The 41,213-nt window shown below is 72.4% G+C and carries 34 protein-coding genes; 28 read left to right on the top strand and 6 right to left on the bottom strand.

The features are described from left to right. Window positions 1-336 precede the first annotated feature (336 nt). From ACFVYI_RS37390 to clpX, 3 genes are all read left to right on the top strand, one after another. A complete protein-coding gene (locus ACFVYI_RS37390) occupies window positions 337-954 on the top strand; it encodes an ATP-dependent Clp protease proteolytic subunit (protein ID WP_305067940.1) in 618 nt (205 codons plus the stop codon). Window positions 955-1,013: 59 nt separating this feature from the next. Further along, entirely contained in the window at window positions 1,014-1,676 is a 663-nt protein-coding gene (locus ACFVYI_RS37385; protein WP_327676905.1) for an ATP-dependent Clp protease proteolytic subunit, read from the top strand. Between the two features lie 281 nt (window positions 1,677-1,957). Next, window positions 1,958-3,247, top strand: a complete 1,290-nt coding sequence (clpX, locus tag ACFVYI_RS37380; protein WP_030397392.1) for an ATP-dependent Clp protease ATP-binding subunit ClpX — start codon at window positions 1,958-1,960, stop codon at window positions 3,245-3,247. Between the two features lie 75 nt (window positions 3,248-3,322). Here clpX and ACFVYI_RS37375 read toward each other — a convergent pair whose 3' ends face one another. After that, on the bottom strand, window positions 3,323-4,135 hold the full coding sequence (locus tag ACFVYI_RS37375) for a hypothetical protein (protein ID WP_387893908.1): 813 nt from the start codon (window positions 4,133-4,135) through the stop codon (window positions 3,323-3,325). Window positions 4,136-4,224: 89 nt separating this feature from the next. Then, window positions 4,225-5,106: a hypothetical protein gene (locus ACFVYI_RS37370; RefSeq protein WP_387893906.1), complete on the bottom strand. Its 882-nt coding sequence runs from the start codon at window positions 5,104-5,106 to the stop codon at window positions 4,225-4,227. A 187-nt stretch (window positions 5,107-5,293) separates the two neighbouring features. Between ACFVYI_RS37370 and ACFVYI_RS37365 the strand changes: the two genes are divergently transcribed. Together ACFVYI_RS37365 and ACFVYI_RS37360 are read left to right on the top strand one after the other, a co-directional pair. Then, window positions 5,294-7,933, top strand: coding sequence for a valine--tRNA ligase (locus tag ACFVYI_RS37365; protein ID WP_387893904.1), 2,640 nt, complete (start codon window positions 5,294-5,296; stop codon window positions 7,931-7,933). A gap of 345 nt (window positions 7,934-8,278) precedes the next feature. Continuing rightward, on the top strand, window positions 8,279-8,800 hold the full coding sequence (locus ACFVYI_RS37360) for a hypothetical protein (RefSeq protein ID WP_360637081.1): 522 nt from the start codon (window positions 8,279-8,281) through the stop codon (window positions 8,798-8,800). 28 nt (window positions 8,801-8,828) lie between these two features. Here the strand turns inward: ACFVYI_RS37360 and ACFVYI_RS37355 are convergent, their stop codons facing one another. Together ACFVYI_RS37355 and ACFVYI_RS37350 are read right to left on the bottom strand one after the other, a co-directional pair. Continuing rightward, a complete protein-coding gene (locus ACFVYI_RS37355; protein WP_387893903.1) occupies window positions 8,829-10,358 on the bottom strand; it encodes a chitinase in 1,530 nt (509 codons plus the stop codon). Between the two features lie 165 nt (window positions 10,359-10,523). Then, on the bottom strand, window positions 10,524-10,847 hold the full coding sequence (locus tag ACFVYI_RS37350) for a hypothetical protein (RefSeq protein WP_387893902.1): 324 nt from the start codon (window positions 10,845-10,847) through the stop codon (window positions 10,524-10,526). 174 nt (window positions 10,848-11,021) lie between these two features. On the opposite strand from ACFVYI_RS37350, the gene ACFVYI_RS37345 reads away from it, so the two are divergent. From ACFVYI_RS37345 to rodA, 8 genes are all read left to right on the top strand, one after another. Further along, window positions 11,022-12,413, top strand: a complete 1,392-nt coding sequence (locus ACFVYI_RS37345) for a bifunctional folylpolyglutamate synthase/dihydrofolate synthase (RefSeq protein WP_387893900.1) — start codon at window positions 11,022-11,024, stop codon at window positions 12,411-12,413. Window positions 12,414-12,415: 2 nt separating this feature from the next. Then, window positions 12,416-12,763 carry a DUF4233 domain-containing protein gene (locus ACFVYI_RS37340; protein WP_387893898.1) on the top strand — a complete coding sequence of 116 codons (348 nt, stop codon included), beginning with the start codon at window positions 12,416-12,418 and terminating at the stop codon, window positions 12,761-12,763. A 121-nt stretch (window positions 12,764-12,884) separates the two neighbouring features. Beyond that, window positions 12,885-13,298: a nucleoside-diphosphate kinase gene (gene ndk / locus ACFVYI_RS37335; RefSeq protein ID WP_360637090.1), complete on the top strand. Its 414-nt coding sequence runs from the start codon at window positions 12,885-12,887 to the stop codon at window positions 13,296-13,298. Between the two features lie 310 nt (window positions 13,299-13,608). Then, window positions 13,609-14,634 carry a rod shape-determining protein gene (locus ACFVYI_RS37330; protein ID WP_305067939.1) on the top strand — a complete coding sequence of 342 codons (1,026 nt, stop codon included), beginning with the start codon at window positions 13,609-13,611 and terminating at the stop codon, window positions 14,632-14,634. 92 nt (window positions 14,635-14,726) lie between these two features. Further along, entirely contained in the window at window positions 14,727-15,668 is a 942-nt protein-coding gene (mreC, locus tag ACFVYI_RS37325; RefSeq protein ID WP_387893896.1) for a rod shape-determining protein MreC, read from the top strand. Between the two features lie 3 nt (window positions 15,669-15,671). After that, window positions 15,672-16,313 carry a rod shape-determining protein MreD gene (gene mreD, locus ACFVYI_RS37320; RefSeq protein WP_387893895.1) on the top strand — a complete coding sequence of 214 codons (642 nt, stop codon included), beginning with the start codon at window positions 15,672-15,674 and terminating at the stop codon, window positions 16,311-16,313. Window positions 16,314-16,364: 51 nt separating this feature from the next. Then, a complete protein-coding gene (gene mrdA, locus ACFVYI_RS37315) occupies window positions 16,365-18,623 on the top strand; it encodes a penicillin-binding protein 2 (RefSeq protein WP_387893893.1) in 2,259 nt (752 codons plus the stop codon). Continuing rightward, window positions 18,620-19,819, top strand: a complete 1,200-nt coding sequence (gene rodA / locus ACFVYI_RS37310) for a rod shape-determining protein RodA (RefSeq protein ID WP_387893891.1) — start codon at window positions 18,620-18,622, stop codon at window positions 19,817-19,819. Before mrdA ends, rodA begins: the two co-directional genes overlap by 4 nt. 61 nt (window positions 19,820-19,880) lie before the next feature. Here the strand turns inward: rodA and ACFVYI_RS37305 are convergent, their stop codons facing one another. Then, a complete protein-coding gene (locus tag ACFVYI_RS37305) occupies window positions 19,881-21,185 on the bottom strand; it encodes a M14 family zinc carboxypeptidase (protein ID WP_387893889.1) in 1,305 nt (434 codons plus the stop codon). 278 nt (window positions 21,186-21,463) lie between these two features. On the opposite strand from ACFVYI_RS37305, the gene ACFVYI_RS37300 reads away from it, so the two are divergent. The 11 genes from ACFVYI_RS37300 to ACFVYI_RS37250 all read left to right on the top strand — a co-directional run bounded on the left by ACFVYI_RS37300 (window position 21,464) and on the right by ACFVYI_RS37250 (window position 36,371). Then, complete coding sequence (locus ACFVYI_RS37300; protein ID WP_387893888.1) at window positions 21,464-23,389, top strand: TIGR03960 family B12-binding radical SAM protein; 1,926 nt, start codon at window positions 21,464-21,466, stop codon at window positions 23,387-23,389. Window positions 23,390-23,611: 222 nt separating this feature from the next. Next, window positions 23,612-24,412 carry a TIGR03936 family radical SAM-associated protein gene (locus tag ACFVYI_RS37295; protein ID WP_387893887.1) on the top strand — a complete coding sequence of 267 codons (801 nt, stop codon included), beginning with the start codon at window positions 23,612-23,614 and terminating at the stop codon, window positions 24,410-24,412. Window positions 24,413-24,808: 396 nt separating this feature from the next. Next, the gene (locus ACFVYI_RS37290; RefSeq protein ID WP_387893886.1) at window positions 24,809-28,420 is read left to right on the top strand and encodes a ribonuclease E/G; all 3,612 of its coding nucleotides are present in this window, start codon (window positions 24,809-24,811) and stop codon (window positions 28,418-28,420) included. Between the two features lie 222 nt (window positions 28,421-28,642). Beyond that, window positions 28,643-28,960, top strand: coding sequence for a 50S ribosomal protein L21 (gene rplU / locus ACFVYI_RS37285; protein ID WP_387893885.1), 318 nt, complete (start codon window positions 28,643-28,645; stop codon window positions 28,958-28,960). A 12-nt stretch (window positions 28,961-28,972) separates the two neighbouring features. After that, on the top strand, window positions 28,973-29,230 hold the full coding sequence (gene rpmA, locus ACFVYI_RS37280) for a 50S ribosomal protein L27 (RefSeq protein ID WP_360637120.1): 258 nt from the start codon (window positions 28,973-28,975) through the stop codon (window positions 29,228-29,230). A gap of 99 nt (window positions 29,231-29,329) precedes the next feature. Then, window positions 29,330-30,808, top strand: coding sequence for a GTPase ObgE (gene obgE, locus ACFVYI_RS37275; protein WP_387893883.1), 1,479 nt, complete (start codon window positions 29,330-29,332; stop codon window positions 30,806-30,808). Between the two features lie 326 nt (window positions 30,809-31,134). Further along, window positions 31,135-32,271, top strand: coding sequence for a glutamate 5-kinase (gene proB / locus ACFVYI_RS37270; RefSeq protein WP_387893881.1), 1,137 nt, complete (start codon window positions 31,135-31,137; stop codon window positions 32,269-32,271). 132 nt (window positions 32,272-32,403) lie between these two features. Continuing rightward, the gene (locus ACFVYI_RS37265; protein WP_387893880.1) at window positions 32,404-32,931 is read left to right on the top strand and encodes a hypothetical protein; all 528 of its coding nucleotides are present in this window, start codon (window positions 32,404-32,406) and stop codon (window positions 32,929-32,931) included. Between the two features lie 226 nt (window positions 32,932-33,157). Continuing rightward, the gene (locus ACFVYI_RS37260) at window positions 33,158-34,480 is read left to right on the top strand and encodes a glutamate-5-semialdehyde dehydrogenase (protein ID WP_387893879.1); all 1,323 of its coding nucleotides are present in this window, start codon (window positions 33,158-33,160) and stop codon (window positions 34,478-34,480) included. Between the two features lie 101 nt (window positions 34,481-34,581). After that, on the top strand, window positions 34,582-35,175 hold the full coding sequence (locus ACFVYI_RS37255) for a hypothetical protein (RefSeq protein WP_387893877.1): 594 nt from the start codon (window positions 34,582-34,584) through the stop codon (window positions 35,173-35,175). 134 nt (window positions 35,176-35,309) lie between these two features. Then, a complete protein-coding gene (locus tag ACFVYI_RS37250) occupies window positions 35,310-36,371 on the top strand; it encodes a hypothetical protein (protein WP_387893876.1) in 1,062 nt (353 codons plus the stop codon). A 178-nt stretch (window positions 36,372-36,549) separates the two neighbouring features. Here the strand turns inward: ACFVYI_RS37250 and ACFVYI_RS37245 are convergent, their stop codons facing one another. Next, window positions 36,550-37,608 carry a M48 family metallopeptidase gene (locus ACFVYI_RS37245; RefSeq protein ID WP_387893874.1) on the bottom strand — a complete coding sequence of 353 codons (1,059 nt, stop codon included), beginning with the start codon at window positions 37,606-37,608 and terminating at the stop codon, window positions 36,550-36,552. Window positions 37,609-37,853: 245 nt separating this feature from the next. Here ACFVYI_RS37245 and ACFVYI_RS37240 point away from each other — a divergent pair, with 245 nt between their 5' ends. From ACFVYI_RS37240 to ACFVYI_RS37225, 4 genes are all read left to right on the top strand, one after another. Then, window positions 37,854-38,000, top strand: coding sequence for a hypothetical protein (locus ACFVYI_RS37240; protein WP_360637144.1), 147 nt, complete (start codon window positions 37,854-37,856; stop codon window positions 37,998-38,000). Between the two features lie 160 nt (window positions 38,001-38,160). After that, the gene (locus ACFVYI_RS37235) at window positions 38,161-38,319 is read left to right on the top strand and encodes a hypothetical protein (RefSeq protein WP_360637147.1); all 159 of its coding nucleotides are present in this window, start codon (window positions 38,161-38,163) and stop codon (window positions 38,317-38,319) included. Between the two features lie 135 nt (window positions 38,320-38,454). Next, window positions 38,455-39,087, top strand: a complete 633-nt coding sequence (gene nadD, locus ACFVYI_RS37230) for a nicotinate-nucleotide adenylyltransferase (protein WP_387893871.1) — start codon at window positions 38,455-38,457, stop codon at window positions 39,085-39,087. Window positions 39,088-39,106: 19 nt separating this feature from the next. Beyond that, window positions 39,107-40,975, top strand: coding sequence for an LCP family protein (locus ACFVYI_RS37225; RefSeq protein WP_387893869.1), 1,869 nt, complete (start codon window positions 39,107-39,109; stop codon window positions 40,973-40,975). The last annotated feature ends 238 nt before the right edge of the window (window positions 40,976-41,213 follow it).

Below are 41,213 nucleotides of genomic sequence, written 5' to 3'. Positions count from 1 at the left end.
ACCCCCTGCTCCCCGCCGCCCCGGTCGGCATCCCTCTCGCGGGGCGCGCCCCCTCTACGCGCGGGCGGGCCCCCGCCGCGTTCTCCCGGGCCGCCGGGGAGGCCCGCCGGGGGTCCCCCGGCCCGCCCGGGCCGGTCCCCGGGCCCGCACCGTGAACCCTGCGCTCACAGCGAACAGTTCTGCGTGAGGGATTCTGCGGCCCGGCCTGCGCGTTAGGGTCCTTGGACAGCAACAATCACACCGTGATACCCGGAAGCTGTGCGACACCGTGACGGCCGCGGAGCGACCGTCCAAATCGACTGAGCAGGTGGCTAAGTGACGTTCCCGCAGATGCAGATGCCTGGCCCGATGGCGCCGCACGCCGCCTCTGGTGACGTGCTCGGCGGCCTGGGCGACCAGGTCTACAACCGGCTGCTCAACGAGCGGATCATCTTCCTCGGCCAGCAGGTCGACGACGACATCGCCAACAAGATCACCGCCCAGCTGCTGCTGCTGGCCGCGGACCCGGACAAGGACATCTTCCTTTACATCAACTCCCCGGGCGGCTCGATCTCGGCCGGCATGGCGATCTACGACACCATGCAGTACATCAAGAACGACGTCGTCACCATCGCCATGGGCATGGCCGCCTCGATGGGGCAGTTCCTGCTGACCGCCGGCGCCAAGGGCAAGCGCTTCTCGCTGCCGAACGCCAACATCCTCATGCACCAGCCGTCCGCCGGTCTCGGCGGCTCGGCCACCGACATCCGCATCCAGGCGGAGCAGCTGCTCCGCACCAAGAAGCGGATGTCCGAGCTGATCGCCTTCCACAGCGGCCAGTCCTTCGAGCAGATCACCGCGGACTCCGACCGCGACCGCTGGTTCACGCCCGAGGAGGCCCTGGAGTACGGCCTGATCGACGCGATCATGCACAGCGCCGCGGACGTCCCCGGCGGCGGCGGCACGGGCGCCTGAGCCTCGGCCCCGGCTCCCACGAGACCACAGCCACAACGCTCCGGAGGACTAGAACCCCCATGAACATCCCCAGCCTGTCCAGCGCCAAGGCACGCGTCGAGGACATGCGCGCCGAGGGCCGCTACATCGTCCCGCGCTTCGTCGAGCGCACCTCGCAGGGCATCCGCGAGTACGACCCGTACGCCAAGCTGTTCGAGGAGCGCATCATCTTCCTCGGCTCGCAGGTCGACGACGTCTCCGCGAACGACATCATGGCGCAGCTGCTCTGCCTGGAGTCGATGGACCCGGACCGCGAGATCCAGATGTACATCAACTCGCCCGGCGGCTCGTTCACGGCCCTGACGGCCATCTACGACACCATGCAGTACGTGAAGCCGGACATCACCACCGTCTGCATGGGCCAGGCCGCCTCGGCCGCAGCCGTGCTGCTCGCGGCCGGCACCCCCGGCAAGCGGATGGCGCTGCCGAACGCCCGCATCCTGATCCACCAGCCGTACACCGAGACCGGCCGCGGCCAGGTCTCCGACCTGGAGATCCAGGCCCGGGAGATCTTCCGGATGCGCGAGCAGCTGGAGGAGATGCTCTCCAAGCACTCCAACAAGTCGGTGGAGCAGGTCCGCGACGACATCGAGCGCGACAAGATCCTCACGGCCGAGGAGGCCGTCGAGTACGGTCTGGTCGACCTCGTCATCTCCACCCGCAAGGCCTCGCTGACCTCCTGAGGTCGGCACCTTCCCGCCCTGCCCCCCGGCGGGCGGGGCGGAGCTCACGGGCGGGGCGCGCCAGGTTTCGCGCGCCCCGCCCCGGCGCATCGGCGGCGCGGCCGCCGGCATCTGTTCGGTATCAATTCGCCCAGGGCGTAGGGCAGACCCGGCGAAGAGGACGGAATCAGGGGCCCGGCAGAGTACCGTCGGATAGCGAGACCGATCGCCGTCGGCGTAGACGGTCCACAGCACCAGGCCCCGGAACCCCCGCGGGGCCCCTGGCGAAGGGGAAGCACCTCGTGGCACGCATCGGAGACGGTGGCGACCTGCTCAAGTGCTCGTTCTGCGGCAAGTCGCAGAAGCAGGTGAAGAAGCTGATCGCCGGCCCAGGCGTGTACATCTGCGACGAGTGCATCGACCTGTGCAACGAGATCATCGAGGAGGAGCTCGCCGAGACCTCCGAGGTGCGTTTCGAGGAGCTCCCGAAGCCGCGCGAGATCTACGAGTTCCTGGACCAGTACGTGGTCGGCCAGGACCTCGCCAAGAAGGCGCTGTCGGTGGCGGTCTACAACCACTACAAGCGCGTGCAGGCGGGCGAGGCCGGCCGCAGCGGCGGGAACGGCCGTGAGGACGCCATCGAGCTGGCGAAGTCCAACATCCTGCTGCTCGGCCCGACCGGCTCCGGCAAGACGCTGCTCGCGCAGACGCTGGCCAGGATGCTGAACGTGCCGTTCGCGATCGCCGACGCCACCGCGCTGACCGAGGCCGGGTACGTCGGCGAGGACGTCGAGAACATCCTGCTGAAGCTGATCCAGGCGGCCGACTACGACGTCAAGAAGGCCGAGACGGGGATCATCTACATCGACGAGATCGACAAGGTCGCCCGCAAGAGCGAGAACCCGTCGATCACCCGGGACGTCTCCGGCGAGGGCGTGCAGCAGGCGCTGCTGAAGATCCTGGAGGGCACCACCGCCTCGGTGCCGCCGCAGGGCGGCCGCAAGCACCCGCACCAGGAGTTCATCCAGATCGACACCACCAACGTGCTGTTCATCGTGGGTGGCGCGTTCGCCGGCCTGGAGCGGATCATCGAGGGCCGCGCGGGTGCCAAGGGCATCGGCTTCGGCGCGAACATCCGCTCCAAGCGGGAGCAGGACGCCAGCGACCACTTCCGTCAGGTGATGCCGGAGGACCTGGTCAAGTTCGGCATGATCCCGGAGTTCATCGGCCGCCTCCCGGTGATCACCAGCGTGCACAACCTCGACCGCGAGGCGCTGCTGCAGATCCTCACCGAGCCGAAGAACGCGCTGGTCAAGCAGTACCGCAAGCTCTTCGAACTGGACGGCGTCGAGCTGGAGTTCTCCCGCGACGCGCTGGAGGCCATCGCCGACCAGGCGATCCTGCGCGGCACCGGCGCGCGCGGTCTGCGAGCCATCATGGAGGAGGTGCTGATGTCCGTGATGTACGAGGTGCCCTCGCGTCAGGACGTCGCCCGCGTGGTGGTCACCGGGGACGTCGTCTCCAAGCACGCCATCCCCACACTCGTCCCGCGCGACATGATCAAGCGGGAGCGGCGCGACAAGAGCGCCTGACCTTCCGCGTGAAAGGGCCCCCGGAGACCGTCGGTCGGTCTCCGGGGGCCTTTGCGATCCGTGGCGCCGGGGGTGTTACTTCGCCACCTCGGCGACCGCGCGCAGGTCGCGGGCGTCGGCGGCCAGCTTCTCCAGGTTCGGGGCCTTGCCCTCCTCGGGCGCCTGCATCAGCAGCACCAGGGTGCTGTTGTCGGCCCAGGCGCAGATGCCGAGGTCGGTGCCGGCCTGGGTGGCCTTGGCGCACTCCATGGTGCCGCCCTTGGAGCCGGCGTCGACCGAGTGCCGGTCGGTGACGCTGGGGCCGCCGGACGAGAAGCCCTTGAACATGGCGTCCAGCTCCTGCTTCGGGAGCAGCACCTTGCCGTAGCCGCCGACCACGATGAGCTGGGGCTCCTCCGCCGAGTCCTGGTACACGGCGCTGACGCCGGTCGGGTTCCAGGCGCCGTCGCCCTTGCCGAACTCGGAGGTGATCTCCTTCTCCATCGCCTGGGCGATCTCGTTGTCGTCGTCCTTGGTGAGGTCCTTGAACGTGGTCGGCAGGACGATCTTCTGGGTGCCGGCGTTGGACGTCACGTCGAAGACGAAGTACGCGAGGCCGCCGCCGATCAGCGCCAGCACGCCGACGAACACGCCCAGCAGGATCCAGAGCGTCTTGCGGGACTTGCGCTGCGGCACCGGGGCGTACGCGCCGTAGCCCGGGTAGCCGGGCTGGCCGTCGGCCGGCGGGTAGCCGGGCGGCGTGGCCTGCGGCGGGACGGCGCCCCAGGCCGGGTCGGCCGGCGGCGGGGGAGTGGCGCCGTAGCCGGGCTGCTGGGGCGGCACGGGAGCACCGCCGTGCGGCTGTCCGGCGGGCGGCGGCGGGGCTCCGTAGGGGGTCTGATCGGTCACGATGGCCCTTTCTCGGGACGGGAGGGAACGGCGGACGTGGCGCACTCCCACCCGGGGCCGGGTGGCAGGTGTGACGATGAGCCGCGCGGTTACTTGGCGACGACCATGGCGGAGCGGATCGCCCGGGTCTTCTCGGCGGCCTGGGCCGGGGTGAGCGCGGTCTGGGCGCTGCCGGTGAGGCTGGACTTCAGGAAGGAGACCCGCGCCGTGGTCGACTTGTCGGCCCAGACGCAGACGGTGGACTGCGACTTGCCGCCGAGCACGCCGTAGACGCCGCAGGAGAGCTTGGCCGAGGAGTTGTTGCCGTCCTGGGCCGGGAAATCGGCCAGCGGGGTGGTCCAGGTGCCGCCCTCGCCGGGCTTCTTGGAGTCCTCGATGATCTTGTCCGGGTCGTCGAGCTCACCGTAGACGCCGATCACGCTGATGGTGTCCAGCACGTCGGCGCCCTTGGCGTAGCTGGCGATCAGCACGTGCAGGTCCTTGCCGAGCTTGGAGGTCTCGGCCTTGCTCGGGTCGGCCGCCTGCTCCTTGGCCGACTTCTGGGTGTAGCCGTCCGGCAGCGACTGGGCGGCGGTGATCTTGTACTTTCCGCCGGTGTCGCCGCCGAGCACCTTGTAGAGGCCGAAGCCGCCGCCGCCCAGCACCAGGGCGCCGATCACCAGGCCGATCACCAGCCCCGCCTTGCCCTTCTTCGGCGGCGGCGCCATCGGGTAGCCGGGCGCGCCGTACGGGGCCTGCGGCGCGCCCGGGCCGTAGGGCGGCTGCGGGGCGCCGTACGGGGGCTGCGGCTGGGGCGCGCCGTACTGCGGGGCCGGGGCCCCCTGCTGCTGCGGGTAGCCGTACTGCTGCGGCGGCTGGCCGTAGGGCGGTTGGGCCCCGTGGGGCGGTTGCGGCTGCGGCGCGCCGTAGGGCTGCGGTGCCCCGTACGGTTGCGGCTGCCCCTGCGGATACTGCTGACCCTGGCCGTACATCTGCCTGTGCTCCCCCGCCGCACCCGCGGCCTGTCGTGATCTGAAGTCGTCCGTGCCCGTACCAAGGACCGGACGAGCGTGCGGGCACGTTATCGCACGGGGCCGACGGCCGTCCGGACCGGGCGCACGGGGGCCCGGACCGAAAGCGGTTCGTAACCCACGTCCGCAGGTACGTAAACTGTGCGTCGTGACCGACACCACGAACCAGCGCCCCGTGAGCACTCACGCCGGGGACGACGCAGCCACCCTCCCGACGACCTACGCTCCGGCGGACGTAGAGGGCGAGCTGTACGAGCGCTGGGTAGAGCGCGGTTACTTCACGGCCGACGCGAAGAGCGACAAGCCCCCGTACACCATCGTCATCCCGCCGCCGAACGTCACCGGTGCGCTGCACCTGGGCCACGCCTTCCAGCACACGCTGATGGACGCGCTGACCCGCCGCAAGCGCATGCAGGGCTTCGAGACGCTCTGGCTGCCCGGCATGGACCACGCCGGCATCGCCACCCAGAACAAGGTGGAGCAGCAGCTGGCCGAGTCCGGCCTCTCCCGGCACGACCTGGGCCGGGAGGCCTTCGTCGAGAAGGTCTGGGAGTGGAAGGAGAACTACGGCGGCAGGATCCTCGGCCAGATGCGCCGCCTCGGCGACGGCGTGGACTGGTCGCGCGAGCGCTTCACCATGGACGAGGGCCTCTCCCAGGCTGTCCAGACCATCTTCAAGCGCCTCTTCGACGACGGTCTGATCTACCGGGCCGAGCGCATCATCAACTGGTGCCCGCGCTGCCTCACCGCGCTCTCCGACATCGAGGTGGAGCACGAGGAGGTCCCCGGCGAGCTGGTCTCGATCCGCTACGGGGACGGCGAGGACTCGATCATCGTCGCCACCACCCGCGCCGAGACGATGCTGGGCGACACCGCCGTCGCCGTCCACCCGGAGGACGAGCGCTACCGGCACCTGGTCGGCCGGACCATCAAGCTGCCGCTGACGGACCGGGAGATCCCGGTCGTCGCCGACGAGCACGTCGACCCGGAGTTCGGCACCGGCGCCGTCAAGGTGACCCCGGCGCACGACCCGAACGACTTCGCCATCGGCCAGCGCCACAACCTGCCGAACCTGAGCGTCATGGACGAGCGCGGCGCGATCACCGTGCACGGTCCCTTCCTCGGCCTGGACCGGCTGGAGGCGCGCTCGGCCGTGGTCGGTGCGCTGCGCGAGCAGGGCCGGATCGTCGGCGAGAAGCGCCCGTACATGCACGCCGTCGGCCACTGCTCGCGCTGCCACACCGTGGTCGAGCCGCGCCTGTCGCTGCAGTGGTGGGTCAAGGTCGCCCCGCTGGCCCAGGCCGCCGGCGACGCCGTCCGGGACGGCAAGGTGGAGATCCACCCGAAGGAGCTGGAGCGCCGCTACTTCGACTGGGTCGACAACATGTACGACTGGTGCATCTCGCGCCAGCTCTGGTGGGGGCACCGGATCCCGGTCTGGTACGGCCCGGACGGCGAGGTCGTTTGCGTCGGCCCCGACGAGCAGCCGCCGACCGGCGAGGGCTGGCACCAGGACCCGGACGTCCTGGACACCTGGTTCTCCTCCGGCCTCTGGCCCTTCTCCACCCTCGGCTGGCCGGAGCGGACCCCGGACCTGGAGAAGTTCTACTCGACCGACGTCCTGGTCACCGGTCACGACATCATCTTCTTCTGGGTCGCCAGGATGATGATGTTCGGCCTGTACGCGATGGACGGTCAGGCTCCGTTCAAGACCGTCGCCCTGACGGGCCTGGTCCGCGACGAGTTCGGCAAGAAGATGTCGAAGTCCTCCGGCACCGCCGTGGACCCGCTGGACTGGATGGACGCCTACGGCGCCGACGCCGTCCGCTTCACCCTGGCCCGCGGCGCCAACCCCGGCGCCGACGTGCCGATCGGCGAGGACTGGGTCAAGGGCTCGCGCAACTTCTGCAACAAGCTCTGGAACGCGACCCGCTTCGCGCTGATGAACGGCGCCACCGTCGAGGGCCCGCTGCCCGCGCCGCAGGAGCTGACCGCGGTCGACCGCTGGATCCTGTCGCGGTTGAACGCCACCGTCGCCGAGGTGGACGCGCTGTACGACGACTACGAGTTCGCCAAGGTCTCGGACACGCTCTACCACTTCGCCTGGGACGAGGTGTTCGACTGGTACGTCGAGCTCTCCAAGACCACCCTCGCCAAGGGCGGCGCGCAGGCCGACGCCTCCCGCCGGGTCCTGGGCGAGGTCCTGGACGTCACGCTGCGGCTGCTCCACCCGATCGTCCCGTTCGTCACCGACACCCTGTGGACGACGCTCACCGGCGCCGAGTCGCTGGTGGTCACCGCGTGGCCCGAGGACGGCGGCTTCCGGGACGCCGAGGCCGAGGCCGAGGTCGCCACGCTCCAGCAGGTGGTCACCGAGGTCCGCCGGTTCCGCTCGGACCAGGGCCTTCAGCCCGCGCAGAAGGTCCCGGCCCAGCTGGACCTCTCCGGCACCGTGCTGGCCGTCCACGAGGACGCGATCCGCTCGCTGCTGCGCCTGACCGCGCCCGAGGAGGGCTTCTCGGCCACCGCCTCGCTCCCGGTCGCCGGTGCCACGGTGGCACTGGACCTCTCCGGCACCATCGACGTCGCGGCCGAGCGCAAGCGTCTGGCCAAGGACCTCGCGGTCGCCGAGAAGGAGAAGACCCAGACCACCGGCAAGCTCGGCAACGAGGCGTTCCTCGCCAAGGCGCCGGACGACGTGGTCGCCAAGATCCGTGCCCGCCAGGAGGCCGCCGAGGCCGACATCGCCCGGATCACCGCTCAGCTCGCGGCGCTGCCGCAGGCCTGACCCGGCCGGCGGGCCCGGCCCGTCGAAGGCTCTCCAGGGGCCGCATCCCGCCGACGCGGGGTGCGGCCCCTCGGCCTTTGCGCGGCCTTTTCGCCGGGTCGCGGATCCGCACCGGCGGGACGTGCCGGGGAGCACGCCCGCCGAACGGGGAAATCGGACCCTCTAATAGCCCAGCGGCATTGCGCTGTTCCGGCGAATATTCATCCTGGACCGGGTGAAGTCCTATTCCGCCCGAATTCATTCCGGTCTTGCCCGCGCGGGTTCGCGGAAGTTTGCAGGTCGGATGTGTACGGTGTGCACGGAGTTGCGCTGAGCCGACGACCGACGGGAGGGCATGGCGTGGTGGTGACCGAGAAGTTGGCCGACGAACTGCCGATGGAAGCGGTCCAGGAGGCCAAGGCCAGGGCGGCGACGCTGCTGCTCGCGTTCCGGCACGGGAACCAGCTCGCGTTCGACCACGCGCTGGACCGGCTCTTCGAGGAGCACGCGCAGCGGGAGGTGACCACCCTGCTGGCCTGGATCGCCGCCGAGGCGGTCCGCAAGGCGTACGCGCCCGAGGTGGGCGACAAGGTGCTGCACGCGATGGTCCGGCGCGCCCCGGCCGACTGCGGCGGGGTGGCGGTGGACGAGGAGACCGCCGACGCGGCCCGGCTGATCGAGGCCGTGGCGGCCGGCGAGGTGGCCGAGGTGCGCGGCCTGGTGGCCGCCACCGCCGACACCACCTTCCTGCTCGGCGGCCTGCTCCAGGGCGTCGCGATGATGCTGCCGCTGCTCCCCGAGGGCGAGCTGGCCGAGATCACCGCCGAGCTGCGCCGCCGGCACTGCGGCCCGTGCCCCGAGATCCCGGAGGCCCGGGCCGGGGTCTGAGCCCCGGCCCGGGCCCGTGCGGCCGCGGCTACGGCATCGCGTGCAGGTGCGAGCCGACGGTGCCGGCGATCCCGCCGCCGGCCTTGGCGTCCCAGTTGGTCGACCAGGTCATCGCCCCGCCGATGCCCGGCCACTTGGTGTCGGGCTTGAAGCTCCCGCAGTTGGTGCCGGAGGCCAGGCAGTCCAGCGCGTTGTTGACCACGCCCGGGCTGACGTACCCGCCGCCCGCCGCGCTGGTGGAGGCCGGCACCCCGAGCCCGACCTGGTCGGGCCGCAGCCCGCCCTTGAGCTGGATGCAGGCCAGCGCGGTCAGGAAGTTGACGCTGCCCTGGGAGTAGACCTGGCCGTCGCAGCCGAGCATCGCGCCGGAGTTGTAGTACTGCATGTTGACGATGGTGAGGATGTCCTTCACGTTCAGCGCCAGCTTGAAGTACTCCATCCCGGTCGACTGCATGTCGATGGTCTGCGGCGCCATGGTGAGGATGAACCCGCTGCCCGCCTTCGCCGCCAGCGAGTGCAGTGCCTGGCCCATGTAGGTGGCGTTGACGCCGTTCTCCAGGTCGATGTCGATCCCGTCGAAGCCGTAGCTCTGCATCAGTGACCAGGCCGTGCTGGCGAAGGTGGTCGCGGAGGCGGAGCTGTTGACGGAGACCGTGCCGTTCTGGCCGCCGACCGAGAGGACGACCTTCTTGCCGGCCGCCTTCTTGGCGGCGATGTCGGCCTTGAACTGCGCGTCGGTGTAGCCGCCGAGCTTGGCCGACAGGGCCGGGTCCAGGGTGAAGCTCAGCCCGCCGGGTGTGCCGGTGGCGTCGGCGAAGGAGACCGCGATGATGTCGTACGCGGCCGGGACGTCACTGATCCGTTGCACCGTGGCGGCGTTGTCGAAGTTCTGCCAGTAGCCGGTGAGCAGGTGCTTGGGCAGGCCGGGCCGGGTGGGGGTGACGGTCGGGGTGACCGTCGGCGTCGCGGTGGGCGTCTGGGTCGGGGTCGCGGTGGGGGTCGCGGTCCCGGTCGGCGTGGGCTTCGGGTCGCCCGGCCCGATCAGCGAGACGTCGTCCGCCAGGTAGGAGGGCTGGCCGTACCAGCCGTGCAGGTAGACCGTGACGCTGGTGGTGGCGGCCCCGGTGGTGAAGGTGGTGGAGAGCTTGGACCAGCTCGCCGAGTTGGTCCAGGTGCCGGGATCCGTGCCGCCGGTGCCGCGGGCGCCGAGGTAGACGTAGGAGCCCTGGACCCAGGAGCTCAGGGTGTACGTCGACGAGGGCTTCACGGTGACGGTCTGGGTGCACTCGCCGGTGTCGCTCGCGCCCGGGGTGGCGCGCAATGCGTACGAGCCGGAGTGGACGGTGGCGGTGTCGGGGGTGCCGCCGGAGGGGCAGGTCCAGCCGCCGAGATGGTCGGCGGCTTCGAAGCCGCCGTTGTCGATCAGGTCGACGTCGGCGGTCGCCGCGCCGGAGGCGCTGGTGGCGACGACCAGGCCGCTGAGGCCCAGGGCGATCGCCGAGGCGCCGGCGAGCACGGTGTGGACGACGCGGGCGCGCCGGTGTCGGGCAGGTGGCATGACTCCATCTCCTGTGGGGGGAGACCGTCGGCTCACGTGGGGGCGAGCCGTCCGGCTGTCGATGGTGCGGGAGCTACCGACAACTCAAGTCCCTGTCGGGGGAGGAGACTTGCCCTCACAAGGTGGAGTAGACCAATCCGCCTGTCAAGAGTGCCTGCCCGAGCCTCAGGCGGCGGCCACGGGCTGTCCGGCCAGCCACGCCGTCAGCCGGGCGATCCGGGCCGAGGCCAGGCCGTCCCCGTACGGGCTGGGCGTGGCGGCCAGCCGGGCGAGCCGCTCGGGGGAGTCGGCCAGCCAGGCCCGCGCCAACTCGCCGAACTCCTCGCCGGGCCGGTCGTGCCGGAAGGTGTGCCGGGAGCCGGCCCAGTAGAGCAGGAAGCGGCCGAACACGAGGACCATGTAGCCCAGGAGCAGCGGCGAGAGCAGCTCGGCAGCCCAGACCGCGCCGCTCCGATGGACCAGGAGGGACTGGCGCAGGGCATCGAGCATGAGGGTGTCCTCCTGGCGATCAAAGGTGATGCGGCTCCCTAGGGTGCGAATCGATGCTTCATTGTCGTCTGGACTCGCCAGATCAATAGTAAATCGGGTGAATCGGAAAGTCCGGGCAAAGCGGTCGTTCTCACCCCGTCGGGAGCGCGCGCCGCCGCTCCGTAGACTGTGGTCGTGAGCGACAAGGCCGACCCGAACCCGTACACCCTCCGCCCCGCCGACGGCGGCTCCGGCGACGTCCTGCGCGACGTCGAGCTGGAACTCTCCAAGCGCTGGCCGGAGAACAAGCTGGAGCCCTCGCTCGACCGGATCGAGGCGCTGATGGACATCCTGGGCCAGCCCCAGCGGTCCTTCCCCTCGATCCACATCACCGGCACCAACGGCAAGACCTCCACCGCCCGGATGGTCGAGCAGCTCCTCAACACCTTCGAGCTGCGCACCGGCCGCTACACCAGCCCGCACGTGGAGTCCGTCACCGAGCGGATCACCCTGGACGGCGCCCCGATCACCCCCGAGCGGTTCGCCGAGGTCTACCGGGACGTCGAGCCGTACGTGCGGATGGTCGACGAGCGCGAGCCGGTCGCGATGTCCTTCTTCGAGGTGCTGACCGGCATGGCCTACGCGGCCTTCGCCGACGCCCCGGTGGACGTCGGCGTGATCGAGGTCGGCATGGGCGGCTCCTGGGACGCCACCAACGTGATCGACGCCGCCGTCGCGGTGATCACCCCGATCTCGCTGGACCACACCGACAAGCTGGGGGAGACCACCGGCGAGATCGCGGTCGAGAAGTCCGGGATCATCAAGTCGGGCGCCGTCGCGGTCGTGGCCCAGCAGCAGCTGGACGCCGCCCAGACCATCCTGCGGCGCGCCGTCGAGGTGGACGCGACGGTGGCCCGCGAGGGCATGGAGTTCGGTGTGATCCGCCGTGAGGTCGCCATCGGCGGCCAGCTGGTGACGCTGCGCGGGCTCGGCGGCGAGGAGTACGCGGACGTCTTCCTCCCGCTGCACGGCGCCCACCAGGCGCAGAACGCGGCGCTCGCCCTCGCGGCGGTCGAGGCCTTCTTCGGTGTCGGCGGCGCGCGCGGCGGGCAGCTGGACGCGGACAAGGTCCGGCAGGCGTTCTCCGGCGTCGCCTCGCCGGGTCGCCTGGAGGTCGTCCGGCGCAGCCCGACGATCGTGCTGGACGCCGCGCACAACCCGGACGGCGCCCACGCCACCGTCGCCGCGATCGGTGAGTCCTTCGGCTTCACCAGGCTGGTCGGCGTGATCGGCACCAGCGGCGACAAGGACGTGGCGGGCCTGCTGGAGGCCTTCGAGCCGATCCTCGCCGAGGTCGTCATCACCCAGAACTCCACCCACCGCGCGATGGACGCGGACGCCCTGGCCGCGCTCGCCGTCGAGATCTTCGGCGAGGACCGCGTCCAGGTCGAGCCCCGGCTCGACGACGCCATCGCCGCCGCCGTCACCCTCGCCGAGGAGGACGGGGACCTCGGCGGCGCCGGGGTGCTGGTCACCGGTTCGGTCATCACGGTGGGCGAGGCCCGCCTGCTGCTCGGGAGGAAGTGACGATGAGGACGCTCTGCTCCTCGACGCTGATCGGCGAGGCGCTGCTGGCGATGTTCGCCGGACTGGTGGCCATGCAGCTCTCCGACGTGTCGACCGCCACCGTCTGGACCGTGACGGGCATCGCGATGGCGCTGTGCGTGCTGCTCTGCGGCATGATCACCCGCCCCGGCGCGGTCGCGATCGGCTGGGCGCTCCAGATCGGACTGATCGCCAGCGGCTTCGTGCTGCCGACGATGTTCGGCCTGGGCGTCGTCTTCGCCGGGCTCTGGTGGTGCTCGGTGCACTACGGCCGCAAGATCGACGAGTTCAAGGCCGCCCGCGCGGCCGCCCAGGCCGTCCCCGCGGCGTAGGGCCGGTCGTCGGGCCCCGGGGCCGCCCGGCCCCGTTGCTCACGCAAGGTAACCTCTGCCGTAGTCGCACTCCGCACCGCGAACCGGGTGCGCGCCGAACCGATTTCCCAGGAGACGCACCGTGTCCCAGCGCACTCTCGTCCTGCTCAAGCCCGACGCCGTCAAGCGCGGCCTGGCCGGCGAGATCATCAGCCGCATCGAGCGCAAGGCCGGCTGGCGGCTCGCCGCCGTCGAGCTGCGGACCTTCGACCGGGCGACGCTGGAGCAGCACTACGCGGAGCACGTCGGCCGCCCGTTCTACGAGCCGCTGCTGGAGTTCATGACCTCCGGCCCGTCGATCGCGCTGATCGTCGAGGGCGAGGAGGTCGTCCCCGGCATCCGGATGCTGGCCGGCGCCACCAACCCGCTGGAGGCCGGTGCCGGCACCATCCGCGGCGACTACGCGACCATCACCCGCGAGAACCTGATCCACGCCTCCGACTCCCCGGAGTCCGCCGAGCGCGAGATCAAGATCTTCTTCCCGGCGCACGCGTAAGCACCACCCAGGGACCTTCGGGTGCCCCGGTCGGGACCATTGGCCCGGCCGGGGCATTCTTATCGTGAAATAGGGAACTGGGGACGCCGACACGGCGTCCCAATGCTCGGAGAAGCGATCACGCTCCGGACAATGGACGGTATGCCCCACGTCGACGTCCGTACCGGCCGGCGTGACTACGATGGACGCGACTCATGGGCCCGGTACGGCTGGTCAACTGCTCTTCGCCCAAGCCGTGGGCGCGCTCTCTCGTCCACCCCCCGCAATGACTCCGAGCCCGGGAAGGCACCTACACCCCATGGCAACCAACCTGTCGTTCATCGGCCGCGACCTGGCGATCGACCTCGGAACCGCCAACACGCTGGTGTACGTCAGGGGCAAGGGGATCGTCCTCAACGAGCCGTCCGTGGTCGCGGTCAACACCAACACCGGCGGCATCCTGGCGGTCGGCGCCGAGGCCAAGAAGATGATCGGCCGCACACCGGGCAACATCGTCGCCATCCGCCCGCTCAAGGACGGCGTGATCGCCGACTTCGAGATCACCGAGCGGATGCTCCGCTACTTCATCCTCAAGATCCACCGCCGCCGCTACCTGGCCCGCCCCCGGGTCGTGGTCTGCGTGCCCTCGGGCATCACCGGGGTCGAGCGCCGCGCCGTGATCGAGGCCTCCTCGCAGGCCGGCGCGCGCCAGGTGCACATCATCGAGGAGCCGATGGCCGCCGCGATCGGCGCCGGCCTGCCGGTCCACGAGGCCACCGGCAACATGGTCGTCGACATCGGCGGCGGCACCACCGAGGTGGCCGTGATCTCGCTCGGCGGCATCGTCACCGCGCAGTCCATCCGGGTGGCCGGCGACGAGCTGGACAACGCCATCGTCCAGCACATCAAGAAGGAGTACTCGCTGCTCCTGGGCGAGCGCAGCGCCGAGCAGATCAAGATGAGCATCGGCTCCGCCTTCGCACTGGAGGGCGAGAAGGACGAGCACGCCGAGATCCGCGGCCGCGACCTGGTCAGCGGCCTGCCCAAGACCGTCGTCATCTCGGCGGCCGAGGTCCGCGAGGCCATCGACGAGCCGGTCAACTCGATCATCGACGCGGTCAAGACCACCCTCGACCAGTGCCCGCCCGAGCTCGCCGGCGACGTCATGGACCGCGGCATCGTGCTCACCGGCGGCGGCGCCCTGCTGCGCGGCCTGGACGAGCGGCTGCGCCGCGAGACCGGCATGCCGATCCACATCGCCGAGAACCCGCTGGACTCCGTGGCGCTCGGCTCCGGCAAGTGCGTCGAGGAGTTCGAGGCGCTCCAGCAGGTACTCGACGCCCAGCCGCGCCGTTAGTCCAACCGTCAGACCTGTAGTCAACTGAACGGCCCCCGCCCGGGCCCACAGCCCGGGTGGGCGGCCAGGTACGAAGGGGCAGTACCAGCACCGTGAGGGACACACGAGAGAGCCGGCTGCTGCTCATCCTGCTGGTGGCCGTCGCCTTCGCGCTGATCACCGTGGACATCAAGGGCGGTGAGAGCTCGCCGCTCGGCGGAGCCCGACGCGCCGCCGCCGGTGTCCTCGGCCCGGTCGAGCGCGGCGCCGCCACCGCGGTCGACCCGGTGGCCGACACCGTCCGCGCCTTCCGCGACGCCGCCGGCCACAGCGGGCGCACCGACCAGCTGGCCCGGGAGAACACCGAGCTGCGCCAGAAGCTGGCCTCCTCCGACATGGCCGGCGGGCGCACCAAGCAGCTCGACGACCTGCTGCGCACCGCGGGCTCCGGCGGTTACACCGTCAAGGCCGCCCAGGTGATCGCGATCGGCCCGGCCCAGGGCTTCTCCTGGACCATCACCGTCGACGCGGGCAGCGACGACGGCCTGACCCGGGACATGACCGTGATCAACGGTCAGGGCCTGGTCGGCCGGATCACCACCGTCGCCCCGACCACCTCCACCGTCCTGCTCGCCTCCGACCCGGGCTTCAGCGCCGGGGCCCGGTTGGAGGGCACCGGCGAGATCGGCTTCGCCTCCGGCGGCGGCACCAGCGCCATGAAGGTCTCGCTGCTCAACGGCAAGGCCCAGGTGAAGGAGGGCGACCGGCTGGTCACCTTCGGCTCGCAGAGCGGCCGACCGTTCGTGCCCGGCGTCCCGGTCGGCAAGGTGGTCCAGGTCGAGGCGAACCCCGGCCAGCTGACCAAGACCGTCCTGGTCGAGCCCTTCGTCCAGTTCACCCGGCTCGACCTGGTCGGCGTGGTGGTGGTGCCGCCGCGCACCGACCCGCGCGACGCCGTCCTGCCGCCGGCGCCGGCCGCCCAGGGCCCGGCTCCGGCCGCGCCCGCCGCCCCGGCAGCCGCCGCCCCGCCCGCCAAGACCACCGGGGGGAACTGAACCATGCGCCTCGCCCGCATCCCCGTCACCGCCGTTCTCGTCCTGCTCGGCCTGATCCTCCAGGTCAGCGTCTTCGGGCGGCTCCAACTCCCGGGTGCCACACCGGACATACTGCTCCTCGTGGTGGTCGGACTGGCCATGGTCTACGGGCCGACCGGCGGCTGCCTGGTGGGCTTCGCCGCCGGACTGCTGGCCGACCTCGCCCCGCCGTCCGACCACGCGATCGGCCGCTACGCGCTGGTCCTGTGCCTGATGGGCTACGCCGCCGGGCTGCTCCGCCCCGACCACGGCCGGCAGCGCTCGGTCTCCGGCGCGCTGCTGGTGGTCGCCGCCGCGGCGGTCGCCTCCACCCTGCTGTACGCGATGGTCGGCGCCCTGGTCGGCGACACCGCCGCCCGGCACGTCGGCCTCGGCAGCCTGGTGCTCACCGCCCTGCTGTACGACCTGCTGCTGGCGCCGTTCGTCGTCCCGGCGGTGATGCTGATCGGCCGCCGCTTCGGGCGCGACCCGGTGGCCGCCGCGACCGGCGACGACGAGGGCGGTCCCGGGCTGGGCACGCTGTCCCGCTACCGCACCACCCGCGAGGCGTCGTCCGGGCCGTCCTACAAGAAGCGGCGCTCGCTCGGCTTCGCCAAGCGGCCGTAGCCCGGCCCCGCCCATGATCCCCGGAACCCCGCACTCTGGAGCGCACGAGACGTGAGCAACATCCCCGAGACCGGCCGCACCCGGCGGGTGACGATCCGTCTGGTGGTACTGCAGATCCTCGTGCTGTCGCTGCTCGCCACCCTCGGTGGGCGGCTCTGGTACCTGCAGATCCGCAACGCCAGCGTCTACACCGCCAAGGCGACCGGCAACCACATCCGCGAGGTGGTCGAGCCGGCCGTGCGCGGCGAGATCCTCGACGCCTCGGGCCGCATCCTGGCCGGCAACGAGACCAAACTGGTGGTCTCGGTCAGCCGCACCTCGCTGCTGCAGCAGAAGGACGGCGGCAAGGCGGTGCTGGGCCGGCTCGCCGAGGTGCTCGGCATGCCGGTCAAGGACGTCCAGGAGAAGGTCCGGCTCTGCGACGCCAAGACGCCGCAGCCCTGCTGGAACGGCTCGCCGTACCAGCCGATCCCGGTCACCAAGGAGGCGACCACCCAGCAGGCGCTGCAGATGATGGAGCGCCGCGAGGACTTCCCCGGGGTCACCGCGCAGCCGACCGCCGTGCGCCACTACACCGGCGTCGAGGGCGCCAACATGGCCCAGGTGCTCGGCTACCTCTCGCCGGTGACGGACGAGGAGGTCGGCAAGACCGCCGACAAGGCCGGCCTGGACCGCTACCTGCCGGCCGACCAGATCGGCCGGGCCGGGCTGGAGTCGGTGTACGACCGCGATCTGCGCGGGACGGCCGGGATCACCAAGCTGGAGGTGGACAACCTCGGCCGGGTGATCGGCAACGCCGGCATCGTCGAGCCGCAGACCGGCAACAACCTGGTGACCAGCATCGACGCCCGGGTGCAGAAGGTCGTCGAGGACAACCTGGTGCAGGCGATGAACGACGCCAGGAAGACCTTCGACAAGGTGACCAGCCGCAACTACGAGGCCGACTCCGGCGCCGCCGTCGTCATGGACGTGCACACCGGGCGGATCGTGGCGATGGCCAGCGCGCCGACGTACGACCCCAACCTCTGGCAGGGCGGCATCTCGGGCAAGGACTACCAGGCGCTGACCAGCAAGGACTCCAACTTCCCGCTGCTGAACCGGGCCATACAGGGTCAGTCCGCCCCCGGCTCGACCTTCAAGGTCATCTCCACCACCGCCGCCGTGCAGGCCGGCTACTCGCTGGACGGGCGCTACCCGTGCCCGAAGAGCATGACCATCGGCGGCCGTGAGTTCAAGAACTTCGAGAGCGAGAGCTTCGGCGACATCTCGCTGGAGAAGGCGTTGGAGATCTCCTGCGACACCGTCTTCTACGGCCTGGCGTACGACCAGTGGATGAAGGACGGCGGCATCAAGCCGAAGAAGGACACCGCCGACTGGTTCTACAAGACCGCGCACCAGTTCGGCCTCGGCGCCAAGACCGGCATCGACCTGCCCAGCGAGGTCCCCGGCCGGGTGCCGGACCGGCAGTGGAAGCAGTCCTTCTTCGACAACAACAAGGACGCCTGGTGCCGGCAGGCGGAGAAGGGCGGCAACACCTTCTCCGACCAGATCGCCCGGGAGAACTGCGTCGACGGCTACCAGATGCGCGCCGGTGACTCGGTCAACTTCGCGATCGGCCAGGGCGACACGCTCGTCACCCCGATCCAGATGGCCCGGATCTACTCGGCGCTCGCCAACGGCGGCACGTTCTACCGCCCGACCGTCGCCAAGGCGGTGATAAGCCCGAGCGGGGAGCTCGTCCGCGAGATCGCCCCGCACGAGGACGCCAAGTTCCCCGGCGACCAGAAGCTCCTGAGCTACATCGACCAGGCCACCGCGGGCGTCGTCACCGGCGGTACCGCCGCCTGGAAGTTCACCGGCGCCGGCTGGCCGCAGGGCAAGATCGAGCTGCACGCCAAGACCGGCACCGCCGAGGTCGAGGGCAAGCAGACCACCTCGTGGCTGACCACGTACAGCGACGACTACGCGGTCGTGATGACGATAAGCCAGGGTGGCACCGGCTCCGGCGGTTCCGGTGACGCGATCCGCCGGATCTACCAGGCGCTGTACGGCGTCGACGACAAGGGCAACATCGACGGCGGCAAGGCGCTGCTGCCCAAGCCGCAGGCCGAGCTGCCGAAGTTCAACCCGGACGGCACCGCCATCATCAAGCCGGTCGGCTACACCGCGGCCGGGGACCCGGGCGTGACCGGCGGCTCGCCGCTGGTCTTCCTGGACCCGGCGCAGCCGGCCGGCCCGCCGACCGCGCTCACCGCGGTGGACTCCGCCGCCGTCGAGCCCAACCGGGGCACCGGAAGGAGCCGGGCATGACCTCCTACGGCTCGTACCGCCAGCTGCGGCTCGCCCCGCAGCGCGGCGGGGTCTCGAAGGCCCTCGCCAAGGACTCCCCGCTCTGGCGGATCGACTGGATACTGCTGCTGGCCGCCATGGTGCTGTCGCTGGGCAGCTCGCTGCTGGTCTGGTCGGCCACCCGGGGGCGGGACTCGCTCACCCACGGCGATCCGCAGTACTTCCTGTTCCGCCACCTCACCAACGTGGTGATCGGACTGGTGCTGTGCGCGGTGGTGATAGGGATAGGGAGCCGGCGGTTCCGCACGGTGGTGCCGTTCCTGTACGTCGCGGTGATCCTGCTGCTGGTGGCCACGCTGAGCCCGCTCGGCTCGACCATCAACGGCCAGCACTCCTGGATCCAGCTCGGCGGCGGCTTCTCCGTCCAGCCGGCCGAGTTCGCCAAGCTGGCGATCGTGCTCGCGATGGCCGTGGTGCTGTCCGACCAGGTGGACGCGGGGGAGCGGGAGTTCCCCTCGCACCGGGCGGTGTTCCGCGGGCTGGTCTGGGCCACCCTGCCGATGGCGATCGTGATGCTGATGCCGGACGCCGGCTCGGTGATGGTGATGGCCGTCGTCGTGCTGGGCATCCTGCTGGCCTCCGGCGCGGCCAACCGCTGGGTGTTCGGACTGATCCTGGCCGGCGTCGGCGGCTGCGTGGCGATCTGGAAGCTCGGGGTGCTGAGCAAGTACCAGATCGACCGCTTCGCGGCCTTCGCCAACCCGGCGCTCGACCCGTCCGGGGTGGGCTACAACACCGCACAGGCCCGGATCGCGATCGGCTCCGGCGGGCTCACCGGCAAGGGCCTGTTCCACGGGACGCAGACCACCGGGCAGTTCGTGCCGGAGCAGCAGACCGACTTCGTCTTCACGGTGGCAGGCGAGGAGCTGGGCTTCCTCGGGGCGATGGCGATCATCGTGCTGCTGGGCGTGGTGCTCTGGCGGGCCTGCCGGATCGCCCGGCACGCCACCGACCTGTACGGCACCATCGTGGCCGCCGGGGTGGTCGCCTGGTTCGCCTTCCAGGGCTTCGAGAACATAGGGATGTGCCTGGGCATCATGCCGGTGGCCGGCATCCCGCTGCCGTTCGTCTCCTACGGCGGGTCGTCGATGTTCGCGACCTGGCTGGCGATCGGGCTGTTGCAGGCGGTGCAGAGCCAGCGGCCGATAGCGGCCTGAGCGCACGGGTGTGCCGGCGGGGCCGGTCCGGAGGGTGACTCCGGACCGGCCCCGCCGCGTGCTACCGGCCCCGGCCGGGCAGGCAGGCGGCCGCGTCGAGCACGGCGCGGGTCTGGTGGGCGGTCTGGACCTCCACCGGTACCCAGCGGGCGCCGAAGCGGTGGCGCAGCTGGTCCAGGCTCTCGGCGACGATCCCCTGCGCGCGCTCGCGGGCCGCGTCCACGGCCGGGCCGCCGGTGTCCGCCAGCAGGCGCAGCAGCACCGAGGCCACCCGCAGCGGGATCCGCGCGGCGGCGAGCCCGGCGGTGGTCACCCGGGAGACGGTGAGCGGCTGGGCGCACCACTGCTCCAGCCACTCGTCGGCGACCGGCGAGCAGACCGCCAGCGTGAACTCGGCGGCGCGCACCATCGGGCCGTAGGCCCGGCGGGTGTGCGGCGGGACGTGGACGAGCAGGCCGGACAGCTCCTCGGCGCGGTCCCGCAGGACCCGGGCGGCGGCGGTGACCGCCTGCCGGACGGCCGGGTGCGGGCGGGCGTCCCCGACCGAGTCGACGGCCCACATCGGCACCTCCAGGACGGCCGTCACCCCGCCGTGGCGGCCGGCGTACGACCAGGTGGAGAGTTCCGGCTCGTCGGGGAGCGCCCGCGAGACGCCGGTGCCGCCGGGCGCGGGCATCAGGTACGTCCCGGGCGCGGGGCTGGCCCAGCCGACCGCGTCGTAGGAGTCGACGTCCAGCGGGATGCCGCCGCGCGCCACCGAGCGGCCGAAGCGCTCGGACAGGCCCGGGACGGGGCCGGTGAGCTGGACGAAGGCGCCGCCGAAGTCCACCCCGTGCAGGGAGCACTGGAGGAACGGGCGCAGCTCGTCGATCAGGCCGGTCAGCGCCAGGCTCTCCGGCATCGGAGCGCGGTCGGCGTCGGCGGGCGGCAGCAGCTCGGGCTGCTCCTCGAAGGAGGGCCGGTAGAAGTTCTCGTAGTGGCGGCGCATGGTGAGCGGCCCCTCCAGCCAGCCGGCGTTGAGCGCGGCGCCGTCCGGGTCCAGGCAGGGCAGGACGTGCCAGGAGACGCCCGGCCGGGGCGGGTGGTCCAGCAGCCGCTCGGCCAGCCGCAGGGCGCTGGCGACACCGACCGGTTCGTTGGGGTGCGGGCCGCCGACCACCAGGACGGAGTCCGGGCCCTCGTCGACGGAGAGCAGCAGCAGCGGGCGCCCGGCCCGGGAGCGGCCCACCTCCCGCAGCCGGCAGCGCTCGGGGTGGCGCCAGGCGAGCCGCCGGACCGCCGCCTCGGCGCGGGCCACCGTGGGGTAGCGGTCGGGCTGCTCGGGCGCGGGGTGGCAGTGCGGCATCCGCCGGCCGGTGTCGGTCATGTCGGGAGGCCGGTGTCGGTGCCGTCGTGCATGGTCAACTTCCTTGTCCCGATGGCGTGCAGGGCCTCCCGGCGGAGCCCTGCCAGTAGCGCATGGGCCGTCCGGGGCTGTCAACAACCGGTCTGCCGGGTTCCGGGAGGCCGGCCGGGGCCCGCGGGCCGGCCGGAGCCTCCCGGGATTCGGCTACCCTTGAGGGTCACCCCTCCCAGCCGTCGCCCACCACCCCGACCGGGTCCGATGCGAGCGACACCTCTCAACGTCGTAAGGGTTCCTAGTACATGACTGTCGAATCGGTCTTCCCACGCCTGGAGGCCCTCCTCCCGCACGTCCAGAAGCCGATCCAGTACGTCGGCGGCGAGCTCAACTCGACCGTCAAGGACTGGGACGCCTGCGACGTCCGCTGGGCGCTGATGTATCCCGACGCCTACGAGGTCGGCCTGCCGAACCAGGGCGTCATGATCCTCTACGAGGTGCTCAACGAGCGCGAGGGCGTGCTGGCCGAGCGCACCTACAGCGTCTGGCCGGACCTCGAGGCGCTGATGCGCGAGCACGGCGTCCCGCAGTTCACCGTGGACGCGCACCGGCCGGTCAAGGCCTTCGACGTGTTCGGGCTCTCGTTCTCCACCGAGCTCGGCTACACCAACATGCTGGCCGCGCTGGACCTGGCCGGCATCCCGCTGGAGGCCCGCGACCGGACCGAGGACGACCCGATCGTGCTCGCCGGCGGTCACGCCGCCTTCAACCCGGAGCCGATCGCCGACTTCGTCGACTGCGCGGTGGTCGGCGACGGCGAGCAGGCCGTGCTGGACATCACGGAGATCGTCCGGGCCTGGAAGGCCGAGGGCCGTCCGGGCGGGCGCGAGGAGGTGCTGCTGCGCCTGGCGCGCACCGGCGGCGTGTACGTCCCCCGGTTCTACGACGTGGAGTACCTGGCCGACGGCCGGATCGCCCGCGTGGTGCCGAACGCGCCCGGCGTGCCGTGGCGGGTCTCCAAGCACACCGTCATGGACCTCGACGAGTGGCCCTACCCCAAGCAGCCGCTCGTCCCGCTCGCCGAGACCGTGCACGAGCGGATGTCCGTCGAGATCTTCCGCGGCTGCACCCGCGGCTGCCGCTTCTGCCAGGCCGGCATGATCACGCGCCCCGTGCGGGAGCGAAGCATCACCGGCATCGGCGAGATGGTGGAGCGCGGGCTCAAGGCCACCGGCTTCGAGGAGGTCGGCCTGCTGTCGCTGTCCAGCGCCGATCACACCGAGATCGGTGACGTCGCCAAGGGCCTGGCCGACCGCTACGCCGAGGACAAGATCGGTCTGTCGCTGCCGTCCACCCGGGTCGACGCCTTCAACATCGACCTCGCCAACGAGCTCAGCCGCAACGGCCGCCGCTCGGGCCTCACCTTCGCCCCCGAGGGCGGCAGTGAGCGCATGCGCAAGGTGATCAACAAGATGGTGTCGGAGGAGGACCTCATCCGCACCGTCTCCACCGCGTACGGCAACGGCTGGCGCCAGGTGAAGCTGTACTTCATGTGCGGCCTGCCCACCGAGACCGACGAGGACGTGCTCCAGATCGGCGAGATGGCGAAGAACGTCATCCAGAAGGGGCGCGAGGTCACCGGCCAGAACGACATCCGCTGCACCGTCTCGATCGGCGGGTTCGTGCCCAAGCCGCACACCCCGTTCCAGTGGGCCCCGCAGCTGTCCGCCGAGGACACCGACGCCCGCCTGGCCAAGCTGCGCGACTCCATCCGCGGCGACCGCAAGTACGGCAAGAACATCGGCTACCGCTACCACGACGGCAAGCCCGGCATCGTCGAGGGGCTGCTCTCCCGCGGCGACCGCCGGATCGGCGCCGTCATCCGGGCGGTCTACGACGACGGCGGCCGTTTCGACGGCTGGCGCGAGCACTTCTCCTACGACCGCTGGATGGCCTCGGCCGAGAAGGGCCTGGCCGGCACCGGCGTCGACGTCGACTGGTACACCACCCGCGAGCGCACCTACGAGGAGGTGCTGCCCTGGGACCACCTGGACAGCGGCCTCGACAAGGACTGGCTCTGGGAGGACTGGCAGGACGCCCTCGAAGAGGTCGAGGTCGACGACTGCCGCTGGACCCCGTGCTTCGACTGCGGCGTCTGCCCGCAGATGGACACGTCCATCCAGATCGGCCCGACGGGCAAGAAGCTCCTGCCGCTGACGGTCGTCAAGTAGCGCACCGCACGCCAGCTCGGGACCCCGGCCGGACGCTCCGGCCGGGGTTTCGCGCATCCGCGCTGACCAGGGGCGGAGCGAAGGGGTCGCGCGGGCGCGTACCCTTTGAGTGACAGAGTCCGGAGTGTGGCGCGATCGTGCCACGCCGGACGGGGACAACTGACTAAGGACTGAGCGACTCTGGCACGCCGTACGCCCGACGGTCCGCCGCCCGCGCCGACGGTGCAGCGGATTCGTCTCCGCTACACCAAGCGCGGCCGGCTCCGCTTCACCAGCCACCGCGACTTCCAGCGCGCCTTCGAGCGCGCCCTGCGCCGGTCCGCCGTGCCGATGGCCTATTCGGCCGGGTTCACGCCGCACCCCAAGGTGTCCTACGCCAACGCCGCTCCCACCGGAGTGGCGAGCGAGGCGGAGTACCTGGAGATCGGCCTGGCGGCCGTCCGCGACCCGGAGCAGCTGCGCGCGCAGCTGGACGAGTCGCTGCCGAACGGCCTCGACATCATCGACGCGGTCGAGGTCCGGACGCCGAACTTCGTGGAGCGCCTGGAAGCCTCCGAGTGGCAGGTCCGCCTGGACGGTGTCACCGAGCAGGAGGCGGCCCGCGCGGCCGCCGCCTTCCTCGCCGAGGAGCGGGTCGAGGTCGAACGCCTCACCAAGAACGGCCTGCGCGTCTTCGACGCGCGCGGCGCGGTGGCGGCGCTGGAAATCCTCTCGCCGCAGGTCGACAGCGGTGCGGACACGGAGGGCGAAGGGGCCCGCGATGTTCGGACCGGCCGTGCCTGTGCGATACTGCGCCTGGTAGTACGACACGCCACACCCGCCGTACGACCCGACGACGTATTGTCCGGTCTCCGTGCGACGGCTGACCTGGCGCCGCCGGTCCCCGCAGAGGTGACCAGGCTGGCGCAGGGGCCGCTCGACGAGGAGACCGGCACGGTGACCGACCCGCTGGCGCTCGACCGCGCCGCGGCCCCGGCCGGCCCTGTGGCCGCCGGCGAGCCGCGCGCAACCGCGTCCGCCTAGCGGGCGGAGGCCTGGTCCAGTGCCTCACTGGGCCCGCTGGTCCTCCAGGCCCCCGCGGCTCCCCAGGGGAGCGAGCGTCGTCGAAGCACAGGCCGGCCTCTTGCGGCCCGCCGACCCGGATGGTCGGTGGGCCCGAGGACCCCGTCCGGGAGCCACCCGGGGCTGGGGGACGGCGCAGCTTGGGAAAACCTCAGAAGACTGGTCAGACCAGAAGACTTTCGACACCCCGCCGAACGCGGGGCGCCGAGCGAGACTACGAGCCCCTGTGCGGCCTCGCGTCCGCACGGCGGCACCAGGAAATGGTCCGGCCCGAGCATCCTCGTGATGCCGGTCGGCCACCGGTGCCCTGCCGTGCCCGGATACGGAGCCCGGGGGCCTGACGGGAGATCCACCCGCATGCTCGATAACACCGATCCGCAGCAGACTGCGGCAGCGGAACAGAACGAGAACACCGTCGCCACCGGCGACGGAACCACCGGCGAGGGCGCGTCCGCCGCGCCGCCGCGCCGCCGTCGCAGGGCGGTGTCCCGCCCCGCGGGCACCCCGCAGGGTGCCGCCGCCGACTCCGCCGAGACGGTGATCGCGGCCGAGGCGCCCGCCGCCGAGGCCCCCGCCGTGGAGGCGCCGGCGGCCGAGCCGGTCGCCGAGAAGCCCGTCCGGGCCCGCCGGACCCGCAAGCGTGCCGAGGCGCCCGCCGGGGCGCCGGAGGCCACCCCGATCGTCGTCACCGGCCCGGAGGCCGCCGAGGCGCCCGTCGTGGAGGCGCCCGCCGAGGCCCCCGCCGTGGAGGCGCCGGCGGCCGAGCCGGTCGCCGAGAAGCCCGCCCGGGCCCGCCGGACCCGCAAGCGTGCCGAGGCGCCGGTGAGCGCGCCCGCCGCTGCCGAGGCACCCGTCGAGACTCCGGCCGAGGCGCCGGCCGCCGAGGCCGCACCGGTCGAGGAGGCTCCCGCCGCCCCGGCCCGCCGCCCCCGCCGCCGCCGCGTGGTCGAGGCCGCGCCGCTCGTCGAGGAGACCCCGGTCGAGGAGCCCGCCGCCGAGGAGGAGCCCGCCGAGGAGGAGGCCGCGGCCGTCGCGCCCGTCGCCGAGCCCGAGCCCGCTCCGGCCCCCGCGCCGGTCGCCGAGGCCGAGCCGACCCACCGGGTGCGCCGTCGCGCGGTCCGCCCGTCCACCGCCATCTTCCAGGCTCCGGTCTTCCAGGAGCCGGCGCCCTACACCGCGCCGCCGGCCCCGGCCGCTGCCCCGGCCGCCCCGGCTGCCGCGACCGCTCCGGTCGAGACCCCGGCCCCGGCCGAGGCCCCTGCCGTGAAGGCCACGGAGGAGGACGAGTACGAGTACAGCGGCGTCGGTCGCCGTCGTCGTACCCGCACCCAGGTGCGGGTGCAGACCCCGGGCCGCCGCAAGTCCGCCGCTCCCGCCGCCGCTGCAGCCGCCGCCCCTGCCGCTCCCGCCGCCCCGGTGGTCGCGCCGGTCGAGGCGCCCGCCGTCGTCGCGGCCCCGGCCGCTGTCGAGGCCCCCGCCGCCGGCCCCGAGGCCGAGGACGAGTGGGAGGACGGCCGTCCGTCGCGCCGCCGTCGCCGGGGTGGCCGTCGCCGCCGTCGTGGCGAGGCCGAGGACTTCGAGGCCGAGGCCGCCGAGACCGAGCAGCCCGTCCAGGAGCCGGCCGCCGACGTCGAGGACGAGGAGGGCGAGGACGACGACGAGCTGTCCGCCGGCCTGGCCTCCTCCCGTCGCCGTCGCCGTCGTCGCCGTCGCAGCGGTGAGGCCGGTGCCACCGAGGCCGCCGAGACCACCGAGGACGGCGTCCGCACGGTGGTGAAGGTGCGCGAGCCGCGCCGCCGCTCCACCGAGCCGTCCTTCGACCCGGACGAGGTGCAGTCCATCAAGGGCTCCACCCGCCTGGAGGCCAAGAAGCAGCGCCGTCGCGAGGGCCGCGAGCTGGGCCGCCGTCGGGTGCCGATCATCACCGAGGCCGAGTTCCTGGCCCGCCGCGAGTCGGTCGAGCGCGTCATGGTGGTGCGCCAGAACGGCCAGCGCACCCAGATCGGCGTCCTCGAGGACGGCGTGCTGGTCGAGCACTACGTCAACAAGGAGCAGGCCACCTCGTACGTCGGCAACGTCTACCTGGGCAAGGTCCAGAACGTGCTGCCGTCGATGGAGGCCGCCTTCGTCGACATCGGCAAGGGCCGCAACGCGGTGCTGTACGCCGGTGAGGTGAACTTCGGCTCGCTGGGCGGCCACGGTGGCCCGCGCCGGATCGAGTCGGTGCTGAAGTCCGGCCAGTCCGTCCTGGTGCAGGTCTCCAAGGACCCGATCGGCCACAAGGGCGCCCGCCTGACCAGCCAGATCTCGCTGCCCGGCCGCTACCTGGTGTACGTGCCCGAGGGCTCGATGACCGGCATCTCGCGCAAGCTGCCCGAGAACGAGCGGGCCCGCCTGAAGCAGATCCTCAAGAAGATCGTCCCCGACGACGCGGGCGTCATCGTGCGCACCGCCGCCGAGGGCGCCTCCGAGGAGGAGCTGACCCGCGACGTCCAGCGCCTCCAGCAGCAGTGGGAGGAGATCCAGAAGAAGGCCGCGACCGGCAACGCCCCCGCGCTGCTCTACGGCGAGCCGGACATGACCGTCCGGGTCGTCCGCGACATCTTCAACGAGGACTTCACCAAGGTCATCGTCTCCGGCACCGAGGCGTGGAACACCATCCACGACTACGTCTCCAACGTGGCCCCCGACCTGGCCGAGCGCCTGCAGCGGTGGACCTCCGAGGTGGACGTGTTCGCCACCTACCGGATCGACGAGCAGCTGATGAAGGCGCTGGACCGCAAGGTCTGGCTGCCCAGCGGTGGTTCGCTGGTGATCGACCGCACCGAGGCGATGGTCGTCATCGACGTCAACACCGGCAAGTTCGTCGGTCAGGGCGGCAACCTCGAAGAGACCGTCACCCGCAACAACATCGAGGCGGCCGAGGAGATCGTGCGCCAGCTGCGGCTGCGCGACCTCGGCGGCATCATCGTGATCGACTTCATCGACATGGTGCTGGAGTCCAACCGGGACCTGGTGCTGCGCCGTCTGCTGGAGTGCCTGGGCCGGGACCGGACCAAGCACCAGGTGGCCGAGGTCACCTCGCTGGGCCTGGTCCAGATGACCCGCAAGCGGGTCGGCCAGGGCCTGCTGGAGTCGTTCTCCGAGCCGTGCGTCCACTGCAACGGGCGCGGCGTGATCGTGCACATGGAGCAGCCGAGCGCCCACGTCCACACCGGTGGCGGCCTGGCCGTCGCGGCGGGCGAGGCGGGCTCGGGCAGCGGCAAGCGCCGGCGCCGGGGCAAGGGCGGTGCCGCCCAGGACGAGGCGCAGGCCGCGGTCGAGGTCGACACCGAGGCACCGGAGCACGAGGAGGTCGAGGGCCAGCTCGCGATCGAGGTGCCGGTGGCCGAGGTCGAGTTCGAGGCCGAGGCCGAGGTCGTCGTCGAGCCGGTGACCGAGCCGGCGGTCGTCCAGGAGACGGCCCAGCCGAGCCTGGTCGAGATCCCCGCCGCCACGGCGGCGCCGGCCGGCCGCATCCGCCGCCGGGCGGTGCGCAAGGCGACGGCTCCGGCCGGGGCTCCCGCCGAGGCCGAGATCGTGGTGCTGCAGGCCCGTGCCGACGCGGCGCTGGAGGCGGCCTTCGCGGCCGCCGAGACGCCCGGGGCGACCCCGGCCGAGGTACCGGCGCAAGCCGCCGTCGAGACGCCCGCCGAGGCTCTTGTGGAGGCCCCCGCCGAGGCCGAGCCGGCTGTCGAGGAGCCCGAGGCGGCTCCCGCCGAGGCCGCCGCGACCGAGGAGCCCGCCGAGGAGGCGCCGGCCCCGAAGAAGCGGGCCGCGCGCAAGACCACGGCGAAGAAGACGGCCGCCAAGAAGACCACGACGGCGGCCGCCGCGAAGAAGACCACCGCCCGCAAGACCGCCACCAAGCGGACGAGCGCGGCGGCCAAGAAGGCCGCGGCCGCCGAGGGTGATTCGGCAGCCGAGTAGTGCCCCGGTCCGGGGCGCACGCGAGTGCGCCCCGGACCAGGACGGCCCGGTTTGCCCCGAAGGCGGCCGGTCCGTATTCTTGACCCTCGGCGTGTCTACGCCGCGCTCCCGAGCACATCACCTTCCGGGCGCCTCGTCAGAGGAGTCGGGGAGAGGCCCCTGTGTCCGTACCCAGGTGGCTGGCATCTGGAGCTCCGACCGAGTTAGGAAAGTGGGTACCGCATGTACGCGATCGTTCGCGCAGGCGGCCGCCAGCACAAGGTCGCCGTCGGCGACGTGCTGGAGATCGACCGTATCGAGGCCAAGCCGGGTGACTCGGTGGAGCTCTCCACCATCCTGGTCGTCGACGGTGACGCAGTCACCTCCGACCCGTGGGTGCTGGCCGGCGTGAAGGCTCACGCCGAGGTGGTCGACCAGACCAAGGGCGAGAAGATCGTCATCCTGCGCTACAAGAACAAGACCGGCTACCGTCGCCGCCAGGGTCACCGCCAGCAGCACACTGCTGTGCGGATCACGAGCATCGACACCGTCAGCAAGTAAGGGGATAGCGAGATGGCACACAAGAAGGGCGCAAGCTCTACCCGGAACGGCCGTGACTCGAACGCCCAGCGCCTCGGCGTGAAGCGCTTCGGCGGCCAGGTCGTCTCCGCCGGCGAGATCATCGTCCGCCAGCGTGGCACCCACTTCCACCCGGGCGCCAACGTCGGCCGTGGTGGCGACGACACCCTGTTCGCGCTGGCCGCCGGTGCGGTGCAGTTCGGCACCCGTCGCGGCCGCAAGGTCGTCAACATCGTGGCCGTCGAGGCCTGAGTCGGACAAGACTCACAATGAAGGGTGGGCCGGAATGATCCGGTCCACCCTTCATGCTTTAGAGCAGGTCAACACTTTCTTCGCACTGGAGGCACACCCATGACCACCTTCGTGGACCGCGTCGAGCTGTACGTCGCCGCGGGTAACGGGGGCCACGGCTGCGCCTCCGTGCACCGGGAGAAGTTCAAGCCGCTGGGAGGCCCCGACGGCGGCAACGGCGGTGAGGGCGGCAGCGTCATCCTCACCGTGGACGCGCAGATCACCACCCTGCTCGAGTACCACCACTCGCCCAAGCGCAAGGCGACCAACGGCAAGCCCGGCGCGGGCGGCAACCGGACCGGCGCCGAGGGTCACGACCTCGTCCTGTCGGTGCCGGACGGCACCGTCGTGATGGACCGGCAGGGCAACGTCCTCGCCGACCTGGTCGGCCACGGCACCAGCTTCGTCGCCGCCGCCGGCGGCCGCGGCGGCCTGGGCAACGCGGCGCTGGCCTCGTCCCGCCGCAAGGCGCCCGGCTTCGCGCTGCTCGGCGAGCCGGGTGAGGCCCGTGACATCGTCATGGAGCTCAAGTCCGTCGCCGACGTGGCCCTGGTGGGCTACCCGAGCGCCGGCAAGTCCTCGCTGATCTCGGTGATCTCCGCCGCCAAGCCGAAGATCGCGGACTACCCGTTCACCACCCTGATCCCCAACCTCGGCGTGGTGACCGCCGGCGACACCGTCTACACCGTCGCCGACGTGCCCGGCCTGATCCCGGGCGCCAGCCAGGGCCGCGGCCTCGGCCTGGAGTTCCTGCGGCACGTCGAGCGCTGCTCGGTGCTGGTCCACGTGCTGGACTGCGCGACCCTGGAGCCCGGCCGCGACCCGCTGACCGACCTGGAGACCATCGAGGCCGAGCTGGCCCAGTACGGCGGCCTGGAGGACCGGCCGCGCCTGGTGGCGCTCAACAAGATCGACGTGCCGGACGGCCAGGACATCGCCGACCTCACCCGGGCCTCGCTGGAGGAGCGCGGCTACCGCGTCTTCGAGGTGTCCGCCGCCTCCCGCAAGGGCCTGCGCGAGCTGAACTTCGCGATGGCGCAGATCGTCGCCGAGGCGCGGGCGGCCAAGCCGCTGGAGGAGTCCACCCGGATCGTGCTGCGGCCGACGGCCGTGGACGACGAGGGCTTCACCATCACCGAGGAGGACGGCGCCTTCCGCATCCGCGGCATCAAGCCGGAGCGCTGGGTCCGCCAGACGGACTTCTCCAACGACGAGGCCGTCGGCTACCTCGCCGACCGGCTGGCCCGCCTCGGCATCGAGGACAGGCTGTGGAAGGTCGGGGCCCACGAGGGCGACACCGTCATCATCGGCCCCGAGGAGAACGCCGTCGTCTTCGACTGGGAGCCGACCATGGCCGCCGGTGCCGAGATGCTCGGCCGCCGCGGTGAGGACCACCGCTTCGAGAACCCGCGCCCGGCGGTCGACCGCCGCCGCGAGAAGCAGAAGGGCCGGGACGCGGCCGAGTCCGAGTTCCTCGCCTTCGAGGCGCTCTCCAGCGGCCGCCAGGCGGCCGTCGAGGGCGACGACGACGAGGAGTAGGACCGGCCGGTCCCAGCCTGCGCGCCACCGCGGCCCCGTCTCCTTCCGGAGGCGGGGCCGCGGTGGCGTGCTGGACTGACGAAACGTCACTTCGCCCGGTGGGCAAGGGGATTGCCGAAGCCGGCCGGCTCGGGCGCGGCCGGCGGGGGTGTCCCTCCCCGGCGCGACCGGTGGGCTCGCGGCCCGCCGGCCGCGAGCCGCGGCCGGGGCCGGTCCAGCCGGTGAACTGCCCTGCGGCCGAGCCGCGTCGATCGCGTAGATTGCGGGGGTAACGGCCGGGCCCGGGCCCGCCGTACCCGCACCACACCGGAAGGGCGTACAGCGAGATGAGCGAGGACTCACTGCGGGAGGAGGTCCTGACCGCGCGGCGGATCGTCGTCAAGGTCGGTTCCTCCTCACTCACCACGGCGGCCGGCGGCCTGGACGCCGACCGGGTCGACGCCCTGGTGGACGCGCTCGCCAAGGTGCGCAGCGGCCCGGACGCCCCCGAGGTGGTCCTGGTCTCCTCCGGCGCCATCGCGGCCGGCCTGGCCCCGCTGGGCCTGGACCGGCGCCCCAAGGACCTCGCCCGCCAACAGGCCGCCGCGAGCGTCGGCCAGGGCCTGCTGGTCGCCCGCTACACCGCCTCGTTCGCCCGGTACGGCATCAGGGTCGGCCAGGTGCTGCTGACCGCCGAGGACGCCAGCCGGCGGGTCCACTACCGCAACGCCTACCGGACGCTGGACCAGCTGCTGGCGATGGGCGCGATGCCGATCGTCAACGAGAACGACACCGTCGCCACCGCCGAAATCAAGTTCGGTGACAACGACCGGCTGGCCGCGCTGGTCGCCCACCTGGTCCGCGCCGACCTGCTCGTCCTGCTCTCCGACGTGGACGGCCTCTACGACGGCGACCCGAGCCGCCCCGGCACCAGCCGGATCGCCCAGGTGGCCGGGCCGCACGACCTGGACGGCGTCTCGATCGGCAGCGCGGGCAAGGCCGGCGTCGGCACCGGCGGCATGGTCACCAAGGTGGAGGCGGCCCGGATCGCCACCGGCGCCGGCATCCCCGTGGTGCTCACCGCCGCCAGCCGGGCCGCCGACGCGCTGGCCGGCCGGCCCACCGGCACGCTGTTCCTGCGCACCGGCAGCCGCTCCTCCGACCGGCTGCTCTGGCTGGCCCACGCCAGCAGCCCGCGCGGCGCCCTGCACCTGGACGAGGGCGCCGTCGCGGCGGTCGTCTCCGGGGGCGCCTCGCTGCTGCCGGCCGGGGTCACCAAGGTCGACGGGGAGTTCGCCGCAGGTGATCCGGTGGACCTTCTTGGCGAAAACGGCCACATCGTGGCGCGCGGACTGGTCAACTTTGATGCGAGGGAGTTGCCCCGGCTGCTCGGCCGGTCCACCCGAGACCTGGCCCAGGAGTTCGGTGCCGCGTACGAGCGCGAGGTCGTCCACCGTGACGACCTGGTCGTCCTGCGCGGCTGACCGGCCTGGAGGAGCGGCGGCGACTGCGCGCGGGATGCAGGCCCGGCCACGGGCGAGGAGGGGCGCGGCCGTACGCGCCGGGCCGGGGCCGGCGGGTACGACGACACGAGATCGCCGAACAGGAGGCCGCCGGTGGAACGCAGGCGCGAGGCAGCGCTGACCGGAGGAACGGCGGGCCGGCGGCTGACCAGCATCGACGGCGGGCGCGGGGCCGACGCCCCGGCCGAGCCGGCCGGTCCGCCACCGCAGGAGCCCGGCGCGGTACGCAGGATCGGGCCGGACCGGCGGGACGAGGGCGAGCCGCCCACGGTGCCCGAACAGGCCCGGCTGTGGCACGTGGTGCTGAGCGTGGCCGGGCAGACCACCCCGCTGTCCGCGCTGCGGGCGGGGCTGGAGCGCCTGGCGCACGACCACTCGTTCTTCCTGACCGCCCGCTACGCGGCCGACCACGCGGAGATCCGCTACTGGGAGCAGGCCCGGGACCTGCACGACGCGGCGGCGATCGCGCTGCGGCTCTGGGGCGAGCACAAGGTCACCGCGAGCCTGCCGCCCTGGGAGATCGTCGGTCTGGAGGTGGTCGACCGGGCGACGTACCACAAGCGGGTCGCCGAGGGCTTCGGCGATCCGCCGCCGCACCTGGGCGGGGTGCACCCGTACTGACTTGTCGGGGCCTCGGCTCGCCGCCGGGGCGCTCGGTCCGGTGCCGACGGTCGGCGCTCCAAGGCCCTCGTCCCTCGGGCCTCCCCGCTTCTCCCTTTCGGCACCGGCGCGCCCCTTCGGCTCGCTCGGTCTGGTGGGCCCCGGCTCGCCGCCGGGGCGCTCGGGTGGTGTCTCACCGGGCGAAATGCCCGGCGGGCGGCGTCCGCGCAGTCGCTACCCTTGGCGCATGACCAGCGACCTCGCCACCGCCGACAGCCCCGTCCTCGCCGTAGCGCGCCGTGCCCGGGAGGCCGCGGCCGTGCTCGCCCCGCTGCCGCGTCGGGCGAAGGACGCCGCGCTGGCGGCGATCGCGGACGCCCTGGTGGCCCGGAGCGCGGAGATCACCGCCGCCAACGCCGAGGACGTCGCGCGCGCCCGGGAGGCGGGCACCGCCGAGTCGGTGATCGACCGGCTCACCCTCACCGACGAGCGGATCGCCGCGATCGCCTCGGACGTCCGCGACGTGGCCGGCCTGCCCGATCCGGTCGGCGAGGTGGTGCGCGGCTACACCCTGCCCAACGGCCTGGACGTGCGACAGGTCCGGGTCCCGCTGGGCGTGGTCGGCATCATCTACGAGGCCCGTCCGAACGTCACCGTGGACGCCGCCGCGCTCTGCCTGAAGTCCGGCAACGCGGTGCTGCTGCGCGGCTCGGCCTCCGCCTACCGCTCCAACACCGCGCTGATCGCGGTGCTGCGGGACGCCGTCGTCTCGGCGGGCCTGCCCGCCGACGTGATCCAGCTCGTCCCGGGCGAGAGCCGGGACTCCGTCCAGGAGCTGATGCGCGCCCGGGGCCTGGTGGACGTGCTGATCCCGCGCGGCGGAGCCTCGCTGATCCGTACCGTGGTCGAGGGCTCGACCGTGCCGGTGATCGAGACCGGTACCGGCAACTGCCACGTCTACGTGGACGCCGAGACGGACCTGGCGATGGCGGTCGGCATCCTGCTGAACTCGAAGGCGCAGCGGGTCAGCGTCTGCAACTCCGCCGAGACCCTGCTCGTCCACCAGGACGTCGCGGAGGCGTTCCTGCCGCTCGCGCTGGCGGCCCTGGCGCAGGCCGGAGTGACGGTGCACGGCGACGACGCGGTGCTCAAGGCCGCCGAGGGCTCGGGGGCCACCGTGGTGCCGGCCACCGAGGCGGACTGGGAGACCGAGTACCTGTCGTACGACCTGGCGGCGGCCGTGGTGCCCTCGCTGGAAGCCGCCGTCGCGCACATCCGCCGCTGGTCCTCCGGCCACACCGAGGCGATCGTCACCACCTCGCAGGCCGCCGCCCGCCGTTTCACCCAGCTGGTCGACGCGACGACGGTGGCCGTCAACGCCTCGACCCGGTTCACCGACGGCGGTGAGTTCGGCTTCGGTGCCGAGATCGGCATCTCGACCCAGAAGCTGCACGCCCGCGGCCCGATGGGCCTGCCGGAGCTGACCAGCACCAAGTACATCGTCACTGGTGACGGGCATGTCCGGGGCGAGGCGACGCAGACCGTGGGCGGTGCGGCCGAGGCCCGCTGAGCGGGCCGGGAAGCCCGGGGCGGCCGGCCGGCGTCACACGAGTGACGGACCAAGTGCGAGGAGCCACAGACAAATCGCCCGACCGGTAATACGCTGAATCCGTGGCTGACGATGTGGGGGGCTCGCCGTACCCCGACGGCGCCGACCACGGTGGTGCGGACGACGAGTTCGCCACCGTGGTCTTCGATGAGGCCTTCGTCCGGTCCGCCGCCGTGCACGAGCCGACAGCCAAGGAGCGGCAGCTCGCCGCCGCCGAGGCGCGGTTCGAGCCGGACGCGGTGGCGCCGGGCTGGGGCTATGACGTCCCCGCCGGTGACGGGGTGCCGCTGGAGCTGCGCCCCCACCCGAGCGGACTGGACGACGACCGGCTCTACCCCGACCCGTGGTCGGGCCCCGGCCGGGTGGCCGGGCGCCGGACCGGGCGGTGGGGGCGGGACAGCGTCTACGACCCGGTCCGGGCACGGCGCGGGCGCTATGTCGCCCAGCAGCGCTGGCACCGGCCGGTGGCCTGGGTGCTTGCCGTGATCATGGGCGTGAGCCTGGTCGCGGTGGCGGTCGCGGCCGTCTACCAGGGCGTGGGCGGGGCCTCCGGCGGTACGCCGCGGCGGCCCGAGTCCGGGAGCAGCAGTGCGGGGGTCGATCCGGCTCCCTCGCCGGCCGAACCGTCGCTCGTGGTCACCGCGCCGGCGGGCTGAGGCACTGATTCGCGAGGTTCGCGCCGGAGTGCGCCCGGGGGCGTTCGCGTGCCGAAGTTCCGGCCACGGAGTGCTCCCGGGAATCTCTGCGAACACCCTCGTGGCCGGGCGCGGATGCGGCTTACCCTGGTGTCATGGGTGACCCGCGAGAGCCTCCGGAGGGTGCGCCCGACGGTGGTTCCGGAAGCGATGACGAGTACCGGTCCGTCGTCTTCGACGAATCGTTCGTCCGGGCTGCCCGGATCCAGGAACTCTCCGCCCGGGAGCGACTGGCGAGTTCGTTCGGCCGGGCCACCCGCCCGCGCATCCGGCTCGGTCCGCTGGGGACCGTGCCGAGGCAGGCGCTCGCCCTGCTGCTGTTGATCCTGCTGGCCTTCTCGGCCGCCGTGTACTTCGGCATCAGTACGCCGAACCCGCAGGCGTCCCGCCCCGAGGGCAGTCAACTGACCGTCAGCCTCGTGGCGTTGAGCCCGGCTTCGGCGGTCCACGCGGTCGCCGACCCGGCCGCCCCGTTCGCCGCGCTGCCGCCCGGCTACAGCGACGGTGCCATCGGCCTGGGGACACCCGCCGGGGCGGCCACCGAGCACTTCAGCAAGATCGAGGTGACCAAGGCGCTCGACACCGTCCAGCGCTACCTGGTGGCCTCCTCGCTGGCGCCGACGGCCCTGATCCAGGGAGCGACCGCCGATGTGCGGGCCTTCGTGACGCCCGGCGAGCAGGCGCAGTTCGACGCCAGCGTGGCGCACCCCGTCGACGACCGCCACCACGCGCTGACCGGATGGGTGGTCCGCTTCGACCCGGCGCAGGTCGCGCTGGCCGCCGACAGCGTGAAGGTGGCGGGAGCGATGCGGATCGACGAGGCGGACAGCACCACCCTCCAGATCACCACTGACCACACCTTCGTCTACGCGCTGAAGTCGGCCGGGGCCCCGAGCGGCGCGCCGGTGACCGTGGAGACCGTCCGGCGCCAGCTGACCTTCCAGTTCGACCGGCTCGACCTGGCCTCCGCCCAGCTGCGGTTGGTGGACTCGGTGCTCCAGGCCGGTCCGGCGCCGTGCGGCAGTTCGCTGGCCGGGTACGTGCAGCCGCTGCTGGCGGGGGCGGACGGTACTTCGGCGGCCGGTGCGCAGCCGATCGACCCGGGCAACCACGCCCGCCCGGCCTGGCAGGTCTGCGGGGTGCTGGCGGGCAGTTGACGCCGGGCCGTGGGGCACCGTGCCGCGGTCCGTCCGGGCAGTCGTGGCGTCGCGGGTCGCCGGGGTGAGGGTCGCCGGGGCGTGGGGCGGCCGGACGCGCCGACGGCTCCCGGCGGGGGAGCCGGGAGCCGTCGGCGGAGCGGGCCAGTCCTCGTCCGGGACCAGGCCCCGTCCGGGGTCAGTCCTCGTCGCGGGGCGTCGAGGAGCCGTTGGTGCGGGTGGCACCGGTGAAGGTGTCGCGGAGCTTGCCGCCGACGGTGGCGGCGCCGCCGGCGACGTCGCGGATCAGGCCCATCAGCGGGTCCTTGCTCTCCTTCACGGAGCTCGTGTAGTGGTCGGCGGCGGCCTTCCACTGCTCGCCGACCGAGGTGTCGGCGTCGTCGGAGCGGCGCGGGTAGGCGCCGGCCTGGATCGAGCGGTACTCCTCGCTCTCCGCCCACTTCTTCAGCTTGGCGACCCGCACCACCGCGAAGGGGTGGCTCTGCGGCAGCACCTGCAGCAGCTTGAGCACGCCGTCGCGCAGGTCCCCGGCCTTCTCGTACTCCTCGGCCTGCTCCAGGAAGGCGTCGACGTTCATCTCGGCCAGGTTGTGGCCGCCGGCCAGCTTCATCAGGGCCCGCATGGAGGCCTGGAGGTCCTGCCCGGCGAGCAGGCCGGCCCGGTCGCAGGAGAGCTCGGCCTTGCGGAACCACTCCTTGAGCGCGGTCACGATCGCCATGATCGCCAGGTTGCCGAGCGGCACCCAGGCGATCCGGGCGGCGATGTTGGTGAGGATCAGCAGCATCGTCCGGTAGACCGCGTGGCCGGACATCGCGTGGCCGACCTCGTGTCCGATGACGGAGCGCAGCTCCTCCTCGTCCAGGAGCTCGACCAGGCCGCTGGTGACCACGATGATCGGGGTGTCGATGCCGATGCAGTAGGCGTTGACCGTCGGGTCCTGGGAGACGTAGAGGTCCGGGACCTTCTCCAGGTCCAGCACGTACGCGGCGTCGCGGACCATCTCGTTCAGCTCGGGGAACTGGCGCTCGGACGTCTTCACGGCGGTGGCCAGGAACATCAGCCGGATCGAACGCTCGGAGACCAGCCCGGCGAGCTTCTTCAGGACGTCGTCGAAGCCGGTCAGCTTGCGCAGCGCGACGAGGGCGGAGCGGTCCGCCGGGTGCTCCCAGGCCCGGGTGGAGATCTCCGGGAAGCGCTGGCGGCGCCGGCTCGGGGTCTTCGAGGTCGTATCGGTCATGGTGTGAGTACCCTCCTGGTCGACGGCGGCCCCGGCAGCTGGCCGGCCCCCGCTGGTCTTCGCCTGCAACGACTGTCTGTGCAACGTCCGTGGTTGCGTACTCGTCCCCGCGGTCACCCTACGCGGCGCGTTCGGCGCCGGAGGGGGCGGTGGCCGGCGCGGGTGTGAGGCCGGTTTACCCTGAATGCCCTGGAGAGCCGAGACCAGACCTGGCCGCGGTACCGAGCAGTCCGAGGAGCCCGCAGATGTCCACCGACGCCCTTGTCAGCCTGGCCGGTCCGATCTCCACGGAGAACGGCCCCGGGCTCTTCCTGCGGATCATCGTGGTGGCCTCCTTCGTCGGTGTCGGTCTGCTCGCCTGGGCCCTGCTGCGGGCCGGTCGCAACAACTGAGCACTCCCGGACGGGCCCCGCCGGGCGCCCGGCTCACGCCGGATCAGACGCGGTGGGCCGCCGAGCGGTTGCCGTGTCGGCACCCGTACGATGACGGGTGGGCCCTCACCGGCCCGCACACCCCCTGGTCCGTCACCCGAGCCGAGAAGGTCCGCCGACCATGAGCACTGCCGCCGCACTTCCCGTCCTGAACCTGCTCGCCTCCGAGGGCGAGGGGGGCAACCACGACAGCCTCAACCCGTACCTGACCGGTGGCGCCGCACTGTTCGTCCTGCTGCTGCTGCTCTACGTGACCACCCGCTTCAACCGGGACCGCTGAGCGGCGCGATGAGCCCCGCCGGGGCGGCCCGGGGAGCGTCCGGCGGGAGCGCCGGCCGCTCCCTCACGCGTCCTCCGGACGCCCGCCACCCGGGCGTTCCCGCACCGTAACGGGCGTCGCGTAAGGTGTGGCGGCATGGGAGAGCAGGCCGGGAATCCCGGCGGACCGGTACCGGTGAAGAAGCGGCTCGGCGTGATGGGCGGCACCTTCGACCCGATCCACCACGGGCACCTGGTAGCCGCCAGCGAGGTGGCGAGCGCGTTCCACCTCGATGAGGTGATCTTCGTTCCGACCGGGCAGCCGTGGCAGAAGACCGACCGCCTGGTGACGCCGGCCGAGGACCGCTACCTGATGACGGTCATCGCCACCGCCGAGAACCCGCAGTTCTCGGTCAGCCGGATCGACATCGACCGCGAGGGCCCGACGTACACCGTCGACACCCTGCGCGACCTGCGCGCGCTCCACCCGGACGCCGACCTCTTCTTCATCACCGGCGCCGACGCGCTCGCGCAGATCCTCTCCTGGCGGGACTCCGAGGAGCTTTTCTCGCTCGCCCACTTCATCGGCTGCACCCGGCCGGGGCACACTCTTTCGGACGCCGGGCTTCCGGTGGGCGGGGTCTCCCTGGTGGAGGTCCCGGCGCTGGCCATCTCCTCCACGGACTGCCGCAACCGGGTCGCCAAGGGCGAACCGGTCTGGTACCTCGTCCCGGACGGCGTGGTCCGCTACATCGACAAGCGGGCGCTCTACGCGCCGCACCGGACCTGATCCCCGGAGGGGCCGACGGATGACCGATCGCAGGGGACAGCAGGACGACTGGTCCACCGGGCAGTACCAGCAGCAGTACCCGCCCCGGCAGCAGGGCGGCTACGAGCAGCAGTACGACCAGTACGGGCAGCCGGTACCGCCGGCGCAGCCCTACGGGCAGGACCAGTACACCGCCTACCAGGGGCAGGGCCAGGACCAGTACCAGCAGGCGTACCAGCCCTACGAGCAGCCGCAGCAAGGCGGCGGCTACGACCAGCAGGGCGGCTACGGGCAGCAGCAGTACGACCAGTACGACCCGTACGGGCAGCCGGCGGCGCCCGGCGGGCAGGCGTACCAGCAGCCCGGCGGCTACCAGGGGCAGGGCCAGGACCAGTACCAGCAGACCTACCAGCCGTACGAGCAGCCGCAGCAGGGCGGCTACGGACAGCAGGGCGGCTACGAGCAGCAGCAGTACGGGACCGCGCCGCAGCCGGTGGTCACCGAGCCGGAGCGCGAGCAGGCCGCCCCGGTGCCGCCGCGCCCCCGCACGCCCCGGCCGGCCCCCGCAGAGGCGGCGCCGGCCCGGCCCGCGGCGCCGTCCGAACAGGTCGGCGGAAGCCGCGCGGCCAAGGCAGCCGGCGGCGCCGGCAAGGTGCCCGGGGACGACTACCCCACCGGTGAGTTCACCTTCGTCGACGAGGAGGCGGAGGAGACCGAGGACGTCATCGACTGGTTGAAGTTCGCCGAGTCGCGCAGCGAGGTGCGCGCCGAGCGCCGCCGCAAGCTGCGCAACCGGCTGATCGGCGCCGGTGTGGTGCTGGCCCTCGCGGCCGCCGGCGCCGGCGGCTACCTCTGGCTCACCGGCGACAAGCAGAGCGCGGCGACCGCCGCCGGCCCGCGCCAGGTCAACGTGGTGCACCTGCGCGACCTGCAGGGCAAGGTCTCCAGCGCGCTGCTGGTGAACGACGCCGCAGGGCACAAGGGCACCGTGCTGCTGCTGCCGGACACGCTGCGCCTGCCCGGCCCGGGCGACCCGCCGCTGACCTCCGTCGGCCAGGCGATGGACAGCATCGGCCCGTCCGCCACCCGTGATGCCCTGACCGCCGTGCTGGGCGCCCCGGTGGCCGGCACCTGGCGGCTCGACACCCCGTACCTGGAACTGCTGGTCGCCCAGCTCGGCGGGGTCCGGGTGGACACCAACGCGGAGACCCACGAGGGCGGCAAGCCGGACGGCAAGCTGCTCTCCGCGGCGGGCAAGAACACGCTGCTGAGCGGAAAGGCGGCCGTCGCCTACGCCACCCTGCAGGCCTCCGGCGAGAGCCGGGACGCCCAGCTGGCCCGGTTCGGCCAGGTCATGGACGCGGTGATGCGGACCATGCCGACCGAGTTCAAGGACGCCAAGGACGACGTGCACCGGATGAACGCGGTGCTCGACCCGTCGCTGCCCGAGGACGCCCTGGCCGGAGTGCTCGTCCAGCTCGCCCAGCAGGCGAAGGACGGCCACCTCGGGACCACCGCGCTGACCGTGAAGCCGGACGGCACCCTGGACGAGGCCGGCGCCGGCCAGCAGGTCAAGGACGTGCTGGGCGGCACGCTGAAGTCCGCCTCCTCGGCCGACGCGCCGGCCCGGATCTCGATCCAGGACGCCACCGGCAACGACCAGGCGGCCGCGGCCGCGCAGGTCCAGGTGGTGAACGCGGGCCTCACCTTCATCCCCGGCGGGGCGAAGGCGGCGCCGCAGGCGGTCAGTGAGATCCGCTACACCGACGACGCCCGGCAGGCCGCGGCGAAGTCGCTGGCGATCAGCCTCAATCTGCCGGAGACGGCGGCGAAGAAGGTCACCGACGCGCAGAACGCCGACCTGGTGGTCGTCCTCGGCAAGGACTACCAGCCGCCGAAGGCGTCGTAAGGCCCGCGGGGAACGGTTCCCGGGCCGCCCGGTGGCGGGTGGCGCGGGAAACGGTTCCTGGGCCACCGGGGCGGCGTGAGATCCTGGAAGGGGGTGGGCGGCCCCGGGGCCGGGCGCGCCCCCCCCCCCGCGGGGCGCCCCCCCCCGCCGCGAAGGCCACGCCGGCGAGGGCGCTGCCGGCGATCGCGAGCGCCGCACCCGTCCAGCCGGCGACGGTGTGGCCCATGTCGTGCTCGTC

The sequence above is a fragment of the Kitasatospora sp. NPDC058218 genome (assembly GCF_042882445.1).
In the GTDB taxonomy this organism is placed as follows: Bacteria; Actinomycetota; Actinomycetes; order Streptomycetales; family Streptomycetaceae; genus Kitasatospora.
The sequence above is the reverse complement of the archived record's forward strand: the minus strand, read 5'-3'. Positions and strand labels throughout refer to the sequence as shown.

Excerpts from the sequence above, each read along its gene's own strand:
- ACFVYI_RS37370 (WP_387893906.1), bottom strand. The coding sequence starts at position 5,106 with ATGTACGGCCAGGGTCAGCAGTATCCGCAGGGGCAGCCGCAACCGTAC.
- ACFVYI_RS37240 (WP_360637144.1), top strand. The coding sequence starts at position 37,854 with ATGTCCACCGACGCCCTTGTCAGCCTGGCCGGTCCGATCTCCACGGAG.
- ACFVYI_RS37305 (WP_387893889.1), bottom strand. The coding sequence starts at position 21,185 with ATGACCGACACCGGCCGGCGGATGCCGCACTGCCACCCCGCGCCCGAG.
- ACFVYI_RS37300 (WP_387893888.1), top strand. The coding sequence starts at position 21,464 with ATGACTGTCGAATCGGTCTTCCCACGCCTGGAGGCCCTCCTCCCGCAC.
- ACFVYI_RS37290 (WP_387893886.1), top strand. The coding sequence starts at position 24,809 with ATGCTCGATAACACCGATCCGCAGCAGACTGCGGCAGCGGAACAGAAC.
- ACFVYI_RS37260 (WP_387893879.1), top strand. The coding sequence starts at position 33,158 with ATGACCAGCGACCTCGCCACCGCCGACAGCCCCGTCCTCGCCGTAGCG.
- obgE (WP_387893883.1), top strand. The coding sequence starts at position 29,330 with ATGACCACCTTCGTGGACCGCGTCGAGCTGTACGTCGCCGCGGGTAAC.
- ACFVYI_RS37340 (WP_387893898.1), top strand. The coding sequence starts at position 12,416 with ATGAGGACGCTCTGCTCCTCGACGCTGATCGGCGAGGCGCTGCTGGCG.
- ACFVYI_RS37390 (WP_305067940.1), top strand. The coding sequence starts at position 337 with ATGCCTGGCCCGATGGCGCCGCACGCCGCCTCTGGTGACGTGCTCGGC.
- ACFVYI_RS37225 (WP_387893869.1), top strand. The coding sequence starts at position 39,107 with ATGACCGATCGCAGGGGACAGCAGGACGACTGGTCCACCGGGCAGTAC.
- rpmA (WP_360637120.1), top strand. The coding sequence starts at position 28,973 with ATGGCACACAAGAAGGGCGCAAGCTCTACCCGGAACGGCCGTGACTCG.
- rodA (WP_387893891.1), top strand. The coding sequence starts at position 18,620 with ATGACCTCCTACGGCTCGTACCGCCAGCTGCGGCTCGCCCCGCAGCGC.
- nadD (WP_387893871.1), top strand. The coding sequence starts at position 38,455 with ATGGGAGAGCAGGCCGGGAATCCCGGCGGACCGGTACCGGTGAAGAAG.
- ACFVYI_RS37385 (WP_327676905.1), top strand. The coding sequence starts at position 1,014 with ATGAACATCCCCAGCCTGTCCAGCGCCAAGGCACGCGTCGAGGACATG.
- ACFVYI_RS37235 (WP_360637147.1), top strand. The coding sequence starts at position 38,161 with ATGAGCACTGCCGCCGCACTTCCCGTCCTGAACCTGCTCGCCTCCGAG.
- ACFVYI_RS37245 (WP_387893874.1), bottom strand. The coding sequence starts at position 37,608 with ATGACCGATACGACCTCGAAGACCCCGAGCCGGCGCCGCCAGCGCTTC.
- ACFVYI_RS37355 (WP_387893903.1), bottom strand. The coding sequence starts at position 10,358 with ATGCCACCTGCCCGACACCGGCGCGCCCGCGTCGTCCACACCGTGCTC.
- rplU (WP_387893885.1), top strand. The coding sequence starts at position 28,643 with ATGTACGCGATCGTTCGCGCAGGCGGCCGCCAGCACAAGGTCGCCGTC.
- mreD (WP_387893895.1), top strand. The coding sequence starts at position 15,672 with ATGCGCCTCGCCCGCATCCCCGTCACCGCCGTTCTCGTCCTGCTCGGC.
- proB (WP_387893881.1), top strand. The coding sequence starts at position 31,135 with ATGAGCGAGGACTCACTGCGGGAGGAGGTCCTGACCGCGCGGCGGATC.
- ACFVYI_RS37350 (WP_387893902.1), bottom strand. The coding sequence starts at position 10,847 with ATGCTCGATGCCCTGCGCCAGTCCCTCCTGGTCCATCGGAGCGGCGCG.
- ACFVYI_RS37250 (WP_387893876.1), top strand. The coding sequence starts at position 35,310 with ATGGGTGACCCGCGAGAGCCTCCGGAGGGTGCGCCCGACGGTGGTTCC.